The sequence below is a fragment of the Variovorax sp. S12S4 genome, from assembly GCF_023195515.1.
Classification (GTDB): Bacteria; Pseudomonadota; Gammaproteobacteria; order Burkholderiales; family Burkholderiaceae_C; genus Variovorax.
Map to the genome: position 1 here is coordinate 778824 of NZ_JALPKR020000002.1, position 56072 is coordinate 834895.

At 63.9% G+C, this 56072-nt stretch carries 53 protein-coding genes, 4 tRNA genes and 3 pseudogenes (1 of these 60 only partly in view); 27 read left to right on the forward strand and 33 right to left on the reverse strand.

Translation table 11 applies throughout. The features are described from left to right. Positions 1-68 precede the first annotated feature (68 nt). Entirely contained in the window at positions 69-350 is a 282-nt protein-coding gene (locus tag M0765_RS04120) for an HU family DNA-binding protein (protein ID WP_126747002.1), read from the forward strand. 110 nt (positions 351-460) lie between these two features. Here the strand turns inward: M0765_RS04120 and M0765_RS04125 are convergent, their stop codons facing one another. The 6 genes and pseudogenes from M0765_RS04125 to M0765_RS04145 form a co-directional block, all read right to left on the reverse strand. After that, positions 461-1099, reverse strand: a complete 639-nt coding sequence (locus tag M0765_RS04125; RefSeq protein WP_258502176.1) for a L,D-transpeptidase — start codon at positions 1097-1099, stop codon at positions 461-463. 90 nt (positions 1100-1189) lie between these two features. Further along, complete coding sequence (locus M0765_RS04130) at positions 1190-1549, reverse strand: hypothetical protein (RefSeq protein ID WP_258502177.1); 360 nt, start codon at positions 1547-1549, stop codon at positions 1190-1192. Positions 1550-1760: 211 nt separating this feature from the next. Further along, entirely contained in the window at positions 1761-3116 is a 1356-nt protein-coding gene (locus tag M0765_RS29390) for an efflux transporter outer membrane subunit (protein ID WP_446751590.1), read from the reverse strand. Between the two features lie 45 nt (positions 3117-3161). Then, positions 3162-5120, reverse strand: a pseudogene (locus M0765_RS29395) (glycosyltransferase); the annotation flags it as partial. Continuing rightward, positions 5108-6427 (reverse strand): hypothetical protein, encoded by a 1320-nt coding sequence (locus tag M0765_RS04140; RefSeq protein ID WP_258502180.1) that lies wholly within the window; start codon positions 6425-6427, stop codon positions 5108-5110. The gene M0765_RS04140 and the pseudogene M0765_RS29395, both read right to left, overlap by 13 nt. A gap of 41 nt (positions 6428-6468) precedes the next feature. Beyond that, positions 6469-7725, reverse strand: coding sequence for an HlyD family efflux transporter periplasmic adaptor subunit (locus M0765_RS04145; RefSeq protein ID WP_258502181.1), 1257 nt, complete (start codon positions 7723-7725; stop codon positions 6469-6471). Between the two features lie 930 nt (positions 7726-8655). On the opposite strand from M0765_RS04145, the gene M0765_RS04150 reads away from it, so the two are divergent. Next, positions 8656-8970 carry a hypothetical protein gene (locus M0765_RS04150; RefSeq protein WP_258502182.1) on the forward strand — a complete coding sequence of 105 codons (315 nt, stop codon included), beginning with the start codon at positions 8656-8658 and terminating at the stop codon, positions 8968-8970. Positions 8971-9000: 30 nt separating this feature from the next. On the opposite strand, the gene M0765_RS04155 is transcribed toward M0765_RS04150, so the two are convergent. The 5 genes and pseudogenes from M0765_RS04155 to M0765_RS04175 form a co-directional block, all read right to left on the reverse strand. Next, positions 9001-9762 (reverse strand): enoyl-CoA hydratase, encoded by a 762-nt coding sequence (locus M0765_RS04155; RefSeq protein ID WP_258502183.1) that lies wholly within the window; start codon positions 9760-9762, stop codon positions 9001-9003. Next, positions 9759-10940 (reverse strand): CaiB/BaiF CoA transferase family protein, encoded by a 1182-nt coding sequence (locus M0765_RS04160; protein ID WP_258502185.1) that lies wholly within the window; start codon positions 10938-10940, stop codon positions 9759-9761. The genes M0765_RS04155 and M0765_RS04160 overlap by 4 nt, the downstream gene beginning before the upstream one ends. A gap of 4 nt (positions 10941-10944) precedes the next feature. Next, positions 10945-11919: pseudogene (locus tag M0765_RS04165) on the reverse strand (Bug family tripartite tricarboxylate transporter substrate binding protein). Between the two features lie 135 nt (positions 11920-12054). Then, entirely contained in the window at positions 12055-12948 is an 894-nt protein-coding gene (locus tag M0765_RS04170) for a LysR family transcriptional regulator (protein ID WP_258502186.1), read from the reverse strand. Between the two features lie 426 nt (positions 12949-13374). Beyond that, positions 13375-13722 carry a DUF2958 domain-containing protein gene (locus M0765_RS04175; protein WP_258502188.1) on the reverse strand — a complete coding sequence of 116 codons (348 nt, stop codon included), beginning with the start codon at positions 13720-13722 and terminating at the stop codon, positions 13375-13377. 131 nt (positions 13723-13853) lie between these two features. Between M0765_RS04175 and M0765_RS04180 the strand changes: the two genes are divergently transcribed. Both M0765_RS04180 and M0765_RS04185 read left to right on the forward strand, forming a co-directional pair. Beyond that, entirely contained in the window at positions 13854-14228 is a 375-nt protein-coding gene (locus M0765_RS04180) for a helix-turn-helix domain-containing protein (RefSeq protein WP_258502190.1), read from the forward strand. A gap of 158 nt (positions 14229-14386) precedes the next feature. Then, a complete protein-coding gene (locus tag M0765_RS04185) occupies positions 14387-14689 on the forward strand; it encodes a hypothetical protein (RefSeq protein WP_258502191.1) in 303 nt (100 codons plus the stop codon). 24 nt (positions 14690-14713) lie between these two features. Here M0765_RS04185 and M0765_RS04190 read toward each other — a convergent pair whose 3' ends face one another. The 11 genes from M0765_RS04190 to M0765_RS04240 form a co-directional block, all read right to left on the reverse strand. Further along, complete coding sequence (locus M0765_RS04190; protein ID WP_258502192.1) at positions 14714-15589, reverse strand: putative phage abortive infection protein; 876 nt, start codon at positions 15587-15589, stop codon at positions 14714-14716. A 424-nt stretch (positions 15590-16013) separates the two neighbouring features. After that, positions 16014-16316, reverse strand: a complete 303-nt coding sequence (locus M0765_RS04195; protein ID WP_258502193.1) for a hypothetical protein — start codon at positions 16314-16316, stop codon at positions 16014-16016. 1477 nt (positions 16317-17793) lie between these two features. After that, the gene (locus M0765_RS04200) at positions 17794-19173 is read right to left on the reverse strand and encodes a protein kinase domain-containing protein (protein WP_342455970.1); all 1380 of its coding nucleotides are present in this window, start codon (positions 19171-19173) and stop codon (positions 17794-17796) included. Positions 19174-19322: 149 nt separating this feature from the next. Then, positions 19323-20417, reverse strand: a complete 1095-nt coding sequence (locus tag M0765_RS04205; RefSeq protein ID WP_258502194.1) for a helix-turn-helix domain-containing protein — start codon at positions 20415-20417, stop codon at positions 19323-19325. Beyond that, positions 20414-20968 carry a hypothetical protein gene (locus M0765_RS04210; protein ID WP_258502195.1) on the reverse strand — a complete coding sequence of 185 codons (555 nt, stop codon included), beginning with the start codon at positions 20966-20968 and terminating at the stop codon, positions 20414-20416. The genes M0765_RS04205 and M0765_RS04210 overlap by 4 nt, the downstream gene beginning before the upstream one ends. A 392-nt stretch (positions 20969-21360) precedes the next feature. Beyond that, positions 21361-21448 (reverse strand) — tRNA-Ser (locus tag M0765_RS04215). 32 nt (positions 21449-21480) lie between these two features. Next, positions 21481-22740 carry a radical SAM family heme chaperone HemW gene (gene hemW / locus M0765_RS04220; protein ID WP_258502196.1) on the reverse strand — a complete coding sequence of 420 codons (1260 nt, stop codon included), beginning with the start codon at positions 22738-22740 and terminating at the stop codon, positions 21481-21483. A gap of 29 nt (positions 22741-22769) precedes the next feature. Further along, positions 22770-23369, reverse strand: a complete 600-nt coding sequence (gene rdgB / locus M0765_RS04225; RefSeq protein ID WP_258502197.1) for an RdgB/HAM1 family non-canonical purine NTP pyrophosphatase — start codon at positions 23367-23369, stop codon at positions 22770-22772. Between the two features lie 12 nt (positions 23370-23381). After that, positions 23382-24113 carry a ribonuclease PH gene (rph, locus tag M0765_RS04230; RefSeq protein WP_258502198.1) on the reverse strand — a complete coding sequence of 244 codons (732 nt, stop codon included), beginning with the start codon at positions 24111-24113 and terminating at the stop codon, positions 23382-23384. A 62-nt stretch (positions 24114-24175) separates the two neighbouring features. Continuing rightward, complete coding sequence (locus tag M0765_RS04235; protein ID WP_258502199.1) at positions 24176-25081, reverse strand: PP2C family protein-serine/threonine phosphatase; 906 nt, start codon at positions 25079-25081, stop codon at positions 24176-24178. After that, positions 25078-26085: a serine/threonine protein kinase gene (locus M0765_RS04240; RefSeq protein WP_126747017.1), complete on the reverse strand. Its 1008-nt coding sequence runs from the start codon at positions 26083-26085 to the stop codon at positions 25078-25080. The genes M0765_RS04235 and M0765_RS04240 overlap by 4 nt, the downstream gene beginning before the upstream one ends. Before the next feature lie 91 nt (positions 26086-26176). Here M0765_RS04240 and M0765_RS04245 point away from each other — a divergent pair, with 91 nt between their 5' ends. The 4 genes from M0765_RS04245 to M0765_RS04260 all read left to right on the forward strand — a co-directional run bounded on the left by M0765_RS04245 (position 26177) and on the right by M0765_RS04260 (position 30304). Then, entirely contained in the window at positions 26177-27091 is a 915-nt protein-coding gene (locus M0765_RS04245) for a YicC/YloC family endoribonuclease (RefSeq protein WP_258502201.1), read from the forward strand. Between the two features lie 8 nt (positions 27092-27099). Further along, complete coding sequence (gene gmk / locus M0765_RS04250) at positions 27100-27720, forward strand: guanylate kinase (RefSeq protein WP_015867099.1); 621 nt, start codon at positions 27100-27102, stop codon at positions 27718-27720. Positions 27721-27751: 31 nt separating this feature from the next. Then, the gene (rpoZ, locus tag M0765_RS04255) at positions 27752-27955 is read left to right on the forward strand and encodes a DNA-directed RNA polymerase subunit omega (RefSeq protein ID WP_021009011.1); all 204 of its coding nucleotides are present in this window, start codon (positions 27752-27754) and stop codon (positions 27953-27955) included. A gap of 93 nt (positions 27956-28048) precedes the next feature. Further along, positions 28049-30304, forward strand: coding sequence for a RelA/SpoT family protein (locus tag M0765_RS04260; RefSeq protein ID WP_157615641.1), 2256 nt, complete (start codon positions 28049-28051; stop codon positions 30302-30304). Positions 30305-30323: 19 nt separating this feature from the next. On the opposite strand, the gene greB is transcribed toward M0765_RS04260, so the two are convergent. Further along, entirely contained in the window at positions 30324-30908 is a 585-nt protein-coding gene (gene greB, locus M0765_RS04265; RefSeq protein ID WP_258502204.1) for a transcription elongation factor GreB, read from the reverse strand. A 142-nt stretch (positions 30909-31050) separates the two neighbouring features. After that, positions 31051-31287, reverse strand: coding sequence for a hypothetical protein (locus M0765_RS04270; RefSeq protein WP_258502205.1), 237 nt, complete (start codon positions 31285-31287; stop codon positions 31051-31053). Positions 31288-31294: 7 nt separating this feature from the next. Between M0765_RS04270 and M0765_RS04275 the strand changes: the two genes are divergently transcribed. Then, on the forward strand, positions 31295-31492 hold the full coding sequence (locus M0765_RS04275; RefSeq protein WP_258502206.1) for a hypothetical protein: 198 nt from the start codon (positions 31295-31297) through the stop codon (positions 31490-31492). 199 nt (positions 31493-31691) lie between these two features. Beyond that, positions 31692-31955, forward strand: a complete 264-nt coding sequence (locus tag M0765_RS04280) for a hypothetical protein (RefSeq protein WP_258502207.1) — start codon at positions 31692-31694, stop codon at positions 31953-31955. Between the two features lie 51 nt (positions 31956-32006). Here the strand turns inward: M0765_RS04280 and M0765_RS04285 are convergent. The 3 genes from M0765_RS04285 to hrcA form a co-directional block, all read right to left on the reverse strand. Then, positions 32007-32083, reverse strand: a tRNA-Arg gene (locus tag M0765_RS04285). Between the two features lie 63 nt (positions 32084-32146). Then, positions 32147-32223: transfer RNA gene (locus M0765_RS04290), tRNA-Ile, on the reverse strand. A gap of 33 nt (positions 32224-32256) precedes the next feature. Then, a complete protein-coding gene (hrcA, locus tag M0765_RS04295; protein WP_126747023.1) occupies positions 32257-33264 on the reverse strand; it encodes a heat-inducible transcriptional repressor HrcA in 1008 nt (335 codons plus the stop codon). 28 nt (positions 33265-33292) lie between these two features. Here hrcA and M0765_RS04300 point away from each other — a divergent pair, with 28 nt between their 5' ends. The 3 genes from M0765_RS04300 to rapZ are packed head-to-tail and all read left to right on the forward strand — an operon-like array spanning position 33293 to position 36760. Continuing rightward, positions 33293-34204 carry an NAD kinase gene (locus M0765_RS04300; protein WP_258502208.1) on the forward strand — a complete coding sequence of 304 codons (912 nt, stop codon included), beginning with the start codon at positions 33293-33295 and terminating at the stop codon, positions 34202-34204. A gap of 1 nt (position 34205) precedes the next feature. Continuing rightward, the gene (gene recN, locus M0765_RS04305) at positions 34206-35885 is read left to right on the forward strand and encodes a DNA repair protein RecN (protein WP_258502209.1); all 1680 of its coding nucleotides are present in this window, start codon (positions 34206-34208) and stop codon (positions 35883-35885) included. After that, positions 35885-36760, forward strand: coding sequence for an RNase adapter RapZ (gene rapZ, locus M0765_RS04310; RefSeq protein WP_258502210.1), 876 nt, complete (start codon positions 35885-35887; stop codon positions 36758-36760). Before recN ends, rapZ begins: the two co-directional genes overlap by 1 nt. 4 nt (positions 36761-36764) lie before the next feature. Here the strand turns inward: rapZ and mutY are convergent, their stop codons facing one another. The 3 genes from mutY to mutM all read right to left on the reverse strand — a co-directional run bounded on the left by mutY (position 36765) and on the right by mutM (position 40700). Then, complete coding sequence (mutY, locus tag M0765_RS04315; RefSeq protein ID WP_258502211.1) at positions 36765-37799, reverse strand: A/G-specific adenine glycosylase; 1035 nt, start codon at positions 37797-37799, stop codon at positions 36765-36767. A 37-nt stretch (positions 37800-37836) separates the two neighbouring features. Then, positions 37837-39798, reverse strand: a complete 1962-nt coding sequence (locus tag M0765_RS04320; RefSeq protein ID WP_258502212.1) for a dynamin family protein — start codon at positions 39796-39798, stop codon at positions 37837-37839. A gap of 89 nt (positions 39799-39887) precedes the next feature. Beyond that, positions 39888-40700, reverse strand: coding sequence for a bifunctional DNA-formamidopyrimidine glycosylase/DNA-(apurinic or apyrimidinic site) lyase (gene mutM / locus M0765_RS04325; protein WP_126747028.1), 813 nt, complete (start codon positions 40698-40700; stop codon positions 39888-39890). Between the two features lie 70 nt (positions 40701-40770). Between mutM and M0765_RS04330 the strand changes: the two genes are divergently transcribed. From M0765_RS04330 to M0765_RS04365, 8 genes and pseudogenes are all read left to right on the forward strand, one after another. Then, positions 40771-42624, forward strand: a complete 1854-nt coding sequence (locus M0765_RS04330) for a tetratricopeptide repeat protein (protein WP_258502213.1) — start codon at positions 40771-40773, stop codon at positions 42622-42624. Positions 42625-42629: 5 nt separating this feature from the next. Next, positions 42630-43142 (forward strand): lipoprotein insertase outer membrane protein LolB, encoded by a 513-nt coding sequence (locus M0765_RS04335; RefSeq protein WP_258508118.1) that lies wholly within the window; start codon positions 42630-42632, stop codon positions 43140-43142. Continuing rightward, positions 43139-44029 (forward strand): 4-(cytidine 5'-diphospho)-2-C-methyl-D-erythritol kinase, encoded by an 891-nt coding sequence (gene ispE / locus M0765_RS04340; protein ID WP_258502214.1) that lies wholly within the window; start codon positions 43139-43141, stop codon positions 44027-44029. Before M0765_RS04335 ends, ispE begins: the two co-directional genes overlap by 4 nt. 68 nt (positions 44030-44097) lie before the next feature. After that, positions 44098-44174 (forward strand) — tRNA-Gln (locus tag M0765_RS04345). 174 nt (positions 44175-44348) lie between these two features. After that, positions 44349-45320, forward strand: coding sequence for a ribose-phosphate pyrophosphokinase (locus tag M0765_RS04350; RefSeq protein ID WP_126747032.1), 972 nt, complete (start codon positions 44349-44351; stop codon positions 45318-45320). 95 nt (positions 45321-45415) lie between these two features. Beyond that, positions 45416-46085 (forward strand): annotated as a pseudogene (locus M0765_RS04355) (50S ribosomal protein L25/general stress protein Ctc). Positions 46086-46158: 73 nt separating this feature from the next. Continuing rightward, complete coding sequence (gene pth / locus M0765_RS04360) at positions 46159-46791, forward strand: aminoacyl-tRNA hydrolase (protein WP_258502215.1); 633 nt, start codon at positions 46159-46161, stop codon at positions 46789-46791. Between the two features lie 47 nt (positions 46792-46838). Then, entirely contained in the window at positions 46839-47345 is a 507-nt protein-coding gene (locus M0765_RS04365) for a hypothetical protein (protein ID WP_258502217.1), read from the forward strand. Here M0765_RS04365 and M0765_RS04370 read toward each other — a convergent pair. Continuing rightward, on the reverse strand, positions 47331-47633 hold the full coding sequence (locus M0765_RS04370) for a YfhL family 4Fe-4S dicluster ferredoxin (RefSeq protein WP_258502219.1): 303 nt from the start codon (positions 47631-47633) through the stop codon (positions 47331-47333). The two genes, M0765_RS04365 and M0765_RS04370, sit on opposite strands and share 15 nt — an antisense overlap. A 62-nt stretch (positions 47634-47695) precedes the next feature. Here M0765_RS04370 and M0765_RS04375 point away from each other — a divergent pair, with 62 nt between their 5' ends. The 6 genes from M0765_RS04375 to M0765_RS04400 all read left to right on the forward strand — a co-directional run bounded on the left by M0765_RS04375 (position 47696) and on the right by M0765_RS04400 (position 54463). Next, a complete protein-coding gene (locus tag M0765_RS04375; RefSeq protein WP_258502221.1) occupies positions 47696-48646 on the forward strand; it encodes an ABC transporter permease in 951 nt (316 codons plus the stop codon). Beyond that, complete coding sequence (locus M0765_RS04380) at positions 48643-49518, forward strand: ABC transporter permease (RefSeq protein ID WP_258502223.1); 876 nt, start codon at positions 48643-48645, stop codon at positions 49516-49518. The genes M0765_RS04375 and M0765_RS04380 overlap by 4 nt, the downstream gene beginning before the upstream one ends. A gap of 4 nt (positions 49519-49522) precedes the next feature. Next, on the forward strand, positions 49523-50512 hold the full coding sequence (locus M0765_RS04385; protein ID WP_258502224.1) for an ABC transporter ATP-binding protein: 990 nt from the start codon (positions 49523-49525) through the stop codon (positions 50510-50512). Next, positions 50509-51339 carry an ATP-binding cassette domain-containing protein gene (locus M0765_RS04390; protein ID WP_258502226.1) on the forward strand — a complete coding sequence of 277 codons (831 nt, stop codon included), beginning with the start codon at positions 50509-50511 and terminating at the stop codon, positions 51337-51339. Before M0765_RS04385 ends, M0765_RS04390 begins: the two co-directional genes overlap by 4 nt. A gap of 218 nt (positions 51340-51557) precedes the next feature. Then, a complete protein-coding gene (locus M0765_RS04395; protein ID WP_258502227.1) occupies positions 51558-53045 on the forward strand; it encodes an ABC transporter substrate-binding protein in 1488 nt (495 codons plus the stop codon). Next, positions 53042-54463: an amidase gene (locus tag M0765_RS04400; protein ID WP_258502228.1), complete on the forward strand. Its 1422-nt coding sequence runs from the start codon at positions 53042-53044 to the stop codon at positions 54461-54463. Before M0765_RS04395 ends, M0765_RS04400 begins: the two co-directional genes overlap by 4 nt. A 321-nt stretch (positions 54464-54784) precedes the next feature. Here the strand turns inward: M0765_RS04400 and M0765_RS04405 are convergent, their stop codons facing one another. After that, positions 54785-55411 (reverse strand): YitT family protein, encoded by a 627-nt coding sequence (locus M0765_RS04405; protein ID WP_258502230.1) that lies wholly within the window; start codon positions 55409-55411, stop codon positions 54785-54787. A 44-nt stretch (positions 55412-55455) separates the two neighbouring features. Further along, positions 55456-56072: the 3' portion of a LysR family transcriptional regulator gene (locus tag M0765_RS04410; protein ID WP_258502232.1), read on the reverse strand. Its footprint extends 253 nt past the window's final position; 617 of the gene's 870 nt are visible here — the last part of the coding sequence; its start codon lies off the right edge, out of view; the stop codon is at positions 55456-55458.

Sequence of the window (56072 nt, forward strand, 5' to 3'; positions counted from 1 at the left end):
CGCATTCAGTCAAACTCGGGTGCTGTACCTATCTTTTTTCAACCGTTCTATTGAAAGGAACTCCTGTTTTGAACAAGACCGACCTCATTGCCGCAATCGCAGAAGACACCAACCTCAGCAAGGCCGACGCAGGCCGCGCATTCGACTCGGCGCTCGAGCATCTGTCGCGCGCCCTGGTGCGTGGAGAAACCGTTCAGCTGATCGGCTTCGGCACCTTTACCGTGGCGAGCCGCGCCGAGCGCCAGGGCCGCAACCCATCGACCGGCGAAGCGATCACCATCAAGGCCAGCAAGAGCCCCAAGTTCGCCGCCGGCAAGGCGTTGAAGGACGCGATCAACCAGGTGGGCTGATCGATCAGGGCACCAGCCCCGATCCAAAGTTGGCGATTCGCCGGCTCGAATACGTTTTCGGGCCAGCGCGCCAACCTGCAGCGCACCGCTGTACAAAGCCCGGCGCCGGGTCAACCGTCGCCTTCGGGCAAGAACCTGAAATACGCGCGTGCAGGCTGCTTCTCGGGCAAGACGTAGACCACGCCGCGCGCACTGCCGAACACCGGCTTCACATAGGTGTCGTAAAACGCCGCGGGCACATTGATGCAGCCATAGGAGATGCGGTGGTCTTCCGCATTTGCCGACGCCAGCCGCTCCAGCCGCCGCTCTGACTTGTTGTTCGTTCGAACGCGATGCATGGACACGGCCGCGCCATAGTCCACCCAGACAATATCTTCGCCTTGCAGGTTGACGCCAGGCTCTGAGACAAAGCGCCCGGCGGGCGTGGTGCGTTCATCAGGGCGTATGTCGGAAAGCTTTCGCTCGCCGATGCCTGGCACCGACTCGTCTCCTTGCGCGAGCCCCAGCAGCACGGGCGATGCGCCTTGCAGGGTACCGTCAGCGCCAAAGATGAAAACGCGCGCCTTCTTCTTGTCGACGATTACGAAAGGAAGGCCTTGGTTGTCTTGCGCGCTGGTGGCTGCTTGCGCCAGCTGCCGCACTTCGACCGATGCTTGGGTGCTTGCGGAATTCTCGGCAGCACCGGTTGCCGCGTGAATGAAGGCTGCCCCGCATGCAAGCGCAAAAGACAGGAGCAGGGAGTTTTTCATAAGCGGCAAAACATGGCGCGAGAACCCGGCTCGGAGCGTGGCCGCAACTCAAAGTTGGCGGCCACGCCAAGGCGCCGGAGGCGCAGTCGATCAGCCGCGGTCAGCGCGGGCGCGGCGCACCGGCGGTGCGGGCGCCGGCTCAGGTGCGGGCATTGGCGCAGCAACGGGTGCCGGTGCCGGCGCCGCCACCATGCGCACCGGCTCGGGCGCCGGTGCCGGGGCAACCACGCGCACAGGTGCGGCGGGCATGGCGGCTTGCAGCGTGGTGCCGGTTTCGCCCATGGGGCCGCCGGTCTGGTTTTGTTGTCCGGCCGGCATGTACACGTTGCCCGAGATGGCTGGCATGTCGGTCTTTGCCGCTTGTGCAACGCCTTGCGCCATTGCCGGTGCGATTGCGAAGGCCATGGCCGAGGTCACCAGAACGTGAGCCACCGAGTGCTTGATTTTCATCTGTAATTTCCCTGAAGTCTTGATTGCGACTGGCAACCCGGGGGCGGATGCCCAGCGCGAGCGCAGTCTGCAATCAAGAACGCAGGGAGCGGCGCGAAGACGACAGCGCGCAATCCACGATCCGCACAAGTCGTGAAATTTGACGCGCTTGCATGCGCTGATGCGATGCCATTACGCGCCGCGCCAGCCGCCGCCGAGCGCCTTGTAAAGGTTAACCATGTTCACAGCCTGCTTCAGTTGCATCTCGATGAGCTGCTGTTGCTCTGAATAGAGCTCGCGTTGCGCGTCCTGGCTCGAAAAATAATCTTCCAGGCCGCCGCGGAACCGGCGTGCGCGAAATGCTCGCCACTTTTTCGAGCGCCTGCACGCGGGCGTGCTGTGCCTCGAGTTGCGGGCGCATGTGGTCGTCGGCAATCAGTGCATTGGCAGTCTCGCGGAATGCGACTTGCGCCGCGTACTCGTAAGAGGCCATGGCGGCGGCCAACCGCTCTTCGTTGCCGGTGATATTGGCCGAGCGGCGGCCCCAATCGAAGATGGGCAGCGACACGCCCAGCACGCCAGCCCAGCTCCTGTTGCCGCTGCTCAGCAGCGTCGACAAATCTCCGCTGATGCCGCCCGCCAGCGCCGTGAGCGAAATGGTGGGCAGCATGGCTGCCTTGGCCGCTCCCACGCCTGCGTTGGCGGCTTCCACCCGCGAATAGGCCGCCAGAAGATCCGGACGCCGCTGAAGCAGGCTCGACGGCAGGCCCGCCGCAACCGTCGCCGTGGAGCTCTGGGGCCAGGGCCGTGCGCTGCCCGTGTCGGGCGGCACCGGTTGGCCGACCAGTACGTTCAGCCATTGCAGGTCTTGCGCAACGCGCATGCGGAATTCTTCTTGCCGCACCCGTGCGTTCTGCAGCAGCGACTGCGCGCGGTACACGTCAAGCTGCGCCGCACCGCCGGCCGCCTTGGCGCGGCCGATCATGTCGGCGTTGGAGGCCAGGCCGCTTTCGTTGGCATTTGCCAGCGCCAGCAGTGCGCGGTCGGCGCGCAGGGTGAGATAGGCATTCGACACCTCCCCCACCAGGTTCATGCGGGCCGCGGCAAAGTCCTTGTCGCCCGCCTCGGCCAACGCGCCGGCTTGCTGCGCCGTGCTCTGCTGGCGCCCGAAAAAATCGAGCTCGTAAGACGTGACGCCGGCCTGGATGTCGAAGCTGTTCGACACACGCCCGTCGGACGGCACATTGCCGACCGGGCTGAGCGAACCCTGCGGCGTGGTTTGCGCGCGCTGCGCATGGCCCGACAACCCGATTTGCGGGAACAGCGAGGCACGGCTTCCCGCATACACGGCGCGCGCTTCGCGGGCCTTCGCGGCATAGGCGCGCAGGTCCCGGTTCTGGGTGAGCGCGGTGGCTATGAGCCCGCGCAGTTCATCGTCCTGAACAAAGTTGCGCCATTCGACCGGCTCGGCGTTGGGCGTCGCGGTGCCCGCAGGGAATTGCGAAGGCAACGCCAGGTCGGGTTGCTTCATGGGTGGAGTCATGTTGCAGCCGCTCACCACCAGCACCACGCACACTGCCAGCACCATCAAGATGAGCCGCAGAGAAAAACGCACGAAACCCGCTTCGGGCGCGCCGAATCCTGCGCTGGCGAGCAGGGCCGACGCGGCACGCCATGGCCGTACCTGAACCGCGACGTGGCTCGGGGGCACGTTGAACACATGGCTTACCAAACGTTCGCGCTGCGCCTCGGTGCCGGCAAATCGCAGTTCGGCACCGGCCGAGCTCTTGCCGGCAAGCTTCGCAGGCAACCAGCCGACTGGCTCGACGTACACCTCCAGCGGCTGCCCCACGCGCATGCGCTTGAGAGCGCGCGATTCGAGCAGCGCGCCATCCGCAGCAATGTTGACGAAGCGCGAGTCGATTTCGCCGGCGGCCGTTCGCAGCCGGGTGCGCGCGCGCCAGGGAAAGCGCTCTTCCTGATCGGGCCGCGGCAGATCGACGCAGGCGATGAGCGCCGCCAGGCAAAGAACAAGCGCAATGCCGGTCCACACCAGATTGAGTTCGTCGCCGGGCGTGAGCTCCTCGCCGCTCAAGGCCACCGATGCGCCGCCCAGTTGCAGCGCCACCAGCAGCCCGCCGAACACGGCCACCAGCTTCCAGTGCACCACCGTCTTGGAGCGGTCGAGCCCCTTGTTCGTTACCTTGAAGGGGCGGCCGAAGGGCCGCAGCATTGCGCTGGCAAGCGTGCCCGTTACCGCCATGGCGGCCACGAGCTGGCTCACCTCGCTGAACACCGGCAGGCACCGCCGCTGGCTGATCCAGTAGCTGTAGGCCCAGAACATCATGAGCGGCGGCAACCCGAACGAAGCAAAGGCTTGCGGCGTGGCATGGAACACCGACACGCCCGCGTACCAATAAAGCGCAGGCGCCAGCATGATCATTGCCATGAACGGCTTGCCCAGCCAATGCAGCAGCCCGTGCAGGAAGTGCAGCCGCGCCGAGAAGCTGTAGCCCTTGCCGCGCAGCGGACCGTTGGGCAGCAGCGCGAGCTGCACCGTGCCCAGGCACCAGCGGCTGCGCTGATTGATGTAGTCGATGATGCTCTCGGCCGACAAGCCGTTCGACAGGCGCTCGCCCAGCCAGCGCGTGATGTGGCCCTTGCGCAGCAGCAGGTAGGTGGTGTGGATGTCTTCGCACACGCTGCCCACCGGAAAGCCGCCCGCAGCCGTGATCAGGTCGCGCCGCACGATGAACGACGTGCCCACGCAGAAGGCCGAGTCCGCCGCGTCCTTCGCGGGTTGCAGCACGTCGAAGAACACGCGCTGCTCGTCGACCCAGCTGTCCGTAGCACGCAGATTGTGCTGGATGGGATCGGCGTTGTAATAGAACTGTGGCGTTTGCACCAGCCCGACCTTGCGGTCCGCAAAGAGGCCGAGCATGCGGTAGATGATTTGCCGCTGCGGCGCAAAGTCGGCGTCGAGCACCAGGATGTACGGCGCGTTGGTTACGCCCGCGGAAATCTTCAGCCCGTTGTTCATGTTGCCCGCCTTGGCGTGGCTGTTGTCGGGCCGGCGCGCGTAGTGCACGCCCTTGCGCTCGCAGTAGTCGCGCAGCCAGTCGCGCCGGGTGTCGTCCAGCACCCAGACGTTCACTCGCGGATAGTCGATGGCCTGCGCGGCGATGATGGTTTTTTCGAGCACCGCCAGTTCTTCGTTGTAGGTGCAAATGAACACATCCACCGCAGGCACCTTGTCGCCGCGGCGGCGCAGCTCGGCCTCGCCGAGATCGGCCAGCGGCGTGTTGTCGCGCCGGCCCACCAGCATGTGGATGGACATCAACGTGTAGACGATGGCCGTGAGCTCGAAGGCCAGAAACACCCATGCAAACAGCGTTTCAAAGCCCAGGTCCGAAGGCGGCATGGTGGCCACCACGCGCCACACGGCATAGCGCATCAGCAGCAGCGCGGTAAGCGCGCCAAACACCATGCGATGGCTGGTGCGATCGACCCGCGCCAATGACATGAGGAGAAGCGCGAGGCCCGCAACAAGGGCGTTGAGCTGGAACTCCGGCGTAGCGATCAGGTTGGACATGATGGGATAGCTCCTGCGGCAATGGTCTTGCCGGTGAAGGGGTTGAAGCCGGTTGCGGCAAGCGCAATCCAGGCGGTAGCGCCCAAGTGGGGCCAGCGGTAGTAGTAGAAGTCGGCGCCCGTCGAGTCCGGTCCTATGGCCAGGCCGGTGGAAATGCGGGCGCTCGGGGTTGCGTAATACAGGCCGTTGTCGGCACGTTGCGATGCAAGCAGCTGCCACAGCGCCTCGGGTGCGCTGCCCTTGCGCGCCACCAGCGTGGCGGCGGCCTGCGCGCTGCCCTCGGTCCAGATGCCGTCGGGGTTGCGCGAAAAACCGTAGCCCTCGGCGAAGCGATGGTTCTTGTCCACCCAGTCGAGGGCACGCGTCCAGGTGCAAGAGCCTTCAGGCGCCGCCAGCAAAGGCCACAGCTGCGCATCGAGGCCCGAGGCTTCGGTGGAGATGGTGGCGCCGTCCTCCTTGGTGCCGATGTTGAAGCGCTGCTCCGAGCCATTCCACATGCGGTTGACGAAGTCGAGCGCGGTGCGGGCCTGCTGGCGCTCGGCTTCATTGGGCCCGCCCGCGCGCGCGGCCCAGGCTGCCGCCATGGCAATGTCGATGTTGTGCTCGGTGGACTTCCAGGTCTGCGCGCGCTGCGCGTTGTCCCAGCCATACCAGCCGCCGTTGTAGCCGTCAGGCGCATTCTTGGCGCGGGTGCGCTGCTCGATCCAGCCCAGCAGCTTGCGCGCGCTGTCCAGGTAGGCCGGCGACCGCTCCGCCTCTGAAAGGTTCAGCAGCAGCAACGCGGCCCACGCCACGTTGCCGGTGGCGGTGCTCACCTGGTAGGCATCGGCAATCCATTGCTTCTTGCCCGCATCCCAGCGGCCCGGCAGCGCGGCCTTGTCTTCGGTCATGGGCCCGGCGCGATAGGCGTTGCGCACGCGGCCGTCGGGCATGCCCGGGTCGCGCTCCATGGCGCGCACCACGGCATCGCCGATGCGCTTGGCCGAAGCCGTGTCGCCGCAGGCCAGCAGCGCAATGCCGGCCAGTGCGTTGTCATAAGTAAAGGCTGCGCCGGCCAGCGCGGGCTCCAGCGGCGGGCCCTGCTTGTTGTCCCCAAGCCGGTAGCTCGCAAGGAACAACGGCCCCGAGGCTGCGCCCTTCTGGTCTTCAACCACCGCGCGGCGCAGCCCCTCGCAGCTTTGGCGCGCGAGCTGCTGCTGCGTGGCGCCAGGCTTTTGCGCATGGGCCGCGGGCATCAGCAACATCGACACCATCGATGCGAGAGCGCAATGCGCCAAGGTGCGCGGAATGGAGGAGAGAACCTGCATGGGCTTGTTCCGGCTGCTGGGCGGTGCATTTCTGCCTGTGCTCAGGATCTTTGAAGGGTGGCCGTCACCACCTTGCCGGGGGCGCACATGTTGCTGCCTCCATCCGCCGGAGCCGCTGGCGCCTCTTTGCTTTCGATGCGCGCCACGGCGTAGAGGGAGCCCTGCTCCGCGTAAGGGAACGGCACGCTGTAGGTGCTTTGCAGTTCTTCTGAAGCCACCGGCAGCAATTGCTCGACCCGCGCAGGCATCGACTTGGAGTTTTCGCCGATCTTCACGTCGAGCATGGAGCCGATGCCCAGGCGCTTGGCCACACGCGCCGGAAACACAGCCACCACGCCCAGGCGGCTGCAGTCGGTCACGCGCACCAGCGAGGCACCGGCCGTGACGTAGGCGCCCTCAGGCGCGAGCACCGAATGAACCTGCCCCGCCTGCGTGGCCTTGATCTCGTAGGAAGACAGCTTTTCGACCCGGCGGCGCTCTTCGTCTTCGAGCTGAATGACTTGCTTGAGCTGCTGGAGAATGGCCGCGCCGTCTTGCTGGGCGCGGCCCACGCTGTTGCGCAGCGCCTCGCGGCGGCTTGCCAGCGTCTGGAAAAGGCTGTTGCCGCTGGTGCCCACAAAGGCGCCCTGCCCCGCGCTTGCCACCGTCTGGGCCTGGCCGGCAAACGCCTGCTCCGCCACAGCCGCAGTGGCTCGGGCTGTGTTCAGCTGCGCCACCGATGCGTTCATGACCTGCTCGCTGATGGCGCCTTCGGCCAGCAAGGCCTGGTTGGTCTTGACCTTGTTTTCTTGCTCTTCGACCATGCTGTGCGCCGCATCGCGCTGCCGGCGAGCAACCTGCCAGGCCTCCCAGGCTTGCGCCACAGAGGCCTGGCGGTGAACGTTGGCCTCCTGGCCGACGGACCTCATCTCCTGGTTGTCGGCCTTGAACTGGTTGCCCAGCTGCGCCAACTGGCTTTGCAGCGCCAGGTGCTGCGAACGCAGCGTGGTCAGGATTTCCTGGTTGACGGTCGGGTTGCGCACCGTGGCCACGGTGGTGCCTGGCTCTACCGTGTCGCGGGCGTGCACGACCATTTGCGTGACCACGCCGTTGATGGGCGACGTGATCAACGCCACCGGCGCCTGCAGCACCGCCCGGGTGGCCTGCGACGACAAGAGCGGCTGCACCAGCGTTGAGACCATCAGCCACAGCACAAAAGCCAGCAGCACATAGCCCGCCAGCTTGGGAACAAAGGCGCCAGCTTGCCGGCGCTGGCCGCTGGACAAGAAAACCAATGAAGGCAGTTTCGACACGCGCATACCCCACCTCTTTGATGCGAAGGCGTGCGCCGAAGACCGGCGCAACATCCATTGAATGAAAGGAATTGCCCACAGCACAACGGAGCCGGCCGACCGTGATGGCCAGCGTGTCCGCAATGCTGCAGTGCAATAAGAAGGTACGGCGAAAGGCGATTTACCACTGCTTCGGTCCGCAACAAGATGTGCGAACTTCACATTGGCGCCGCTCGTCCGCTCGCGCAAAGGTCCTACACGGCTCGCGGCTTTGAGCGGGTTGACAACAAAAGACCTCATGCGGCAAGCAGCCGCCGCGCCCCTCAGGCCGCCCAGTGAGCGGGCAGGAAAAGGGTCGGAAGTGCGAGGCGCGAAGGTTCAACCGCTCCACATCGCGAAACCGGTGCGCGAGGGCGGCTGAACATATCCGGTAACCAACCTGATCGAAGCTGACGGTTTTCGACAACGCCCGCAACGATTGGCCGTGGCAAAGCCCCCACGCAGCCGCATTTACATCAGCGATACCTGCGACACAAGGCAATACATGCGGGATTGCGGTTGGCGTCATAGTGCTTTTCCGCGATTTGCAGCCCCCAGTGCCGGGCCGCCGCAAATTGCCACCCCCACGCTCTTCGGCCGTTTACCGAGGCGCTACCGGAGCACAGGTCGTGTCATTGCTGCCCATGAGCGCCGCCTTCGCCGAGCCGCCCTGTGGAAAAAGCACGCCTTCTTTGGCGCGCGCACCGCGCGCGAGGCCCTGACGAGTAGCGCTTTATGGTTAATGCGCTGTAACGCCATTGAATGCTATTTGCTTCATCAAGACGCCAAGAACGAATGACGTTTCCGGCAACGTCAGGAAGGGCATGCCATGTCCATCACCCGCTTCGCCATTCGCACGCTTGTTTGCGTTGCTGCCGTGCCCGCCATTTCAGACGAGCCCCCGGACCGCACGACCGCGTGTACCTGAACAAGGCCGAGATCGAGAGCACCTTGATTGGCAGGCCCATCGTCTCGAGCAATCTTGCGAGCGGCATGGTGTCGCGCTGGCAGTTTTATGCCGACGGCCGCGTCGACTTCGTCAACCGAAGCGGCCCGGGCCGCGCCTCGGGCAAATGGTTTTTGAACCCGGATGGCGCCATGTGCGTGACGATGGTTGCCCGAACCGGCTGCCGCTACTGGTTCAAGACCGAGAAAGACGGCGCCCTTGCGAATGCCAACACCAGGGAGCCCAACGCGCCCACGGTGGCCGAGATACGGTTCGAGCAGCCGTGAAACCATCAGGGCACGACTGCCCTGCACTACTTAGGCACGCCCGATGAAAGCGGCAACTCCGTCGCGAAACGCCTGGCTGCCATACACCTCCTCGATCAGGTCATCGTCGTCCAGCCGCTGCTCGACGACGATGCGGCGGATGCTCTCCTTCACGGCCTTGTGCGTGACCGGCGACAGTGCCATGAGCCGGTCCGCCAACGCAAGGGCCGCGGCACCCAGTTCGCCCGGCGCGCAGGCGGCGTGCACATAGCCGCAAGCCAGCGCTTCCTGCGCCGTCAGGTGGTCGGCCAGCAGCAGCATGCGCTTGACGCGCGGCACGCCCAGGGCGGCCTGCAGCCGCGCGATGTTGCGCGACGACAAGGTGTTGGACAGCGTCTTGGCAATCGGCGCACCAAAGCGCGATGCGTCGCTGCAGACCCGGAAATCGCAGGCCGTGGCCAAAGCCAGGCCGCCGCCCACGGCCCAGCCGTCGACCACCGCCACAGTGGGGACGGCAATGCGCTCGACCGCATCGATGACGCGCTCCACGAAAGCCTCGTAGGCAATGCCGTCGCGGCCGCCCTGAAAGTTTTTGAAGTGGCCGATGTCCGTGCCCGAGATGAAAGACTTGCCGCCCGCCCCCTTGAACAGCACGCTGCGCACCGCCGGGTTTCGCACGCACGCGCCGATGTGGTCCAGCAGTGCCTCGTACATCGGCAGCGTCATCGCGTTGTGGCGTTCGGGGCGATGGATCACGATCTCGGCCACGCCCGAGGCATGGACTCCCAGCCGCACGCAGTCAGCTGAACTCACAAGGCCTCCGCCGCGCCGGCTGGCGTGTTGATCTCGGCCAGGATTTCCTCGTTGTGTTCGCCCAGCAATGGCGGGTGCCGCCGCACCTGCTGCGGCGTGCCCAGCAGCTTGACGGGAAAGCCGATGTTCTTGACCTTGCCCTCGATTGGATGATCGATTTCCATGCACATGCGGCGGTGCGTGCCGTGCTCGCCCTCGAATGCCTCCGGATACGACAGGATGGGCCCGGCGGGGATGCCGGCGGCCAGCATGGCGTCGATCCAGTCGGCGCTGTTCCGCTGGCCGAACTCCCGTTCGAGCGCCTCGATCAGCGCCTCGCGGTTCTTCAGGCGCAGCGACACGCTGGCGTAGTCCGCGTGCTCGACAAGGTCCGGCCGCTGCAGCAGTTCGCACAGCCGGGTCCAGAGCTTCTGGTTGGTCGCGCCCATCACGAAGTAGCCGTCGCGCGCCTTCACCGCCTGGTAGGGCGCGCTCATCTTGTTGCTGGTGCCCAGCGGTGTCGGCCGCGTGCCCGTGCCCCAGTACTCGGACATGTCCCAGATCGAGAAGGCCATGGCCGCGTCGAACAGCGAGGCGTCGATGTGCTGGCCCACGCCCGACTTCTGCGCGCCGATGTAGGCCGCGAGCAGCGCGTAGGTGGCAAACAGCGCGCAGCCGATGTCGGCCACCGGCACGCCGGCCTTCACCGGCTTCTCGCCGGGGTAGCCGGTCACGCTCATCACGCCGGACATGGCCTGCGCCATCAGGTCGAAGCCCGGCCGGTCGGCCCATGGGCCGCTCTGGCCAAAGCCGGAGATGCTGACGTACACGATCTTCGGGTGGATCTTCTTGATCGACTCGTAGTCGATGCCCAGGCGCTGCACCGCGCCGGGGCGGTAGTTCTCGACGATCACGTCGGCGGTCTGGGCCAGCTTGTAGAACGATGCGCGGTCGTCCTCGTTCTTGAGGTCCAGCGTCAGCGAGCGCTTGTTGCGGTTCATGTTCAAGAAGCCCATGCTGTCCGGCCCCTTCATCTTGAAGCCCATGGCGCCGCGGGTCTGGTCGCCGCCCGGCGGCTCGACCTTGATCACGTCGGCGCCCAGGTCGGCCAGCAGCATGCAGGCGAACGGCCCGGCCATGACCTGGCTCACGTCCAGCACCCGAATGCCCTGCAGCGGCAGTTGTCGCGCTTGGTTCATTTTTTCAGCCCTCCTCGGTGACCTTGGCGGTGCGCACCACGTCGCCCCATTTCTTGAACTCGGCAGCCATGAAGGCCGCGAACTTGTCGACGGAACCGCCGCCGTCCTCCACGCCATAGCCATCGAAGCGCGCAACCACATCCGGCAGCGCCAGCACCTTGTTGATGTCGGCATTGATCTGCAGGGCCAGGTCCCTGGACATGTCCTTGGGGCCGACCACGCCATACCAGCTGGACACGTCGAAACCCTTGAAGCCCTGCTCGTCCATGGTCGGCATTTCCGGAAAGCCCTTGGCCCGCTGCAGGCGCGTCTGCACGATGCCCGTCATGCGCTTGGCCTTGACCTGGGCCGTGGCCGCCGTCATGGTGTCGAAGCTGTAGTCGATCTGCCCGCCGATCAGGTCCGTCTGCATCGGGCCCGACCCCTTGTAGGGCACGTGGATGCTCTTGACGTCGGCGGCCATGTTGAACATGGCGGCCGCCAGGTGCTGCACCGATCCCGTGCCGGAGGAGCCGAAGCTGATCTTCCCCGGGCTCTTTTTGCACTGCTCGACCACCTCCTTGATGGAGCCGGTGGAATTCTTCGCGCTGGTTACCAGGATGTGCGGCGTGGCGCCGACCATGGCAATGGGCGCGAAGTCTTTCAGCGGGTCGTAGGTGATGCTCTTGAAGATGTGCGGCGAAATGGCATGCGTGTTGACATGGGCCATCAGCAGATTCACGCCCTCGGTAAACCGGGTGCGTGCAAAGAAGTCCGCGGCCAGTGCGCCGGTGGCGCCGGGCTTGTTCTCGACCACCACCGAGCGGCCCCACAGCTCCGAGAGCTTCTGCCCCACGATGCGCGCAAACACATCGGTGCCGCCGCCGGGCGCCCAGCCCACGTAGATCTTGACGATGCCCTTGGGCAGCTCTGTGGCCGCGAGGGTTCAGGGCGCGGCCAGCGCGCCGGCGCTGGCCGCAATGAAGTCTCGGCGTTTCATCATGTCGTGCGTCCTTTGTCTCTGTCGTAGTAGTGCCGCTACTCTCCCGTAGCGCAGAGGACGTCGCAAGAATGTGAAAGGCATGCCTGGCTTCGCAATCCGCGAAGCCGCAGCCGCAGGAGGGCCGCTTTCTTTCTAGGCTTTGCTGCCGATCAGCTGGTCCACCACGTTGCGCAGCGTCTGCTCCTGCGCATGGCCTTCCACGCAAGACAGCACGTAGGCGCGGTGGTGCCAGTCGCCCTGGATTTCGGCCGAGCCCAGGTCGTCTTCGGGGTGAAAGCTGCGCAGTACCTCGGGCGGCATCAGGCCCACACCCAAGCCATGGCGCACCAACGCCAGCATGGTGTCGAAACCGCTGGTCGAGAAGTTGTTGGGAAACGACCGGCCGCGGCTGCGATAGGCCCCCTGCAAGGCGGACAGGATCGCCGAGCCCTTGCCGAGGCTGACGATCGGCAAGTCCAGAAAGTCGTCGATGCCCACGGGCCCTTCCGCCGCAAACTGGAAATGCCGGCGGCTGTACACGAGCACCAGCCTGTCCTGCCGGTAGTCGAACTTCGGCAGGTCCAGGAACCCGCTCTTCTTCTCATAGATGCCGACATCGATCACCTTGTCGCGCAGCAACTGCTGCACGATCTTGCTGTTCTCTTCCATGATCTTCAGCGTGATCTGCGGGTAGGCGTCGCGCAGGCGGGCGATGTCCTTCGCAAGAAACTGGATGATGGCCGCCTTCGGCGCGCCGATGAGGATGCGCCCGTCCTGGCCATGGCTCAGCACCTGGGCATCGCCCTCGAGCCGGCCGATGAGGTTGTCGATCTGCCGGATGTGCGCCATCAGCCGGCTGCCGGCCTCGGTGATCAACACGCCGTGGGGCACCCGCTTGAACAGCTTGGCGCCCAGTTGCGCCTCCAGGTCCGTCACGCGCTTGGACGCAGCGGCCACCGCCAGGCTCAGCCTGTCGGCGGCCCGCGAGATGCTGCCTTCCTCGGCAATGCAAAGAACGAGTTGGACGGTGGTGGAGTCGAGCTTCATGGGGGTCGTCATTGCACCGTTAGTTATGAGCGATATGTAATACCAAATGTGTACAACTTTGAGGCACTCCGCCGTCCAAACCGCCCATCACAGAGGGGGAGTTCTCCGCCACTGCGGTGGATAAGACGGTGGAAAAGCCTTTTGCGCGGGCAGGCGCCCTGCGCACCCCGCAACAGTACGCGTACTCCGGACCCGAAGTGGCCCATGGCAAGACGGCGGGTATCGCTTCACGGAACTCTCGCACGGACTTCACGTTGACTTCGCCCGCGGCACGCACACTGCCTTCCGACAGCGGCCGGCGTTGGTAGAGGCAAGGGAACAAAGATCCGCTCAGGGAAAAAACGCCTCGATGCCGGCCGCTGTCACCCTTCAAGATCCGAGCAAGCCCAGTGACCGCGCGGCGCCACATGCGGAGGGCGCAAAGGCTCAGTCGACGATGCGCCCGGCGCGCCGCGCCAACCGCGCGTATTCGCTCAAGGGCTTGTTCGCCTTCCAGTAAAGGTCGCGCTCGATGCCCAGCATGCCGCCCAGCAGCCGGATCGACATCAGTGCGCGCGCGGACACGTGGCCCGGCGCGGGCGCCCCCATGCCAAGGTCGCACAAGCCATAGGCCGTGTCTGCGTCGTCGGGGTTCAGTTCAGTGATGAGCCACCTGGCAGCGCCGCGCGGGTTGACCCACTTGACCACCGGGTGCGGATCGAAACGAGGGTTGCCGCGCGACGCCTTGCCGTTGGCCAGCAATAGCTGGCGCAACTCGGGGGTGATGAGTTTCAAAAAGGCCTCCAAGGTCGCTGTCCAAACGACTCAGGCAGTGAGCTTTTGAGCATGTCTTAAAGAGCACATCTTCGCGCATGTGTCGTATAAGACGTTTCCTTGAGATGCACATTTCTTCACGCTCGGAAGCGATGAAAAATGCCAGTCGAAGAGCCACACCCCCGCCCGCACCCATAGCGGGGACCTTGCCTAACGAGGTAACGCTGGCGCTAGGGAAGAATCTGAAGAAGCTGAGACTTGCCGCTGGCAAGACCCAAGTGGCCTTGGCCTACGACGCGGAGGTCGAGCGGTCCCGGATCTCCAAGCTCGAAGGAGGTCACATCAATCCATCAGTGATGACGCTGGCCACCCTCTGCTACAGCTTGGGGACGACCTTGCCTGTGCTTTTCGAGGGGATCGTTGCGACTAACGCTCCGACGTCTGAAGGGGGTTTGCTGCGGAGAAAGAATCAGGCGGTTTTGAACAAACCGGCACGGTCTGCGGCAAAGCGCTCGCTCAGGAGCTGACCCTGCCAAGAATTTCGCCTCGCTGGGATCGCGTCCGCGCACTATCGAGGATTCGTTCGGCCTACGAGACTATCTATTCCGTTCGCATCTGCCGCCGAAGAACGGCGTTAACACAGTCTGCACGCAGATGTGATGCTAAACATCCATGAGGGAGGCATATGCGCGAATGGTTCTTCAGTCTGCTGATGTCGTACCCCGGCGCATTCAACCTGATCGGGAAGGCACTGTTCTCGCTCGCCGGCATTCTTGCGCTGCTCGGACTACGACTTGATCGCCTCAGCGGAAAGCTTGAACGCATATTCGCTCGTGCCGGTGTTTCAACACCAGACGCGTTAGCGGCGTTCCCTTGGTGGCTACGGATGGCGATTCCCGAAACGATCTTGGGGTGGATATTGCTGGTGGCGCTCGCACTGCTCGGAATCTGGTTCGCGCTAATGGGCAAACGCGCTAAAAAACTCTAGAAGCAAGCGAACGCAAGGGACGAGCTATTCACCCGTCCAATGGGTGCCGTCCACCGCACCTATTGCGACGATATCCACGGCATTAAATTTCTCAGGTAGGAAAGCGCTTGGCAAGTAGTGACGACGATGCGCGAGAGATGGGTCGACGGAAGGTAGCGGCTTCAGCATGCCGTACTTTTCAACCAATGGCTTGAAGTTTTCGCGTCCAAAACTAGTAAGGCAGTTGTAGAACAGCAGCTGCAGTTCCACCGAAGAAAGCTGTGCTCTTACGAAGGTCGTGTATCGCCGTTTGTCTTCGACTCCACTCGAATCGATGAACTTTAAGACGTGATACAGGTGCCGAAAGTAGTGGCCTAACTGACCCTCGAATTGCGCAAACAGATTTTCATATGCCCGCTGGATTGCTGGCAGGTCGTTGGTTCCTGCATTGGGGATTTCTCGGTCTCGAAGTTGTTCATAGACGTGCTGCAAGGCAAAGCGACCACCCGCCACGTTGCCATGCCCGCGATGCACAATGATCGCTGCAGTAATGTCGGCTTGCGTTCGAACAAGTTGAAAGAACGTGTTCTCGAATTGCTGCAGTTTCAGCGTAGTAACCTGCGATTCCATCTGAGCCCGTTGTCCCGCGAGTTCGCCTCGAGTAAGTTTCAACTCTTCACGCTGAAGTGAGAGTTCTTGGCTCTGCTGACGAATAGTGAAAATCAGCGCGGCGAAAGCGCAGCCGGTGAAGAGTGCATTGACAGCGCCAAACATATCGCCTGCCGGTCCTCGACTTGGCCAATCAGGGTTCAACCAATACACCAACCCGCCGCCAAGCCCCCATGCGACCAAAGTGAGGGCAAGCAGTAGTAGAAGCACGCGATAGCTTGTCCTTCCCTCGCGTTCAGTTTTGCCAAGCATTCCTTCTCCTCGAGTTGTTTCTGATAGCGCGAGCATCGTGAGTGACACTACGGTTCAGCTGTTCTATACAGATCCGAGACTAGCGACATGGCCAGCTCTAGACAACGCTGGGCAGCGCACCAAGTGAAGCACAAAGACGCACCATCGCTCCGGAAGTGTCGCTTCTGTAGCAATCCGCAGCAGTTTGAAGCCCGGCGCTCAGCGCATCGTCTGCGTCCCTGACCACATCGAACAAACGAAAGCTACGGCGAGCCTGAAGACTTGGGCGGGGTTAGGAAAAGCCTAGAGAGTGCTCGGCCGCGCAGCCCTCAAAATTTTTGGCGGTCCCACCTTCGTTGGACCGAAGCAACGCACCTCAACGGCGAAGAGTCTCAGGTCGCCTCATATCGAATCACGCGCGTAGGCCGCAACTAAGAGTGGGCCATCAGCGTACTCGGTACTTAAAGCTGTGACCGTAGCGGCCCATCTGAATGCCGGCGAAGTACTGGTCTTCGACGTTGAAAAGACGGGGGATCTGTAGCAGCTCGCCATTCGCTGCTTGCTGCTCGTACAGGTGGAGGACTGCAATGAACAGTCCCCCAACCGCGTTCAGGCAATTCTTTAACGTGGCGCGCACAAAGTATTGGTCGCGCTGGTGCTTGACCTTATTGTGATCCGACCACCAGATCGGCGGCTGGTTAGCCGTCCATCCAACCCAGGGCCGATGAGTCAGACCAAAGCGCGGCACCTGAATTTCAAAGTCGACGAAATTTGGACACCCTGCGGTCACCTCAGGGTAATACGCGCCAATCGATGATGCCTGAGAGTTGGGAGCAAGCCTTTGGCAGAGCTGCTTCAGAACAACATCAACCTCGGCGCTCGCGCCGAGGAGGAGACGAGCTATTTCAAGGAATAGGTGTCATCGTTTCCGGTGAAGTCCACGAATCTTGAGAGACGGTCTAGGTCATCTTCCAGCGCAAGAAAGTAGTTCCAATGAGCAAAGGCGCCGGCACGATGAATGGTCATGGGATATCGAAGACTTGGTGAACTTGGACCGGTGGAGTATGCGCCGGTACCTGACCGGCTTCGAGCTGACAGCCCCTATGTTGGCCCCTGGCAACATGCACGATGCGGCGGATATTCTCACGTCGTCTCACACCAAGTCACGCGCGCGTGACCTCCCCTGTACACCCCTCAGAAACCTGGTGAAACCCGCTGGATCTAGGGCAATTTTCATTGATGGGGATAGCCATCGCCGCTACGCCGTAAGACGGGAATCAGTAGCAAGTTGCAAAACCGAAGAACACCAACAGGCGCCTCCGAGAGCTACTAATCTTTGATTACTACCGCTACCGAAGGTGACTCCGGATGGAATTCCAGATCAGTGGACGCAGTGCGTAGCTTCCAAGGTCGAGCTACTTCGGTCTGGGAAACAGCCATAACCGAAGAACCAAGCCCAATCAGCGTCCCATGATAAATCTCAGAACCAACTCGAACCTCTAGTGTCTTTCCAACTAGCCCCTCCCATTGATCGTAGGTGATGGTCATGGCGCGCCCCGCTTGAAGAAATCTGCTATGTCGGGTAGTTCGTCAATGAGAGGGCGAATACCGCGATTGACGTAGTCATCAGGCGATAGCGACAGCTCGTTGCCTCCGGGATCACGGACTTGGACGCCGTGAATGACGCCCGAGTTAAGGCGCTGCACATAAAGTCCAACATAGCTCGACATAAATGACTCCGCAAATAAACCGAAATGGAAGAAGAACGGGGGTGAGCAGCAGACCAGTCATCAGAAAAAGCTGGCAGATAACGCCGACCCGCAGAGGAACAATGCTTAAGCAGCATATCGGCACGACGGCCTGCTCGCAAGCAGTTAGTGGCCACCGAGGAAATTCGTCGACCAATAATCAGCATTGATCCGGGCACGGCCTTCGACACGCACCGCGCAATCCATGACCGCGGCCCGGTCCGGCGAGGTGCGCGGGGCGATCTGAGCCGAGTTCGACTTGGAGGGCGCGCTGCGGGTAGTGCCGGCCAAGCGGATGAAGGCGAAGGAACAGGCGTGCTACGCAGGATAGCGGTGACGCGACTACCGCGCGGATTCCGCTCGACCTTCAGGGACTGGCGCGCCGAGCAGACGCAATATCCGAACGAGGTCGCGGAGATGGCGCTCGCACACGCGGCCGGAAACAACGGTCGAGGCGGCCTTCGATCGATCGCTTCGCTAGAAACTAAGCGGTGAGGCGCCCGGCAATGCAGCCAGCCGAGCATCCTCCTGCGCCTTCAGTCCTTCAATTGCGTGACGAACGATTGGAGAGCGGCAACCGGATGGCTCTATATGCTGCAAGAAATGGCAGTCATGTTCTATCAAAATATCATGGACTCGCTGCGCCAGTTCCGGATCCTCAACTGAGGAAATCATTTTTGTGCAAGTTTCCATGGCAGCGAAGCGGTTCTGGCGAACAGCAGCAATGATCGAGGATCTCAGCGCTTCCGCCTTGGTTTGAGCGCTGACATTGTGTGCATCGAACAGCACCTTCATGTTGCTCGCGATCTCCTCAGCGAAGCTCCATGCGTACGTTGCTTCAAGGGCCATCTGCTGATAAATCTGCACGAACTGCGCACGCAAACCTGCGTCGATTTCTAGGGCCATTACCAAGAAAAGCTCCTTGGGCGAAGCCATGCACACTTGGTACTTATCCTGCGCAGTAAGCATCGCTAGCGCTTCGATGAACGAGCCAACCTCTCCTGGCTCGTAGTTTCCAGACGCCTTCAACCGGTCAGTAATTGCCCGTTGTAAACCATCTGCGCTGATAGGACCTATCGCGCGTCCAAGCACCGCATCGAAGGCCGCTTTGAGGCTCTGCTTCAATGCAGCCAGCGATTGATAGCGGCTAGCTTTTGCCATGGCGCAGCAGCGCTCAATTACTGGAAACAGTGCTCCAGGAATTCCATCCGCCATTAGGTAGATCGGATTGCGGCCACTCAACACGGAGTAGAAGGTCTTGCCGAGCATAAAAATATCGCCCGCAGCATCTGCGTCTTTGAATCCACCCTGCAAAAATTCGGGCGGCAGATACCCCTCGGTCCCCCAGTACATCGACTGGCGCGTGAACGCGGTACTTGACCCATGTTCAGTACACAAACCGAGGTCAGACACGACCATCCTATTTCCACTATGGAGAAAATTTTGCGGCTTGATATCTCGATGAAAAATGGATCGGGCGTGCAGCTGCGAGATGCAATCAATCATGTGATTGAAGTACACCTCTATCGCTGGAAGATCGTCTCGAATGATTTGCGCACGAGCCGACAGATCCCCATTCTCATAGAACGGCATGACGAAATAGGGCGGGTCGTGATCAAGATTGGCGGCAAGGATCGGCATGACATAGCTATTGCCCTCGAACTGCTGCATCACTCGAACCTCCCTTCGAAATCTAGAGCGAGCTTCAGCCTCCGGTAACTTGCAGTACTTCAACACCATGACAGGCGTCGCCATACCGACATAGGCGACGAAAAGCAAAGTCCCCATCCCTCCGGCGTCACTGCACAGACTCTGTACAACGAACCGGTTGTCAATCACCGTTCCAACCTCAAACATGGATGCCCCCAAATTCGATATCGCGCAATCTATCCAGTAGATGCCGAGTGCCCAACCACACAGCCCTCGATCGCGCCGCAACCAAGAAGCTACGCAATCAACTGGTGCGCGTTACAACACCCAAGCCAACCGACTTGCTGAATGCTTTCTCACGGCGCGGAGAACAGATTGACGACCTCTGCGCTTCGCACTCCTTGTGGTTGCCCAAGAAGATCGCTCAGCAGCCGCGGCTGGACATACATCTTTCGAGCAACAGCGGCGAGCGGTACACCAAGTTCGTCAGTCATCATTTGAAGCCCGTCGGCAACCACCTCCGGACTTTCGACAATCATGCTGGCGTCCTCATGTTCTTCGATAGCTTCGCCGTGCCGCCGAAGCGTGATGTAGCCCGCGCGAACTTGATCGTCCGTGAATACTCCAAGCTGCCGCCCGCGGTAGAGCAGCGCAGCCTTGGATACGCCCCACCGAAGCTTGAGTTCGCTTAGCCCGTCCCAGTTAAGGCGCGAGCGCCTAAGGGCTTTATGGCTCTCGGCCAAGAATGAAGCCCGCGGCAACAAGAAGGCACTCGCGAATCGATTAGCTTGGTTTTCGGTCAAGCGATCCCCCGTGAGCACGCCAATATGCAGCGCGAAATGTCCAAGCTCATGAGCGACGCCAAAACGGGCGCGGCAAGCTGACCTGCCGGAGCCATTAAGCGCGATCACCGGTCGGCGAGTGGCAAACGAGACTGCGTCAACTTCATGGGCCAGGCCGTTAACGCGCATGACCACGGCACCGGCGTTCTCAGCTACCCGGGTAATGTTGCTAATCGGTCCCCAGCCCAAGCCCCATTCGGCGCGACACCTTTCTGCACCGCGCTCAATCGTTTCATCAGATGAGGGGTCGGCCTCTTCGATACGGTAGTCGGGCAAATCGAGATACTCATCCAGCACGCAGACCAGCCGCTTCAACATCTCACCGCGCGCACGCGCATACTGGCGCAGCGCAACCTTTGTGGTGAGTTGCTTTCGGAAATGGCACTGCTCCTCTGTGAGCGGCATCGGGTCTACATGCCGCAGAAACTCGGGCAATATTCCCAAATGATCGACCAAGGATTGCTCAAGCGTTGTAGAGACAGGCTCAGCACCCGTCTCGATGCGACTAAGGTACTGCTTCGACTTTCCTAACTTCTCCCCCAATTCGGTCAGCGACAGACCGTTGAACAGGCGGGCAAGGCGGATGTTGAAACAGAGGATCTGACTCATGGCCCCGCCGACGCTTCTGCACCGTCATCGGCAGCCGGGCGCCGCTTAGGCGTGATGAGCGGCTTCTTGATCTCGACAGAAGCAGGCATAGATGGCTTTGCCTCGCCGATCTTCCTGAAAATTCCGCCAGAGGTCCAACGACATACCTCTTGCCCAGACTGGGAGAAGCCCAGCAGCACAACCCGCGGCTCACTCATCTCATCGGCACCTTGATCAATCACGAACACGAAGCGTGCTGCTTCGCCCGGCTCCGCCTCCTCAAGCAAAGGAATCTGAAACTGATGAACCTCAAGAACGGCACGCTTCTTGGGCGAGTCTGCGTCGTCGTTGCTGAAGCGGCAGGGGATACCGCAAATCGAAAACACGATGTCCAGTCCGTTGTTTTCAACCTTTAGCCAAGGGTGAAGTCCAGATAGGTACTCCAGGGTGATGCGCTGCTTCTGGCGCCCAAAGCGGGTGGTGCCTCGGGTGTACGGCGTGTCCGTGTCACGCACCATGTCGTCTTCCGTGGCTCGCCATTCTTCAAGAAACCATGAAGAGACCACGTTCAAATACTCCTCCTTCAAGACCGGGGGAGACTGCCATCGGATGATTTGAGAACGAGCATGTTTTGTGCACTCTTGATTGATCGTCAACGGATTATGTGCGAAATCTAAGATTCGTCAACCACGCAAGTTGCCATCGAAATCTGATCGGCGGACGCCCCTCCGACATGACCACTTACGCAGGTGTGCGCCGCATGAACGTGAGCACCGTTGCACGGGTTTCGCTCCACCTTCGTGACTATTGGGCTGAGCTGAGAAGCTTCCGAACGAGTTCGCCGAGATGACTCTGGCGCCCGCCGTCGGCAGCAGGGCCGGGGCGACGATCTTCTGGAGAAGTGAAAACACAGCGACTAGTGCTTTCATGGACTGGCCGAGCCTTGATGAGAGGCATCAACAGCTGGCGGAGAGTGTGAGATTCGAACTCACGGACGCTTTCACGTCGGCAGTTTTCAAGACTGCTGGTTTAAACCACTCACCCAACTCTCCGGAACCGTCGATTTTATGCTGACGCTGGCCCGTCAATCCTCGGGCAGGAAAAGCGTCTGCAGGTCGCTCAAAAAATCCAGCCCGCGTTCGGTCGGCCACACGCGGTGCAAGTCGCGCGCGATAAGGCCCTTGCGCTCGGCTTCTTCCAGGCCTTTTTGAATGCTGGTCATGGCGAGGCCGGTGCGCTCGCTGAACTGGGGCAGCGTAAAGCCTTCTTTCAGGCGCAGCGCGTTGAGCATGAACTCGAACGGCAAGTCGGCCAGCGCAACCTCGTCGCTTTGCGACACGGCCATGCCGGCACTGGCGTTTTGCATGTACAGGCGCGGCTCTCTGTAACGCACCTGGCGCACGATGCGGTGCGCAAAGCTCAGCTTGCTGTGCGCGCCGGCGCCAATGCCAAGGTAGTCGCCAAACTGCCAGTAGTTGAGGTTGTGCGCGCAGGTGTGGCCGCTGCGCGCATAGGCAGAAACCTCGTAGCGCGCCATGCCGCTGGCAGCGGTTCGCTCGGTGATGCGGTCGAGCATGGCGTAGGCCAGGTCGTCTTCAGGCAAGGCGGGCGGAAACTTGGCGAACCAGGTGTTGGGCTCAATGGTGAGGTGGTACACCGATATGTGCGGCGGCGCGAGCGCCAGCGCTTGGCTCAGGTCGGCGTCCAGGCCCTCGATGGTCTGGCCCGGCAGGGCGTACATCAGGTCTAGGTTGAAGGTGTCGAACGCGCTGGCGGCCTCTTCCACGGCGGCAATGGCCTGGGCGCGGTCGTGCACGCGGCCAAGCGCTTTCAGGTGCTCGTCGTTAAAGCTTTGCACCCCCACCGAAAGGCGGGTGACGCCCGCGCTGCGGTAAGCGCGAAAGCGGTTTCGCTCGAAGGTGCCGGGGTTGGCTTCAAGCGTTATTTCGCACTCGGGCGCGAGCTTGAGGCGGGCGCGCACGTCGCCCAGCAGGCGGTCGATGGCCTGGGGTGAAAAGAGGCTGGGTGTTCCGCCGCCGATAAAAATGGTGTGAACGGTGCGGCCCCAGATCAGGGGCAGCGCGGCGTCCAGGTCGGCAATGAGCGCATCGAGGTACGCCGCCTCGGGAATGCCTTCAGCCTCGGCCTCGCTGGTGGCGCGCCACTCGTGCGAGTTGAAGTCGCAATAAGGGCATTTGCGCAGGCACCAGGGCAAATGAATGTAGAGGGACAAAGGCGGCAGCGCCGCCAGTTGCAGGGGGCCGGGCCGCATCCAATGCAGCACGTCGTTGGCCTGCGGGGCGCCCGCGGCCTGCGCCGGCTGAATGGGAAACACGGTGGCCATTGGGTTCAGTCAGTCAGTCAGCCCGTCGGTCAAAACCAGCGTTCGCGCATCAGCGCGAGCATGGCCTTTGCCGCCTGGCCGCGGTGGCTGTTGGCGTTTTTTACCTCGGGCGGCAGTTGGGCAAAGGTTTTGCCAAAGCTGGGCAGGTACATGACGGGGTCGAACCCGAAGCCGTTGTCGCCAATGGGCGCCCGGGTTATTTCGCCGACCACGCGGCCTACGGCGATGAGGGGCTCGGGGTCGTCGTGGCCGCGCAGCGCAACCAGGGTGCTGACGAGCGCGGCGCGGCGGTTGGCTACGCCGTTCAGCTGCTCGAGCAAGGCTTTCACGTTGTTGGCATCGCCCTTGGCATAGCCGAACTGGGTGGCATAAAACGCGGTGTCGACGCCGGGCAGGCCGCCGAATGCATCGACGCAAAGGCCGGCGTCGTCTGCAATGGCGGGCAGGCCGGTGGCGGCGCTGGCATGGCGCGCCTTGGCCAGGGCGTTTTCAACAAAGGTGCGAAACGGCTCTTCGGCCTCGCCCACGCCCAGTGCCGATTGGGGCACGAGCGTGACGGACAGCTCCGCAAACAGTTGCTGAAGCTCGGCAAGCTTGCCGGCGTTGTTTGATGCCAAAACCAGTTGCATTGCCGCCATTGCTTATTTGGCGAGCAAAACCTGCTGCTGCATGACAATGAGTTCGCCAATGCCCTTTTCGGCCAGGCCGAGCAGGATGTTCATCTCGTCGCGCGAAAACGCCGCGCCTTCGGCGGTGCCCTGCACTTCAACAAAATGGCCGGCGCCGGTCATCACCACGTTCATGTCGGTGTCGCAGGCGGAGTCTTCGGTGTATTCCAGGTCGAGCAGCGGCGTGCCGCCGACGATGCCGACCGAAATGGCGGCCACGTGGCCTCGGATGGGCGTTGCGGGAATGGTGCCGGCGGCCAGCAGCTTGTTGACGGCGTCTTGCGCGGCGACGAATGCGCCGGTAATGGCCGCGGTGCGGGTGCCGCCGTCGGCCTGCAGCACGTCGCAGTCGAGGTGAATGGTGCGCTCGCCCAGGGCGGCCAAGTCGAACACGGCGCGCATCGAGCGGCCGATAAGGCGCTGGATTTCTTGCGTGCGGCCGGTCTGCTTGCCCTTGGCGGCTTCGCGGCTGCTGCGGGTGTGGGTGGCGCGGGGCAGCATGCCGTATTCGGCGGTAACCCAGCCTTCGCCGCTGCCCTTTTTGTGCGGGGGCACGCGCTCTTCGACCGAGGCGGTGCACAGCACGCGGGTTTGGCCGAATTCGATGAGCACCGAGCCTTCAGCGTGAATGGTGAAGCCGCGGGTCATGCGAACGGGGCGCAGCTGGTCGGCGGCACGGCCGCCGCTTCGTGTGAAAGCAGTCATTTTTTAGAGGTATGTAAGAAACAAAAGCGGAGGCAGCTCCGCAAGCCGAAGCAGCCCGAATATCAGATCTTCTTGGCGGCAGAACGGCGAATGGCTTCGTTGATTTCGGCAATGGAGCGCTCGATGGCGTCTTCGTCCATGTCGTCGATCTCGCCGTCGGAGGGCATGCCGGCCTGGATGGTGGAGGCAAACACGCCGTCGTCGATGGTTTCGGTCGAAACGCCGCGGTCTTCGCGCTTTGAATCGGACATTTCCCATTCGAGCGCGATGAGCGTGACGTTGTCGCTGTGGGCGCCGCCCTTGCGAAGCGCCATTTCGGCCAGGTCTGGCGCAGCATCGGACACGGGCTTGTCGGAAGACAGGGTGTGCACGATGACGGCGTCGTCGAGCACGCCCCACACGCCGTCGGAGCACAGCATGATGCGGTCGCCGCGCTGCAGTTGCAACGGGGCAGAAATATCGAACAGCGGCGTGGTAGGCGAACCCAGGCAGGTGAGCAGCAGGTTGCGGTTGACGGGCATGTCGGAGCCGTGGGGGCGCGGGCGCTCGGCATGCGAATGGTCGCGCGTGCGGGTGAGCAGGCGGCCGTCGCGCACCACGTAAAGGCGCGAGTCGCCGCAATGCATCCAGGTGGCGGTGGTGCCCTGGAGCACGGCCGCAACCACGGTGGTGCGGGGCGTGTCGAGCATGGCCTTGTTGCTGGCGTACCGCATGATCTGCTGGTGCGCCGCCATGGCCGATTCCGCCAAGAAGGCCTTCACGTCCTTGACCGTTGGGCGGGCTTCGCGCTGGTACAGCGCCGCAATGGTCTGCAATGCGAGCTGGGCCGCAACCTCGCCCTCGGGGTGGCCGCCCATGCCGTCGGCCAGCACAAACAGGCCGGACTCCCGCGTGTAGCAATAGCCCATGCGGTCTTCGTTCTTGAGGCGGCCGCCTTTGCGGCTGACCTGGAATACCGAGAATTTCATGCCGGACGGGTGGTAGGTGCCGCGGCCCTGGGCAGGGCCTTCTTGTCGAAGGAGCGGATGTTGTCGAATGAAAGCCGCACCTTCTCGCCGACGGTGAGCTTGGTGTAGCGCCGCTCGCCTTCGCGGCTGAGTTCTTTTTGCAGCGCAAAGACCGACTGCGGGCGGGAAAGCGGGTCGAGCGACATGCACCATTCAACCACTTCGATGAGGTTGTCGGAGTACACGCCGCGCAGGCGCGACAGCGACAGGCTGAGCCGGTCTTTCTCGATGCGGCGCGGCGCGTCGTTGGGCGGGTAGCCCTGCATGCAGGCGTAGATGCAGGCGCCAATGGCGTAGATGTCGGTCCAGGGGCCCATGGACGAGTCGCGCCGGTACATCTCGGGGGCGGCAAAGCCGGGGGTGTACATGGGGCGGATGAAAATGCCCTCTTTGCTGAGCACTTCGCGTGCGGCACCAAAGTCGATCAGCACGGCGCGGTCTTCGTCGGTAACAAAGATGTTGGCGGGCTTGATGTCCAGGTGGAGCATCTTGTACTGGTGCACGATGCGAAGGCCGCGCAGAATTTCATCGAAAAGCGAGCGGATGGTCGATTCGCGGAAGACCTTGGGCCGTTTCAGGTCGCGCGCGGTCACCACAAAGTCCTGCAGGGTGGCGCCCTCCAGGTAGTTCATGACCATGTAGACGGTTTCGTTCTCTCTAAAGAAGTTGAGAACGCTGACCACCGAGGCATGCGAGATTTGCGCGAGCGAGCGGCCTTCTTCGAAAAAGCTCTTCAGGCCGAGCCGGTAGAGGGAGAGCTTTTCGGGCGCGACCTCGGGCGTGAGCTCGCCGGGCCCGCGAGTTGCCAGCGAGGAAGGCAGGTATTCCTTGATGGCAACCTGCTGTCCGCTGGGGTCGATGGCGAGATAGACGACGCCAAACCCGCCTGCTGAAAGCCGGCGAACGATGCGGTAACCGCCAATGACCGTATCGGGCAGCAGGGGCGAAGGCTTGACCTTTGACATAATCCGGGAGTTTCGCCCGAAGGCGATGGTGCGGCAAGCGAACGCCATGCCGACGCCTCGGTGCATACAGCAAAAACCACAGTGAGGCGCAATGCCAGTTTACAGCATGACCGGCTATGCCAGTGGCCAGAACGGCCCCGTTGGCAGCCACTCCGAAGCCGAAGCACGGCCTACCGCCGCAGGCCGACTCGGGGTCGAAATACGCTCGGTCAACAGCCGCTTTCTCGACCTCACCTTCAAACTGCCTGAAGAACTGCGCCAGCATGAAACCGCGCTGCGCGAGCTGCTCACGGGCAAGCTGAAGCGCGGCAAGGTCGAAGTGCGGGCCGCCATCGAAAACACGGCCCAGGGCGGCATTGCCGAGCCCTCGGTCAAGCTGCTGCAGCGCCTGAACGGCGTGCAAGACGGCATCAAGGCCTGGCTGCCCGGCGCCCGCGAACTGAGCGTGGCCGACGTCTTGCGGCTGGCCGGCGGCGACGGCACCACCCGCGGCGACTGGGGCAGCGACCTGCTCGACGTGGCCGGCAAGGCGCTGGAAGCGCTGATGTCCGCCCGCCAGCGCGAAGGCGCGCGGCTCGCCAAGATGCTGGAAGCGCACCTGGCCCAGCTGCGTACGCTGGTCGAACAGGCCGGCCCGCTGATTCCTCAACTGGTCGAGCAGCAGCGCGCGCGCTTCCTGGAACGCTGGCAAGAGGCCATGGGCCTGACGGGCGGCACCCTGCCCGAGGCCGCGCAAGACCGGGCGCTGAACGAGGCGACGGCTTTTGCGATTCGCATCGACGTGGCGGAAGAGCTCACGCGCCTCAATTCGCACCTGGACGAGATCGAGCGGCTGCTCAAGAAGGGCGGCGAAATCGGCAAGCGGCTGGACTTCTTGATCCAGGAACTGCACCGCGAGGCCAATACACTGGGCTCCAAGTCCGCAGCGCTGGAGCTCACCCGCATCGGCGTGGACATGAAGGTGCTGATCGAGCAGATGCGCGAACAGGTACAAAACATCGAATGAGCGAGCGTATGGACTATCCGGGCAACATTTTTGTGGTGGCGGCACCCAGCGGTGCCGGCAAATCGAGCCTGGTCAAAGCGCTCATGGAGCTGGACACGGCCGTTCAGCCCTCGGTTTCGCACACCACCCGGCCACCGCGCGGGCAAGAAAAGCACGGCCGGGAGTACTTTTTCACCTCGCCGTCGGAGTTCGACGCCATGATTGCCGCGGACGGCTTTGTGGAATGGGCCCACGTGCACGGGCACCGGTATGGCACCTCCAAAAAGGCCATTGAAGAGCGAATTGCCCAGGGGGCGGACGTTATTCTGGAAATCGACTTCCAGGGCGCGATCCAGATTCGCAAGACCTTTGCCAACGCGGTCATGATTTTCATCTTGCCGCCAAGCTGGGAAGAACTCCGCTCCCGGCTGGAACGGCGCGGCGAAGACAGCGCCGCCGTCATCGAGCTGCGGCTCAAGAATGCCGCCGAAGAGATGGCCCGGGCGGGGGAATTCGACTTCGTTATAATCAACGAGTTATTTGAGCGCGCGCTTTTCGATCTCAAGGCGATCGTCCACGCTCAGCGGCTTCGGTACTCTGCACAACGCCGCGCACGTGCCGACACATTTGCCGCACTGAACATCCCCTGATTTCCTGCTCACTGACCGAAAGATTCTCATCATGGCCCGCATCACCGTCGAAGATTGTCTGCTTCAGATCCCCAACCGCTTCCAGCTGGTTCTGGCCGCCACCTACCGTGCGCGCATGCTGAGCCAAGGCCATGCGCCCAAGATCGAGAGCAAGAACAAGCCCGCCGTGACCGCCCTGCGCGAGATCGCCGAAGGCAAGATCGGCATCGAAATGCTCAAGAAGGTGCCGGGCTGATCTGACGCACCCCTGCAACGAAAAGGCACCGCAAAGCGGTGCTTTTTTTACGTCTGGACGCGTCCATACAGCGGTCACGCTAAAGTGGTAGCCATGAGTGCGGTTGCCAAACATCAGTCCCATGCCCCTTCGGGCATGCCAAAGCCGAGCCCGGCGGCGCTGAATGCGGCCGCCGCAAGCTTTGCCGCGCTGACGGCCAGGCTCGATTACCTGAGCCCCGAGGACACCGAGCTGGTCCGCCGCGCCTACCGCTTTGCCGACGAGGCCCACCTGGGCCAGCTGCGCAACAGCGGCGAGCCCTACATTACGCACCCGATTGCCGTGGCGGCGCAATGTGCCGAATGGAAGCTCGACGCGCAGGCCCTGATGGCCGCCCTGCTGCACGACGCCATCGAAGATTGCGGCGTTACCAAGCCGGAGCTGATCGAACGCTTTGGCGCCCCAGTCGCCGAACTGGTCGACGGGCTCACCAAGCTGGACAAGCTGCAGTTCAACACGCGCGAAGAAAACCAGGCCGAATCGTTCCGCAAGATGCTGCTGGCCATGGCGCGCGACGTGCGCGTCATCCTGGTGAAGCTGGCCGATCGCACGCACAACATGCGCACGCTGGACGATGCGCCGCGCGAGAAATGGGCCCGCATTTCGCGCGAAACGCTCGAGATCTACGCGCCCATCGCCCACCGGCTCGGGCTGAACCAGACTTATCGCGAGCTGCAGGAGCTGTCGTTTCGCCACCTGAAGCCCTGGCGCTACGCCACGTTGTCCAAGGCCGTGGCCAAGGCGCGGGGCCGACGGCGCGATTTGATCCAGAAGGTGCAGAAAGAGGTCGAAACCGCTTTCTCGGCCGCCGGCATGACGCTGCGGATTGCTGGGCGCGAGAAAACGCTCTATTCCATCTACCGCAAGATGGAAGAAAAGCACCTGAGCTTTGCCCAGGTGACCGACATCTACGGTTTTCGGCTGATCGTGCCGAACGTGATCGCCTGCTACACGGGCCTGGGCATCCTGCACCAGATGTACAAGCCGCTGCCGGGCAAGTTCAAGGACCACATCGCCATTGCCAAGCTCAACGGCTACCAGTCGCTGCACACCACCCTGGTGGGCCCGGCCGGTGTGAACGTGGAGTTTCAGCTGCGCACGGAGGCCATGCACGTGGTGGCCGAATCCGGCGTGGCGGCGCATTGGCTCTACAAGGCCGCGGAGCCGAATGCGGCAAGCAACGACCGGCTGGGCACCAAGTGGCTGCAGTCGCTGCTCGACATTCAGGACGAAACCCGCGACGCGGCCGAGTTCTGGGACCACGTCAAGGTCGACCTGTTCCCGGATGCGGTTTATGTGTTCACGCCGAAGAGCCAGATTCTGGCGCTGCCGCGCGGCGCCACAGTGGTCGACTTTGCCTACGCCATTCACAGCAACATCGGCGATCACACGTCTGCTGCACGTATCAACGGCGACCAGGTGCCGCTGCGCACCGAACTGAAGAACGGCGACGTGGTCGAGGTGATTACCGCGCCCGTGTCGACGCCCAACCCGGCCTGGCTCGGCTTTGTTCGAACCGGGCGCGCGCGCTCCAAGATTCGCCATTATTTGAAGACGCTGGCGCACGCCGAGTCCGAAGGCCTGGGCGAAAAACTGCTCGCGCAGGCGCTGCGTGCCGAGGGCCTCAGCAAGTTGCCGGCCGACGATGCCGAGCATCAGGCGCTGTGGGAAAAGTTGCTGCGCTTTACCGGCAACCGGACGCGCGCCGAGCTGCTGACCGACATCGGCCTTGGCAAGCGAATTGCCAGCATCGTCGCCAAGCGGCTTGTGGCCATGCTCTCCGAACTGGGCGAGCGGCCGGATGCGCTGCTGCTGAGCCGCGAGCGCTTCATTTCGCACGAAACCATTTCGCAGGGCGCCGTGACGCTGGACGGAAGCGAGAACTCCTCTGTTCGCTTTGCCCTGTGCTGCCGTCCGATTCCGGGCGATGAGATCGTCGGCTACCTTGGGCACGGCGAAGGCTTGGTGGTGCACACCGAAAGCTGCGGCGTCGGCCAACGCTTGCGCCATAAAGACAGCGAGCGCTTTTTCGCGGTCGAATGGGCGGACGAACCGACCCGCGCCTTCGAAACCGGTGTGGTGATTACCGTGCGCAACGACAAGGGCGTGCTCGCACGGGTGGCCGCAACGCTGGCGGACGCCGAAGCGGACATCACGCACGTCGAAATGGCCGACGAAACGCCGCAGGATTCAACCGACCTGCGCTTTGTGATTGCCGTGCGTGATCGAAGCCATCTCGACGCGGTGTTGCGTGCGGCGCGGCGAACAGCCTCTGTGTTGACCGCGGCGCGAACGGTTCCGGCGCCCTGAAACGCCGGCCGTGCGGCGCTTACTCCGCGGTGCTTGAACCCGCAGAGGGAGCGGGATAGCTCACAGACAGCAACTCGACCTCATGCGTGCCGCCCGGCGTCACGAGCTTCACCACGTCGCCCTCGCGTGACTTGAGCAAGGCCCTCGCGATGGGCGAAATCCAGCTGACTTGCGATTGGGCGCTGTCCGCTTCGTCGATGCCCAGGATGGTCACACTGCGCTCGTCGCCCGTTTCATCGGCATAGCGCACCGTGGCGCCAAAGAAAACCTGATCGCTGCCATGGTGCACCGAGGGGTCGGTCACCTCGGCAATCTCCAGCCGCTTGGTCAGAAAGCGAATGCGCCGATCGATTTCTCGCAGGCGCTTTTTGCCGTAGAGGTAATCGCCATTCTCCGAGCGGTCGCCATTCTTGGCCGCCCAATGCACCGCCTCGACGACCTTGGGGCGCTCTTCGTCCATCAATTGCAGCAATTCGTCGCGCAGCCGGGCATATCCCGCTGGCGTGATGTAATTCTTGCTTCCGCTGGGCAGCGCCGGGCCGGCGCTTTCGCCGCCGTCGTCGTCTTCGTCGGCGTCGGTTTCCTTGGTGAATGCTTTGCTCAAGGCAAAACCTCCGAATTTAAAAAGGCCCGCAACTTTCATTGCAGGCCTTCATGATGAAGTGCGGCGAACTCCTGAGTCGCCCGTTCAACATATTGTGCCCCGATCCTTGGGGGCGAGGCCTTGCGTACCGGGCCGACTTGCTTCACCCCAGGTCGGAGCGCTTGCAGTCGAAAACCACGCTTTGTTCGACGGCGCGCAGCGCGGGCACCTTGTTCACGAACGTCACGCCGGCGCTCATCAGGCGCCACTCTGTGGTCTTGAACAGCTTGAAGAGGCTCGTGGTTTCGACCCCGACCGTCGGGATGGAGTTGAAGACATAGACGGGCTCGCCGGACTGGCTTTCTTCCATGTTCACCAGGTCCGCTCTCAGCTTGCCCATGGTTTCCGTGTCTTTCGTCCTGGAGCGAACGACGTCCATGTTGACGGTGCGAGAGTGCTCGTCGATTGAAATCCTGCGGATCGAATTGAGGGACGAGGCGGTTCCGCTGTTCGCGCCCGGAATGCAGGTGATCTTTCCTGCCCAGACCGAACCTGTGGCCAAGGACAGCAAGAAAAGGAGCGGAAGTGCGAGTCTTTTTGCGTGAGTACCCATGATTCACTCTAAGCCGTTTCCCCGGCCGGCAGGGTTCGACCTATGTCTTACGGACTAATTGTTACGGTATCAATAAACGTTAACATTTTCGTCTTCACGTGAAATAAGTCACATTCTTAATTCCCGAGGCTTGCTACTGATGAGTTGAACGGGAGAGAAGCTCCGAGCTCTATGGACTCTGGTGGGAAGCAATGGTCACTCAGGTCATTCATAACGCGACCATCACGTTGCAGTTGCCCTACGGCATGAGCGCCAGCGCCGAAGTCGCGGCGCTGCGGGCCGCGGGCATTCCGGTCGACGGGTTGGGCAATGCAACCTCGGGTTATCTGTTCGTGCGGACCACGGGCCGCGGTGACAACCGGACGAACACCTTTCGGTGGTTTGCCACGAGCATCGGCAGCGATCCCATCGATGTGACCACCTTGCCTGGGGGCCCCTCTCTGGCATGCCGATAGACAAAAAGGAAAAGGGTTAGGACACGTTGATGTCCTAACCCTTTAAGAGAGTGGTGCGGCTGGCAGGAATTGAACCCACGACCCCTTGGTTCGTAGCCAAGTACTCTATCCAACTGAGCTACAGCCGCACAGCTATCGATTATAGCATCCATTTTTGGCCCAAACCGGACCAGCTCAGAAATGAATGCAAGTGGTAGGCCGTGATGGGCTTGAACCATCGACCAACGGATTATGAGTCCGCTGCTCTAACCAACTGAGCTAACGGCCCACGAGAGACCTCGATTCTATTCGCCGTGCAGCCCTACTTACGGTGGCTCAGCGCGTTGCTGACCAGGCGCGAGGTGATGTCGACGATCTGGATCATGCGCTCGTAAGGCATGCGGGTCGGCCCGATGACGCCGAGGGTGCCCACGACCTGCCCATCGACCTCGTAGTTGGCGCTGACGATGGAAAGCTCTTCGATCGGCACCACCTGGCTCTCGCCGCCGATGAAGATGCGCACGCCCTCGGCTTTGCTCGACACGTCGAGCAGCCGCATGAGCTGCGCCTTCTGTTCGAACAGTTCGAAGGCGCGGCGCAGTTGTCCCATGTCGCTGGAAAAGTCGGTCACCGAGAGCAGGTTGCGCTCGCCGGAGATCACAACGTCGTCTTCCTGCGCTTCGGTCAACACCTCGGAGCTGACCTTGACGGCCGCCTGCATCAGCGCGGCAATCTCGCCGCGCAGCTTTTCGACTTCTGACTGAAGCCGGTCGCGCACCTGCTCGATGGTCAGGCCCGCATAGTGGGCGTTGATGTAGTTCGACGCCTCGACCAGTTGCGACTGCGAATAGTCGGCCTCGGGAAAGATCACGCGGTTTTGCACGTCGCCGTCCGGCGAGACGATGATCACCAGCAGCCGCCGCTCGGAAAGCTTCAGGAACTCGATCTGCTTGAACACTGACGCCCGCCGAGGCGCCATGACGACGCCCACGAACTGCGACAGGTTGGACAACAGGCTGGCCGCGTTGGCTATCACCTTCTGCGGTTGGTCGGGCGCCAGGCTCGGCGCGCTCATCTGCTCGCGCTCGGCAGTGAGCATGGTGTCGACGAAGAGCCGGTAGCCACGGGCCGTGGGAATGCGGCCGGCCGAGGTGTGCGGGCTGGCAATCAGCCCCAGCGCCTCGAGGTCCGACATGACGTTGCGGATGGTCGCGGGCGAAAGGTCCAGCCCCGGCGCGCGCGACAAAGTCCGCGACCCGACCGGTTGGCCTTCGGCGATGTAACGCTCCACCAAAGTCTTGAGGAGCAACTTGGCACGGTCGTCCAGCATTGCAAGATTTTAGTGTTGTAATTTGTATATGACTTCCCGCTTTCGCAACGTCGCCCTGATCGGCAAATACCAGGCTTCAGGCGCCCGGGCGCAAGCGGACGCGCGCGACGGCGTCATGGAAGATATTGGCGCCTTCCTTGAATCGCAAGGGTGCACTGTTTTCGTCGAAAAATCCGCTGCTGCAGAGGCCGCTGCGGACGCCATCGCAGGCGGCCGCTACGAGGCGCTGAGCGTAGAAGAAATCGGGCAGCGCTGCGACCTGGGCCTGGTGGTCGGGGGCGACGGCACCATGCTGGGCATCGGCCGGCAACTGGCGTGCTACGGCATTCCGCTGATCGGCATCAACCGCGGCCGGCTCGGCTTCATCACCGACATTCCGCTCGACAACTACCAGGCCACGCTGATTCCCATGCTGGCCGGCGAATACGAAGAAGACCACCGCAGCCTGATGCATGCACAGGTCATGCGCGACGGTCTATCGGTTTTCGACGCGCTGGCAATGAACGATGTGGTGGTGAACCGCGACTCCACCTCGGGCATGGTCGAGTTGCGAGTGTCAGTGGGCCGGCACTTCGTGGCCAACCAGCGCGCCGACGGGCTGATCATTGCGTCTCCCACAGGCTCGACGGCGTATGCGCTGTCGGCCGGCGGGCCGCTGCTGCACCCGGCGGTGCCGGGCTGGGTGCTGGTGCCCATTGCACCGCACACCTTGTCGAACCGCCCGGTGCTGCTGCCCGACGCGGACGAGATCGTGATCGAACTGGTGTCGGGGCGCGGCGCCAGCGCCAATTTCGACATGCAGTCCTTGGCCTCGCTCGCCATCGGCGACCGAGTGGTGGTGCGGCGCTCCGACTTCCGGGTTCGCTTTCTGCACCCGCGCGGCTGGAGCTATTTCGACACGCTGCGCAAGAAACTACATTGGAACGAAGGGGGCTCCTGAGATGGCGCTGCGACGCATCGCACTGCGCGACTTCGTGATCGTGCGATCACTCGAACTCGACCTGTCCGCCGGTTTTACGGTGCTCACCGGCGAAACCGGCGCGGGCAAATCCATATTGATCGACGCGCTTCAGCTGGCGCTGGGCAACCGCGCGGATGCAGGCGCGGTGCGCGAGGGCGCCGAGCGCCTCGACGTGAGCGCTGAATTCGATGCCGACCCGGCCTTCGCGGCCTGGCTCGACGAAGGCGGATTCGAATCCGGCGACGCTCTGCTGCTGCGCCGCACGGTGGACCTGCAAGGCCGCAGCCGCGGCTGGATCAACGGCAGCCCGGCCACGGCAACGCAGTTGCGGGAGCTCGGCGACCGCCTGCTCGACATTCACGGCCAGCATGCATGGCAAAGCCTGACGCGCCCCGAGGCCGTGCGCGGCCTGCTCGACGCCTATGCCGGCGTGCGCACCGATGCGCTGGACGCGGCGTGGCACAGCTGGCGGCAGGCGATCTCCGCACTCGACAACGCGCGCTCCGCGCAGAATTCTCTGCAGCGCGAGCGTGAACGGCTGCAATGGCAGATTGCCGAAGTGATGAAGCTGGCGCCCGCCGAGGGCGAGTGGGAAGAGCTCTCGACCAACCACGCGCGCATCTCTAACGCGCAGGCGCTGATCGACGCGGCGCAGGGCGCAAGCCAGGCGCTCGAAGACGACGACAACGGCGCCCTGGCGGCGCTCTCGCGCGCGGTGACGCTGCTGCAGAACTGCGAGCACATCGAGCCCGAATTCCGCGCGCTCGGCGAAGTGCTGGCCTCCAGCGTGGCGCAGGCCTCAGACGCCGCGCATTCGCTGCACGGCTACCTGCGCGACGCAGAGGCCGATCCGCAGCGCCTTGCCGAACTGGACGAGCGCATGGGGTTGTGGATGTCGCTGGCGCGCCGCTACAAGCGCACGCCCGACGACCTGCCCGCGCTGCTGGCGGGATGGCAAGCCGAGTTGAAGGCGTTGGACGCACAAAGCGACCTCGAAGGCCTGGAGCGTGCCGAACAGGCTGCGCAGCAGGCCTACATGAAGGAAGCCAAGGCGCTCGCCAAGTCTCGCAAGCAGGCCGCACCGCGCTTGTCCGAAGCGGTCACGCAAGCCATGCAGGGGCTGGGCATGCAGGGCGGCCGGTTCGAAGTCGAACTGCAGCCGCTCGCGCAGCCGGGCCGCGCCGGGCTCGAAGACGTCGCTTTTCTGGTGAGCGGCCATCCGGGCAGCACGCCCCGCCCCATCGGCAAGGTGGCTTCGGGCGGCGAGCTTTCCCGCATTGCCTTGGCCATTGCGGTCACCACGAGCCAGCTTGGCGCCGCGCAAACGCTGATCTTCGACGAGGTCGATGCCGGCGTGGGCGGCGCTGTTGCAGAGACCGTGGGGCGCCTCATGAAGCAGCTCGGGCGCGACCGCCAGGTGCTGGCCGTCACGCACCTGCCGCAAGTGGCCGCCTGTGCCGATCACCACCTGGTAGTGGCCAAGCGCCAGACGGCCGCGGCCGGCCAGGACGGCCCGCGCACCGAAAGCGGCGTTTCGCGCCTGGACGACGAAAACCGCGCCCGGGAAATCGCCCGCATGCTCGGCGGCGAGAAGGTTTCGCACACCTCGCTGGCGCATGCCCGCGAAATGCTGGGCCACAAGACATCGGCGACGCTGTGATGAACCTCGATCTGGTGCTCATCACCGGCATGTCGGGTTCGGGCAAATCCGTCGCATTGCATGCACTGGAAGACGCGGGCTACTACTGCGTCGACAACCTGCCGCCCGAGTTGCTGACGCCGTTCATCGCGCTGCAGCACGAGCAGGAAGCCAAGCGCGTTGCCATTGCCATGGACGTGCGCAGCGGCGTGTCGCTGCCGATCGTTCCGCAGCAACTCGAGGCGCTGCGGCACGACGGTGTTTCGCTGCGTTCGCTGTTTCTCGACGCCACCACCGATGCCCTGCTGCGGCGCTATTCGGAAACCCGCCGGCGGCACCCGCTCTCGCGCCAGGAGGGCCGCACCGACGCGCCCGAGCAGGAGCGCGCGCTGATACAGGCCATTGAACTGGAGCGCGAGTTGCTGGCCGACCTGCGCGACGGCGCCGACGTCATCGACACCAGCCTGATACGGCCGGCGCAGCTCCAGAGCTACATCAAGGCGCTGATCTCTGCGCCGCAAAGCGCGCTGACGCTGGTGTTCGAATCGTTCGCCTTCAAGCGCGGCGTGCCGCTGGACGCCGACTACGTGTTCGACGTGCGCATGCTCCCCAATCCGCATTACGTGCCGACCTTGCGGCCGCTCACCGGCCGCGACGCGCCGGTGGTCGAATGGCTGCGCGAGCACGAAGACGTGGCACGCATGTACGATGACATCGAGCAGTTTCTTTCGCGCTGGCTCGATGCGCTGGCGCGAGACCACCGCAGCTACGTGACGGTGGCCATCGGCTGCACGGGCGGCCAGCACCGATCGGTTTTCCTGGTCGAACAGCTGGCACGTGCCTTTGGCGCGCGTTGGGGAGCCCTCAAGCGGCACCGCGAACTCGACGCAATCTGAGCAGCTAGCCTGCGCTGCTTTCCAGCAGCTTGCGCATCGGCGCCGGCAACCCGAGCCGGCCCCACTCTTCCGCATCCACCCAGCGCGCGGTCTCGCCTTGCGGCTGGCCGCCATGGAGCATCACCGGGTGAAGATGCAAGTCCTTGTGGGTCAGCACGTGCACGAAGGGCTGCAGGTCTTGCGCCTTGCGCTGCGCGGCCGGCGGCAGTGCGGCCAGCAGGTCTTCACGGCTTTCGAACACCGGCAGGCAATAGAGCCCTGCCCAGATACCCTTGGCCGGGCGCTTTTCCAACCAGACGCGGCCTTGCGCATCGCGCGCCAGCAACGTCCAGAGCGACTGGGCACTGCGCTTCAGTTTGCGTGTCTTGACGGGATAGCGCTCCGGCTGGCCTTCGCGCAGGCCGGTGCAGATGCTGTTCACCGGACAGATCATGCAGCTCGGTTTGCGCGGCAGGCAGACCGTGGCGCCCAGATCCATCACGCCCTGCGTGTAGCCCGCAATGGCTTCCTTTTGCCCGTCAGGCGGCAGCAGCTGCGTGGCCCGGTCCCAGAGCGCGCGCTCCTGCGCCGACGAAGACATGTCTCCGCCAAAGCCGAGCACGCGCGTCAGCACCCGCTTCACGTTGCCGTCGAGAATTGCCACGCGCTCGCCGAAGCAGAAGGCCGCGATTGCCGATGCGGTGGAACGGCCGATGCCCGGCAGCGTGGTGAGCTCTGCCGCGGTCCGCGGAAACTCTCCGCCGAAGCGCGCAACCACCTCCTGGGCGCAGCGGTGCATGTTGCGCGCGCGGCTGTAGTAGCCCAGGCCGCTCCAAAGCCCGAACACCTCGTCCTCCGTACCGTCGGCCAGGGCCCGCACCGTAGGAAAGCGTTCGAGAAAGCGCGCAAAGTACCCGACCACCGTCGAGACCTGGGTCTGCTGGAGCATGACCTCCGACAGCCACACGCGGTACGGATCGCGCGTGTTCTGCCATGGCAGCTCGCTGCGCCCGTGGCTGCGCTGCCAGGCCACGACACGCTGCGCAAAATCAGCCGGCATGTGCAACTCCTGCGTTGCGCCGCCGGGCACCGGGCAATCAGGCCGCACGCAGTTCGCCGATGGCGGCCGCGGCGGCCGGCCTTCCCTGTTGCGCGATCATCGAAGTGAATTCCTGCAGCCGAAGATGCAGCTCGGCCAGGCTGCTCTCTTGCGCGGCAAGTTCGAGCAGGCGTTCGTCGAGGTTGCCGGCCGCATTCTGGATGCGCTCGATCGCCTCGATACGCTTGCTGAAGGTGCGGCGACGCTCCTTCAGCTGCGCGTCGATCTGTGCGCTGGCACCCTTGCTCCAGCGCTCGACTTCGGTCATGGCCGCTTCGTTGACCAGCCGCAGCCGGCTCGCGAGTGCGCGCACCAGCTTGTCGCAGAAATCCGCTTGTGCCAGCCTCAGCAGATTGCCGACGCTCAGGTAGTGGATGTGGCTGCGCTCGATCTGGCTCAGCTCCTGTTCGAAGCTCGTCAGGTCCGGCTCGGCGGGCGCCTGCAGGTTGAAGCCCTGCTCCGCATTGAGTTGACGGAACGTGGCGTGCAGCATCGACTGGATCTCGGCCGTAGTGGCCTGCACTTCGCGCAGGTTGTTGCGCAATGAATCGAAGGTCTCGCCGTACACCTTGCGCACGTTGAGCTTGATGCCGGGGCGCTTGAGCGCGGTTGAAAGCCGCACCATGTCCTCCTTGAGCGCGGTGCGGCCGAGCACGGCATACACCTCGCGCAGCAACTTGCCCTGCACGGAGCGCAGCGCGAGGATGCGCGTGTTGCTGCCCTCGAACTCGTTCTGCTCCTGGTCGATGCGGGCACGCATGTGGCGGATCACCGAAACATTCTTGCCGCGCAGGCCCTGCAGTTCGAGCGCCTGCTCCGACAAGTCGCGCTGGCGCACCTTCAGGATGCGCTCGGCTTCGACACGCAATGCCACCATGCCGGCATCGACGGCAAGCCGCAGCATGGTTTCGCGCTTGCCGAGCACGCCCTCGGCGAGCAGCGTTTCGAGCGCCAGCAAACGGCTGGCTTCGAGCAGCCGCCCGTCGCGCTGGATTTTTGCCTGCAGGCCCTTTTGCGCCGACACCGGCAACACCTGCACGAGCGGCACCTCGAGAAACTTGGCCGCCACTTCACGCTGGCGCTCGATCTGCATTTCGATCTGCGCGGGCGTGCTCAGCGTATCCCACATGGTGTCGATCTTGTTGAGCACCACGAAGCGCGTGTCGCTGCCTTCGCTTTCGGTGACCAGGTGCTCGCGCCAGATGGACAGGTCGGAACGCGTCACCCCGGTTTCGGCACCCAGGATGAAGACGACTGCATGCGCCTGCGGAATGAGGCTGACCGTGAGTTCGGGCTCGGCGCCAATCGCGTTCAGGCCCGGAGTATCCAGAATGACCAGCCCCTGCTCCAGCAGCGGGTGCGGCATGTTCAGGACGGCGTGGCGCCAGCGCGGAATCTCGACCCGGCCTTCGGCGTCTTGCACCGGGTTGTCGTCGGGTGTTTCTTCGTTCCAGAAGCCGAGCGCATGCGCCTCGTCCTTGCTGACCCAGCGCACTTCGGCCACCTTGCCCATGGCCAGGGCCAACTGCTCGGCGTTCTCTACGTCGATTGCAATTTCAGTCCAGCGCGTGGGCTTCTCGCGCCAGTGCGTGAGCGAATGGGGTTCCAGCCGGGTTTCGATAGGCAGCAGCCGCAGCTTGGGCGACACCGCGGCGTCGTAGCCCAGTTCGGTCGGGCACATCGTCGTGCGCCCCGCGCTGGCCGGCATGATGCGCCGCCCGTAGCCGGCGAAGAAGATCGCGTTGATCAGCTCCGACTTGCCGCGCGAGAACTCGGCCACGAACGCGACCATGACCTTGCTGTTGCGAATCTGCAGCTCGAGGCCGCGCAGGCGCTCGGCCACGGCTTGGTCGAGCAGTTCGTTCTCGGTCAGCCAGCGGGACAGCCACTGGAGGCGGTGAGCAAAATTGCTTCGCCAGGCGCCGTGCTGATCGAGTTGTTGGTTGAAAGAGCGGCTCAAAGGGAATATGTAAGAAACAACTTACAAATATAGCATCGCAAGCTGTGGAGCAACCGTTTGCAGGATATTCGAACGTGGACGCCAGAAAACTATTTTTGACAATTTGGACAATAGTAAGTGGAACGCTGGCCTTGGCGTAGCTGCCGTATCGGCGTTGCGCAGACCCGACAAGGCTCGCCGGCCCGCCCGTAGACCGTGGCTTCGAGCTGGAAATAGCCGTTCTGCCCGTCCACATTGGAGAAATCGCGCAGCGTGCTGCCGCCCTTCTCCACCGCCCTGGCCAAAATTTCGCGTACCGCCGCATGAAGCTTGGCGGCGCGCGGCCGGCTGATTCGTGCGGCAGACAGGGTCGGGCGAATGCCCGCCTGAAACAGCGCCTCCGACGCATAGATGTTCCCAACGCCCACCACCACATCGCCCGCGAGCAGCACCTGCTTCACCGCCGTGCGGCGCTTCCGAAGCCCGGCGTGGAACGCGTCGAGGTCGAAGCCGTCGCCCAGCGGCTCCATGCCCAGTCCGCCAAGCAGCTTGATGGCCCATGGCGCCGCCTCGTCTTCCACATACACCACGGCACCGAAGCGGCGCGGATCATTGAGCCGCAGGGTACCCCGGTCGGTCACGAGATCGAAGTGATCGTGAACGCCGGGCGGCGGCAGCGCCGCATCGAAGCGCAGGCTGCCCGACATGCCCAGGTGCAGCAGCAGCAGGCCGCGATCGAGATCGATCAGCAGGTACTTGCCGCGCCGGCGCACCTGCAGCACCTGTCGCCCGACCAGCGCCTCGGGCTCGACCATCAGCGCCCAGCGCAAGGGCTTGCCGATGCGCACCGCATCGATGCGTGCACCGGCAATGCGTTCGGCAAAACCGCGCCGCGTCACTTCGACTTCGGGAAGCTCTGGCATAAGAAAAAACTCCGGGCTGCAATGAAGCCCCACGCGGTGCTCGCTCAAAAGCTTGGATTATTATGGTTCGATGATTCCATCGCCCCGCCGACACCGCCTTGCGGCGGCCGCGTCTCTCGTGCTGCTTGCTTGCGCGGTTCACGCGCAAACCTCCGATCCCGCCGCGCCCAACAGCCCGGCGCCCATCATCGAGCGGCCGACCCCGTCCCGGCCGGGCACAAGGCCTCCGGCTGCGGCGCCGGTCGCGGCCAAGCCGGCAAGCGAACCCGTCGCGCAGCCATCGGCGCTCACGGCCGAGCTGTTCTACGAAATCCTGATGGGCGAGATGACCACGCGCTCCGGCGATCCCGGCGCGGGCTACGCGCTGGTGCTCGACGCGGCGCGCCGCCTACGCGACGGCAAGCTGTTTCAGCGCGCGGTCGAAATTGCGTTGCAGTCGCGTTCGGGCGATGCAGCGCTTGCAGCGGCCCGCGCCTGGCAGGAAACGTTGCCCAACTCGCGCGATGCACGCCGCATCGAGCTCCAGATCCTCATTGCGCTCAATCGCATCGGCGAAACGGCCGAGCTGCTGCGCGCCGAAGTCGCCGCCACCTCGCAAGTCGAACGCCCCATGCTCATGGCGGTGATCGTGCGCAACTACTCGCGCTCCACCGACAAGAAACTGGCCGCCTCGGTGGTCGAGCGGGCACTGGCCGATGAACTCAACAAGCCGGCCACCGGCGGGCTGGCCTGGGCAACGGTGGGACGGATGCGCCTGAATGCGGGCGATACCTCCGGTGCGCTCGACGCTGCGTTCAAGGGCCAGGAAATCGACCCCGCCTCCGACGCGCCGGCCGCGCTGGCGCTCGAAATGATCGACCCCAGCCAACCGCTGGCCGAGCCGATCGTCACGCGCTACCTTGCCAACAACCCCAAGGCCTCGCCCGACCTGCGCGTTGCCTACGCACGCGTGCTGGTCGAGAACCGCCGCTTCGCCGACTCCAGCGCGCAACTGCAGGCGCTGACCACGGCGCGGCCCGAGCTGGCCGAACCCTGGCTGCTGCTCGGCAGCCTGCAGGCGCAGGCGCGCCAGGACGGGGCCGCCGAAACATCGCTCAAGCGTTACGTCGAGCTCGCCGCGTCTCAAAAAGACCAGAAGGATGCGGACGATCGCCAGCGCGGCACCACGCAGGCCTACCTGCTTCTGTCGCAACTCTCGGAGCGCCGCAAGGACTTCACGGGCGCCGAGCGCTGGCTCGCACGCGTCGACAGCACCGACGACCTGGTCGTGGCGCAGACACGCCGCGCCGGCCTGCTGGCACGCCAGGGCAAGCTGCCGCAAGCACGCGAAGTGCTGCGCGGCCTGCCCGAGCGCACGCCGGAGGACAAGAAGCAGAAGTTCCTCGCCGAAGTGCAGCTGCTGCGCGACGCCAAGCAATACCAGGCGGCCTACGACATGCTGGCGCAGGCTTCCGTCGCCGCGCCGAACGACACCGACCTGATCTACGACCAGGCCATGGTGGCCGAGAAGCTGAACCGCCTCGACGAAATGGAGCGGCTCCTGCGCCGGCTGATCGAGCTCAAGCCCGAAAACCAGAATGCCTACAACGCGCTCGGCTACTCGTTCGCCGATCGCAAGATCCGGCTCGACGAGGCGCGCACGCTGATCCAGAAAGCGGTGCAGCTGGCGCCGCAAGATCCGTTCATTGCGGACAGCCTGGGCTGGGTCGAATTCCGGCTGGGCAACACCACCGAGGCCATTCGCATCCTGGAGGCGGCCTACAAGACGCGGCCCGATCCGGAGATCGGCGCGCACTTTGGTGAAGTGCTCTGGACGGTCGGCCAGAAAGACCGGGCCGTCACGATCTGGAAAGAGGCCTTGCTGAGCGATGCCGAAAACGAAACCCTGCAGGAGACGCTCAAGCGCCTGCGGGTCAAGCCGTGACGGCAATGCTCGGGCCGGATCTTCAGGGCGGTCGCAGGGGCTTCATGGCGGCGGGCGTTGCGGCGCTCCTGGTAACGGCCGGCTGCGCGCAGCTCTCCGGTGGCGCGCGGCCCCAGGGCACGGACACATGGAGCGGCCGCATGTCGCTGCGTATCGACAGCCAGCCGGTGCAGACCTTCTCCGCTCTGTTCGAATTGCGCGGTTCTCCCGAAGCGGGCGAGCTGTCGCTCACGAGCCCCATCGGCAGCACGCTGGCCCAGTTGCACTGGTCGCCCGGCGAGGCCTTGCTCAAGAACGGCAGCGAAGTGCGGCGCTACGAATCGGTCGATGCGCTGATCGAAGCCGCCACGGGTGCCGCAATACCCGTGGGCGCACTCTTCGGCTGGCTCGCGGGACGCGACGACCGCGTTCCCGGCTGGCGCCCCGACTTGGCGCAGGTGGCGAACGGCCGCCTGCAGGCCACGCGTGAGAATCCGGGGCCCACGGCCGATCTGCGCATCGTGTTCGAACGGTCATGAAGGCGATCTACGACCTTCCCGCACCGGCCAAGCTCAACCTCTTCCTGCACATCACCGGCCGGCGCGAAGACGGCTACCACCTGCTGCAGTCGGTCTTCATGCTGATCGACTGGTGCGACACGCTGCACGTCGAGCTGCGGCGCGACGGGCAACTCAGCCGCGAAGACCTGACGACCGAATTGCCGCCCGACGACCTGGTGCTGCGCGCCGCCCGAGCGCTGCAGGCGCATGCCAGCCCCGGCCAGGGCGCCCATATCGGCATTGCCAAGCATGTGCCGGCGCAGGCGGGCATGGGCGGAGGCTCTTCGGACGCCGCCACCTGCCTGCTGGCGCTCAACCGGCTCTGGAACCTGAACCTGCCGCTGTCGCGCCTGGCCGAAATCGGCGTGAAACTGGGCGCCGACGTGCCGTTTTTCCTTGGGGGCCGCAATGCCTGGGTCGAGGGAATCGGCGAGAAAATCACCCCCGTGAATGTGCCTGCGGCACGTTTCGTTGTGGCCAAGCCACCTGAGGGACTCGATACGCGCTTAATTTTTTCTGCGCCGGACCTTCAACGCGCCACTCCTGTTGCTATAATCTCGGGCTTTGCTGCAGATAGCGAACAGCTTGAAGCTCCAAACCAGGAAAGCAGTGCTTTCAAGGTTTTCGACTTCGGCCACAACGACCTGCAGCCGGTTGCCCAACGGCTTTGCCCCGCAGTCACCGAAGCCATCGAATGGCTCGGCGCCCAAGGATTGAAGGCCCGGATGACCGGCTCCGGAAGTTCGGTATTCGCGAAATTGCCGCAAGGGCCGCAAGAAGCGAAACTGGCCGAAGCCCCCGCGGGCTGGCAGGTTCGTCAATGCAGCAACCTGGCCGTTCATCCACTCTGGGGATGGGCGACCTGAAGATAATCGGATCGTGATGGGTCCGATGCGACATATATCGGTTTGTGGTGAAAACCATCGACCCGTGTAGGGGAGTCGCCAAGTTGGTTAAGGCACTGGATTTTGATTCCAGCATGCAAAGGTTCGAATCCTTTCTCCCCTGCCAAATCTCTTCAGGCTGCGGTCTTACCGCCGCAGCGCTTTCAGACTGCGGCCCACGGGCCGCAGTGCTTCTTTTGCAGCCTACCGGCTGCAATAATCGGCGGCCTCCAAGCCGCCACCACGACTCAAACTCTTTGGCGGCTTCCTAAAAGCCAATTTCGACTGCCGGGACGCGCTCATGCAGGCTAATCACCCTGATTTCATGGTTTTCACCGGCAACGCCAATCCTGGCCTGGCCGCAGAAATCGCGCAAAACCTCGGTACCTCGCTGGGTGCCGCGCGCGTTGGACGCTTCTCCGACGGCGAAGTCACCGTCGAGATCAACCAGAACGTCCGGGCGCGCGATGTGTTCGTGGTGCAGTCCACCTGCGCACCGACCAACGAAAACCTGATGGAACTGCTCATCATGGTCGACGCGCTCAAGCGCGCCTCGGCCGAGCGGATCAGCGCCGTGATTCCCTACTACGGCTATGCTCGCCAGGACCGCCGCCCGCGCTCCAGCCGGGTGCCGATCTCGGCCAAGGTGGTGGCCAACCTGCTGGAAACCGTGGGTGTCGAGCGCGTGCTCACCATGGACCTGCACGCCGACCAGATCCAGGGCTTCTTCGATATTCCGGTCGACAACATCTATGCGTCGCCGGTGCTGCTGGGCGACCTGCGCCAGAGGAACTACGAAGACCTGATCGTCGTGTCGCCCGACGTCGGCGGTGTGGTGCGCGCACGCGCCCTGGCCAAGCAGCTGAACTGCGACCTCGCCATCATCGACAAGCGCCGTCCGAAGGCCAACGTGAGCGAGGTCATGAATGTGATCGGCGAAATCGACGGCCGCAACTGCGTGATCATGGACGACATGATCGACACGGCCGGCACGCTGGTCAAAGCGGCCGAAGTGCTCAAGGAACGCGGCGCAAAAAGTGTCTACGCCTATTGCACGCACCCGATCTTCTCGGGTCCGGCCATCGAACGCATCACCCACTCCGCCCTCGACGAAGTGGTCGTGACCAACACCATTCCTCTTTCCGACGGCGCTTTGGCCTGCGGAAAGATCCGCCAACTCTCCGTGGCACCACTGATCGCCGAAACGATCCAGCGCATTGCCAAGGGCGAGTCGGTCATGAGTTTGTTCTCGGACCAGGACAACCTGTTCTGATCTGGCAAAAAGCGGGCGCCACTTCCTTTTTTCGGAACGGCACCCTTGTTGAACCGGAGTCGCACTGGTCGCGGTGGACTCTCACAGGAGTTGTTATGAAATTCGTCGCTTTTGAGCGCGCCAAGCAGGGCACGGGTGCGAGCCGCCGTCTCCGCATCTCGGGCAAGACGCCCGGTATCGTCTATGGTGGTGAAGGCAAGCCCCAGCTGATCGAGCTCGATCACAACGCGTTGTGGCACGCCCTCAAGAAGGAAGCCTTCCACGCCTCGATCCTCGAAATGGAACTCGGCGGCGCCACCAGCAAAGTGCTGCTGCGCGACGTGCAGTACCACCCGTTCCGCCAGCTGGTGCAACACATCGACTTCCAGCGCGTCGATGCCAAGACCCGCCTGCACATGAAGGTGCCGCTTCACTTCAAGGGTGAAGAAGAGTCCGACGCCGTCAAGCTCGACCACAACTTGGTCACGCACGTGATGAACGAGCTCGAAGTGAGCTGCCTGCCGAGCGACCTGCCCGAGTTCATCGAGGTCGACCTCTCCAGCTTGAAGAAGAACGCCACGCTGCACGTGAGCGACATCAAGCTGCCCAAGGGCGTGAAGTTCGTGAGCCACGGCAAGCTGAACCCCGTCATCGTGTCGGCCGTGCCGCCGCTGGTCGCCGAAGAGCCGGCACCTGCCGCTGAAGGCGCAGCACCTGCCGAAGGCGCCGCAGGCCGCCGGTGGCAAGCCTGCCGCCAAGACGGCAAAGCCCGCTGCGAAGAAGTAATTCTTCTCGCGACCCTGCAAAAGGCCCGCTTCGTGCGGGCCTTTTGCTTTTGGGGCGGCGAGATAATTCCCTCATGATCAAGCTGTTTGTCGGCCTCGGTAATCCCGGGCCTGAATACGAAGCCACACGGCACAACGCAGGCTTCTGGTGGATCGACGCGCTCGCACGTGACTGGAAGCTCAATCTGGTGCCCGAGCGCAGCTACCACGGCCTTGCCGCGCGCGCGAACATCGGCGGGCAGAGCGTGTGGCTGCTCGAACCGCAAACCTTCATGAACCTGTCGGGCAAATCGGTCGCCGCGCTCGCGCGCTTCTTCAAGATTGCGCCCGAAGAAATTCTCGTGGTACACGACGAGCTCGACGTGGTGCCCGGCCAGGCCAAGCTCAAGTTCGGCGGCAGCCATGCCGGCCACAACGGCCTGCGCGACATCCATGCACAACTGGGCACCGGCGACTACTGGCGCCTGCGCCTGGGCATAGGCCATCCCGGCGTGAAGTCGGAGGTGATCAACTGGGTGCTCAAGAAGCCGCTGAAGGAGCAGCGCGAAGCCATCGAGGACGCCATCGTGCGCACGCTGCATGCGGCCCCCGCCCTGGTGGCGGGCGAGATGGAAAAGGCCACCTTGATCATTCACACGAGCAAACCGCCCCGGCCCAAACCGCCGCGGCGAGAGCCCGGCGATGGAGGCACGCCCGCCGCCACCTAGTCAGCCGGCAACGAGAGCGCGGGAGAGAAAAGGGAGAGAAATAAAAAATGAGAATTCGAGCAATTCAGACCGGGAAAACCGGCATAGCTATATTTTTTATAGCGTCAGGTGCTCTCTGGCTACCCGCCGCGGCACAGGGAAGGTCCGAAACCTACCGCTGCGGCAACACCTACACCGACCGGCCCTGCGAAGGCGGAAAACCGGTAAAGGTCGATGATGTGCGCAGCGAAGCAGATCGCCGCGCCTCGGAAGCCGGCACGCAAAAGGCCGAGGTCCGCGCCGATCAGCTCGAGCGCATTCGCCTGTCCCAGGAAAAAGAAGCCTACGAGCGCGATCGCCGCTCCGCCCACGAAGCCCGGCAGGCCGCCGTCGCCGAGCGAAAGCTCGCGTCTTCCGAGCAACTCGCGAAGGCGCGCGCCCGAAAACTCGCCTCGGAACCGCACAAGTCGAGCACGCGCTTCAGCGGGGAAACGGGAGGAAAACCGGCCTCGTCGCCGGACGGCGCGGGCGGCAAGAAAAAGCGAAGGCCGTCGTCCGGCTCAGACGCCGGCTGAAGGCACAGGCGGCCGTGGCTCCACAGCCGCGGCTGCCGCCTTGGCCGCGGCAAGCCGCTCGAACTTCTGCCACAGCGTCTCGCGGCTTTCCACGTGCTCCGGATTGATCGGGATGCACGCAACCGGGCACACCTGCACGCACTGCGGTTCGTCGAAATGGCCCACGCATTCGGTGCACTTGTGCGGGTCGATCTCGTAGAACTCCGCGCCCATGTAAATGGCATCGTTCGGGCACTCGGGCTCGCAGACATCGCAGTTGATGCATTCGTCGGTGATCATGAGGGCCATACCCGATTATCGCGAACAAGGCACGCTTGTTGCAGGAGTCGGGTTATGCTGCGCCCCGCCCCATGAGCCTGTTTATTCTCAAGCGCCTCGCCACGCTGATCGCCACGCTGATCGGCGCCTCGGTCATAGTGTTTCTTGTCCTGGAGATCCTGCCCGGCAACGCCGCGCAGTTGCTCATGGGCCCCGACGCCGCGCCGGAAGCGGTCGCGGCGCTGGCCACCAAGCTCGGCCTCGACCAGCCCGCCTGGACGCGCTACTGGCAGTGGATTGCAGGCCTCCTGACCGGCAACCTTGGCGACAGCTACGCCTACAGCACGCCGGTGCTCGACCTCATTCTTGAACGGCTCGCGCTCACCGTGCCCCTGGCACTGCTGGCGATGGCGCTGACGACCGTGCTCGCACTGCTTGTGGGCGTCACCGCGGCAGCGCGCCACAACAAGCTCGGCGACGTGGGCCTGATGGGCCTCACGCAGGTGGGCATCGCCATTCCCAATTTCTGGTTCGCGATCCTGCTCATTTTGGTGTTCTCCGTTCAGCTGCAGTGGTTCTCGGCCGGCGGCTTCGAGGGCTGGGGCGAAGGTGTCTTCGCGGGCATCAAGTCGCTGCTGCTGCCGGCCTTGTCGCTCGCGGTGGTGCAGGCGGCCATCCTTGCGCGCATCACGCGCTCGGCGGTGCTCGAAGTGATGCGCGAAGACTTCGTCCGCACTGCCCGCGCCAAGGGCGTTTCGCAGCGCGCGGTGCTCTGGACCCATGTGCTGCGCAACGCGATGATTCCGGTGGTCACGGTCATGGGCATGCAGTTTTCAGAACTGCTGGCCGGCACCATCGTGATCGAAAAGGTGTTTTACCTGCCCGGCTTGGGCCGGTTGATCTTCGAGGCCATCGGCAACCGCGACCTGATCGTCGTGCGCAACTGCGTGATGCTGCTTGCGGCCCTGGTGGTCATCGTGAATTTTGTGGTCGACGTGCTCTATGCCGTGATCGACCCGCGCATCAAGGCGAGCGACATATGAGCGCTGTACCCATTCCGAGCGCCGCGGCGCTCAAGGTTCCCGGCTTCTGGCGCCGCGCGCTGCGGCACCGCAGCTTCGTGCTCGGCGGCGTGCTCACGCTGCTCCTGCTGCTGGCTGCCGTCGTCTCGCTGGTGTGGACGCCGTGGTCGCCCTACGAGATGGACATGCCCAACAAGCTCAAGCCGCCCTCGGGTGCGCACTGGCTGGGCACCGACACCTACGGGCGCGACGTGGCTTCGCTGCTGCTGGTGGGCGCGCGGGCTTCCATCCTGGTGGGCGTGATCGCCGTGGGCATCGGCCTTGTCGTCGGCACGGCGCTGGGCCTGCTCGCCGCAGCGCGGCGCGGCTGGGTCGAAGAAGCCATCATGCGGCTCACCGATTTCTCGCTCGCCTTCCCGGCCATTCTGTCGGCCATCATGATGACGGCCGTGTTCGGCGCCGGCATCGTCAACGCGATCATCGCGATCGGCATCTACAACATACCGACGTTCGCACGCATCACGCGCGCATCGGCCAATGCCATCTGGTCGCGCGAGTACGTGGCGGCGGCGCGCGCGTGCGGCAAGGGTTCGTTCGCGATCACCATGCAGCATGTGCTGCCGAATATTTCGGCCGTGCTGATCGTGCAGATCACCATCCGCTTCGCGATTGCCATCCTCGCCGAGGCCGCCCTCTCTTACCTTGGCCTAGGCACGCAACCGCCGCAGGCCTCCTGGGGCCGCATGCTCAACGAGGCGCAGACCATGATGTTCCAGTCGCCCCTGCTCGCGGTGTTTCCGGGCATGGCCATTGCGCTGGCGGTGCTGGGGCTCAACCTGCTCGGCGACGGCCTGCGCGACCTGCTCGACCCGCGCCTGGCGAGGGCGCGTTAAAGCCATGCCTCTTCTCGAAGTCAAGGACCTGCATGTCGAGCTGCAAACGCAGCGCGGCCCCGCCGAGGCCGTGCGCGGCATCGGCTTTACGCTCGAGCGCGGCGAAACGCTGGGTATCGTGGGCGAATCGGGCTGCGGCAAATCGATCACGGTGCAATCGCTCATGGGCCTGTTGCCCGCCACCGCAAAGGTCAGCGGCAGCATCCGCTTCGACGGCACCGAGCTCGTGGGCCTGGGCGAAAAGGCCATGTGCCAGATTCGCGGCAACCGCATCGGCATGATCTTCCAGGAGCCGATGACGGCACTGAACCCGGTGCACACCATTGCGCGCCAAGTCGGCGAGCCGCTGCGCCTGCACCGCGGGCTCACGGGCGCCGACGCACGCAAGGAGGTGCTCGCATTGCTGGAGCGCGTGGGCATTCCCGATGCGGCTTCGCGGCTCGACGCCTACCCGCACCAGTTTTCGGGCGGGCAGCGCCAGCGCATCGGCATTGCCATGGCCCTGGCCTGCAGCCCCGACCTGCTCATTGCCGACGAGCCCACCACCGCGCTCGACGTCACCATCCAGAAGCAGATCCTCGAGCTCATCCAGGGGCTGGTCGCGGAGCGCGGCATGGCGCTGATCCTGATCTCGCACGACCTTGGCGTGATTGCCCAGAGCGTCTCGAAGATGCTGGTGATGTACGGCGGCAGCGTGGTCGAGAGCGGCCCGACCGAAGCCGTGTTCGCGGAGCGCGCGCACCCGTACACGCAAGGCCTGTTCGCGGCGCGGCCGGCGCTTGGTGCGCCGCGCGGCATCCGCCTGGCGACCATCCGGGGCAGCGTGCCCGAGCTGATCGACCTGCCGCAAGGCTGTCCTTTTGCGGGCCGATGCAAGTACACCGTGGATGCCTGCCACGCGACCAAGCCTGCGCCCACGATGCTGCCGCACGACCATGCGGTGCGGTGCATCCGGCTCGAAGAGATTGCCGCGGAAGGGGCCCTTGCATCATGAGTCAGTCGATCGGCACAGCGCCCCTGCTCGAGGTCACCGACCTCGTGCGCCACTACGCACTGCCGCGCGAAAAGCTCTTCGGCCCGCCGCCGCTCGTCAAGGCGCTGAACGGCGTGAGCTTCAAGGTCGAGGCGGGCCGCAGCCTGGGCATCGTCGGCGAATCGGGCTCGGGCAAATCGACCATAGCACGCTTGGTGATGGCGCTCGACACGCCGACCTCGGGCAGCGTGCGCATGCTGGGCCGCGACCTGCACCAGTTGCCCCGAAGCGAACTGCGCACGGCGCGGCGCGACTTTCAAATGGTGTTCCAGGACCCTTACGGCTCGCTCGATCCACGCCAGACGGTGGCGCGCATCGTCGCCGAGCCGCTCGAGGCGCTGGCCGAAACCAGCCGCACCGTGCAGCGCGAGCGCGCCTCGGAGGCGCTGGCCGCGGTGGGCCTGCGCACCACCGACATGGACAAGTACCCGCACGAATTTTCGGGCGGGCAGCGCCAGCGCATCGCGATTGCACGCGCGCTCATCACGCGCCCCAGGCTCATCGTGGCCGACGAGCCCGTGAGCGCGCTCGACGTGTCCGTGCAGGCCCAGGTGCTCAACCTCATGCAGGACCTGCAGCAGCAGTTCGGCATCAGCTACCTGCTCATCAGCCACGACCTCGCGGTGGTGAACCACCTCTGCGACGAGGTCTGCGTGGTGTGGAAGGGCAAGATCGTCGAACAGGGGCCGCCCGGCGAGCTTTTCAGCAACGCGCAGCATCCGTACACGCGCACCCTGCTCGACGCGGTGCCGCGCACGCCGGCAGGCGGCACGTTGCTGGCCGCCTGAGTAAACGCCGCGCAAATCCGCATCCGGGTACGTCCCGAGGAAAAAGCGCCGCTGCAGGCAAGCAGCAACGCGCCCGCTGCGAGAGAATGACTTTGGCTGCGCGCGTGGCATCTTTCGTGCTGCGTGCCCTAACTCCGCGGCGCGGCGCCTCCATTCGGGGCGCCGTGCGCGTTGAAGCAGCCAAATCGCACACCCAGTTTTTCCGGAGATCACACCGTATGCTGAATCGTCGCACCCTCCTTGCCACCGCCGGCGCCACCGTTGCCCTGGCCACCCCTGTCGCCGGCATGGCACAGGGGCGGAAGGACGCCATCGTGATCGGCATGGCGCTGGAGCCGCCGGGGCTCGATCCCACTGCGGGTGCCGCGGCCGCGATTGGGGAAGTAGTGCACTACAACATCCTCGAGACGCTCACCAAGATCAACGCAGACGGCAACGTCACGCCCCTCCTGGCCGAGAGCTGGGAAGTCTCGCCCGACCTGAAGACCTACACCTTCAAGCTCAAGCGCGGCGTCAAGTACCAGAACGGCGAACCCTTCAACGCCAACACCGTGAAGTTCGCCTTCGACCGTGCCGGTGGCGAGAAGAGCACCAACAAGGACAAGCGCACCTTCGCGAACCTGAGCACGCAGGTGGTCGACGACTACACCGTCGTCATCATCAACAAGGAAATCGACCCCGACCTGCCCTTTGTGCTGGGCCAGGCCACCGCCGCGATCGTCGAGCCCAAGAGCGCCGACACCAACGCCACCAAGCCGGTGGGCACCGGCCCCTACAAGCTCGACAACTGGGCCAAGGGCTCGTCGATCACGCTGAGCAAGTGGGATGGCTTTCGCAGCCCCGGCACCGCGAAGATCAACAAGGTCACGTTCCGCTTCATTGCCGATGCCGCCGCGCAAGCCGCGTCGCTGCTGGCCGGCGACGTCGACGTGTTCACGCGCATCGGCACGCGCGTGGTGCCGCAGTTCAAGAGCAATCCCCAGTTCCAGACCATCCTGGCCGGCTCGCGCGCCAAGACCATTCTTTCGATCAACAACAAGAAGAAGCCGCTGGACGACGTGCGCGTGCGGCGCGCCATCCTTTCGGCCATCGACCGCAAGGCCGTGATCGAAGGCGCGGCGGACGGCTTCGGCGTGCCCATTGGCAGCCACTACGTGCCGGGTGCCGCGGGCTATGTCGACACCACAGCCGTCAATCCGTTCGACATCGAAAAAGCCAAGAAGCTGCTCGCCGAAGCCGGCGTGAAGACGCCGCTCGAACTCACCATGACCCTGCCGCCGCCGCCCTATGCGCGCCAGGGTGGCGAAGTGATCGTGGCCCAGCTGGCCAAGATCGGCATCACGGTGAAGGTGCAGAACGTCGAGTGGGCCCAGTGGCTCAGCGGCACCTACGGCAACAAGGACTACGACCTGTCGATCGTGTCGCACGTGGAGCCCTTCGACCTCGGCAACTACGCCAAGGCGGACTACTACTGGGGCTACCAGTCGAAGGCCTTCAACACGCTGTTCGACAAGATCAAGTCCACGGGCAATGCGGCCGAACGCGCCAAGCTGCTCGGCGACGCGCAGAAGATGCTGGCCGCCGATGCGGCCAACGGCTTCCTGTACCAGCCGCAGTTCCCGACCATCGCAAAGAAGAACGTGAAGGGCCTCTGGAAGGAAAACCCGATCTTCGTGAACGACCTTTCGGCGTTGTCGTGGGGATGAGCGCGGACGTGTCTTCCCTCTCCTCTGCATTGAACGACCTCTCCGCCCAGGAGCTCTCCGCCGCCTACCGCGACAAGCGCCTGTCGCCGGTCGAGGTGACGCAGGCCGTCATCGCGCACATCGAGCGCTGGGAACCGAATCTGCAGGCCACCTGGCTCTTCAGGCCCGAGGCCGCGCTCGAACAGGCGCGGGCTTCGGAAGCGCGCTGGCAGCGCGGCGAAGCGCTGGGCCCGCTCGACGGCGTGCCCGCCACCATCAAGGAAAACATCGCGACCCGCGGCGACCCGATGCCGGCCGGCACGGCGGCCGTCGACCTGAAGCCGGCAGCCGCCGATGCCCCGCCGGCCGCGCGCCTGAAGGAAGCCGGCGCGGTGATCGTCAGCAAGACCACGATGCCGGACTACGGCATGCTGTCTTCGGGGCTCTCGAGCTTTCACAAGCTGGCGCGCAATCCGTGGGACCTGAGCAAGACCCCGGGCGGCTCCAGTGCCGGTGCCGGTGCAGCGGCTGCCGCGGGCTACGGCCCACTGCACATCGGCACCGACATCGGCGGCTCGCTGCGGCTGCCCGCAAGCTGGTGCGGCATCTTCACGCTGAAGCCGAGCCTGGGCCGGATTCCCATCGACCCGCCCTACATGGGGCGGGCCGCTGGCCCGATGACCCGCAGCGTGGCCGATGCCGCGCTGATGATGCAGGTGCTCTCCAAGCCCGATGCGCGCGACAGCATGAGCCTGCCGCCGCAAGACATCGATTGGGCGAGCTTCGACGTATCGCCCGAGCACTTGCGGGGGCTGCGCATCGGGCTGCTGCTCGACGCGGGCTGCGGCCTGGCGGTGGAGCCCGAGATCGAGGCAGCGGTCGAACGTGCGGCCCGCCTGTTCGAGAAGGCCGGAGCCATCGTCGAGACCATGCAACCGTTCATGTCGCAGGCCATGCTCGACGGCATGGATCATTTGTGGCGCATGCGCTCACTGGTCGACATGAAGGCCTTGCGCCCCGACCAGCGCGCCAAGGTGCTGCCCTACATCCGCGAGTGGGCGGAGAGCGCGGCCGAGTTCAGCGGCGAACATGTGTTCCGCGGCTTCAGCCAGTTCCATGCGACGCGCGTGGCGGCGGTGCAGGCCTGCGCACGGTTCGACTACGTGATCTCGCCGGTGTCGCCCAACATGCCCGCAGCCGCGGAAGCGCCTTCGCCGACCAACGACCCGCTGCGGCCGCTGGAGCACATCGGGTTCACTGTTCCGTTCAACATGTCAGAGCAGCCTGCGTCTTCAGTGAACTGCGGGTACTCGGCTGGCGGCCTGCCGATCGGGCTGCAGATTGCTGGAAAACGGTTCGACGACCTCGGTGTGCTGCGCGTGTCGCGTGCGTTCGAGCAGATTCGGGAGCCGCAGCGGGCCTGGCCTGTTCTGCTGTAGCAGTGTTGCCGCCGCTGTTCAGGGCGGCGCACCCGCCGACGGGGTACCTTTCTCCGCGAATGTCCCCCGGCCTGCGGCCTCCTCCTTTATTTCGCTGCGCAAGGCACCCCATCAGCGGGAGCGTTGCAAAGAGTGGTCGTTGATCAGCGATACACCACGAGCGTGCCCCAGTGCACAGGGCATCGGGTGCTCCCCGCAGCGAAATAAAGGAGGAGCCGAAGGCGGGGGACATTCGCGGAGGGGAGTACCCGGTGGCCTTTGCACACGCCCTGAACAGCAGCGCCCCGAAAACAGCAGCGCCAAAAACAAGCGCCCGACCACTCAAGTCGCAGCGTACCGCCCCGGCTTGTGATTGATCCACAAGAAGAGCCCCATCACCACAGCCGCCAGCACCGACCAGCCCACGCGCTGCGGCGGAATAACGAACAGCGCAAGCAGCACCACCGTGCAATCGATGCCGATCTGTACCTTGCCGGCAGGCCAGCCGCGCTTTTCCTGCAAATACAGCGTCAGCACCGTCGCACCACCCAGGCTCGCGCGATGGCGGGCGAGAAACAGGCATCCGGTGCCCAGCAGCAATCCGCCGAGCACCGCCGCGAACGCCGGGTGCAGCGAATCGATGGAGATGTAGCGAGGCGCCCAGTCGGTCATGACCGACAGCAATGCGATCGCCGAGAACGTCTTGATGGTGAAGGCCCGCCCCATGTGGCGCCATGCGAACCAGTAGAACGGCAGGTTGACCAGGAAGAACAGTTTGCCGAAGCTCACTCCGGTGGCGTAGTGCAAAAGAAACGCGACGCCGGCCGTGCCGCCCGTGAGCAGGCCCGCCTGGCCGAACAGCATCATGGCGATGGCGACGAACAACGTGCCTGAAAAGATGGCCTGCGCGTCGTCGAAGCGGGAGTGCCGCAAGAAATCCGCCGGGGTTCTGGGTTGTGGCGCGTTCATGTGAGGCAGTTTGACGCAAGTCCCGCGCCACCCCCGGGGTAGTGTCATACCAGGTGGGTCGCCAGCATTTCCCGGGCGCGGGTCACAAACTCCGTCTCGCCCCGGCGACCGGGCAAGAACTGGAACGCGACCCGGGGCAACGCCGGCAATCCGTGCGCCGGCGCCAGCCGCCCCACGCCCTCGCACACCGCAGACTCGTTCAGGCACGCGACCCCGAGCCCCGCAGCCAGTGCCGACTGCAAGCCCGCCACGCCCGACGCCACATGCGCCAGCACATACGGCACCTTGCGCCGCCGAAGCAGCGCCACGGTGTACTGGTGCAACGAGCAGGTGTCCGGCAAGGCCAGCAGCCGAAGCGGCTCGCCCTTGGCCAGCCGCATGCCGGCTGCGCCAAGCCACACGAGCGATTCACGGCGTATTACCGGCGTCTTTGGGCCCTGCTCCGGCGCAGAGGCCGCACCTGAGATATTCATCGCCAGCCCCACGTCGAATTCGCCGTTCGCATAAGCCGCCCGCAACGCGTCGCTCTTCAGGATGCTCACGTTCAGCCGCACCTGCGGATAGCTCTTGCCAAGCCGTGCCAGCAGCTGCGTGAGATCGCCAGGCCGAAAGTAGTCCGTCACCGCGAGCCGCAGCTCGCCCTGCAAGGTTTCGCCGTGCA

Coding starts and splice junctions, on each gene's coding strand:
- M0765_RS04125 (WP_258502176.1), bottom strand. CDS start 1,099: ATGAAAAACTCCCTGCTCCTGTCTTTTGCGCTTGCATGCGGGGCAGCC.
- M0765_RS04130 (WP_258502177.1), bottom strand. CDS start 1,549: ATGAAAATCAAGCACTCGGTGGCTCACGTTCTGGTGACCTCGGCCATG.
- M0765_RS29390 (WP_446751590.1), bottom strand. CDS start 3,116: ATGGTGCTGGCAGTGTGCGTGGTGCTGGTGGTGAGCGGCTGCAACATG.
- M0765_RS04140 (WP_258502180.1), bottom strand. CDS start 6,427: ATGCAGGTTCTCTCCTCCATTCCGCGCACCTTGGCGCATTGCGCTCTC.
- M0765_RS04145 (WP_258502181.1), bottom strand. CDS start 7,725: ATGCGCGTGTCGAAACTGCCTTCATTGGTTTTCTTGTCCAGCGGCCAG.
- M0765_RS04160 (WP_258502185.1), bottom strand. CDS start 10,940: ATGAACCAAGCGCGACAACTGCCGCTGCAGGGCATTCGGGTGCTGGAC.
- M0765_RS04170 (WP_258502186.1), bottom strand. CDS start 12,948: ATGAAGCTCGACTCCACCACCGTCCAACTCGTTCTTTGCATTGCCGAG.
- M0765_RS04180 (WP_258502190.1), top strand. CDS start 13,854: ATGAAAAATGCCAGTCGAAGAGCCACACCCCCGCCCGCACCCATAGCG.
- M0765_RS04185 (WP_258502191.1), top strand. CDS start 14,387: ATGCGCGAATGGTTCTTCAGTCTGCTGATGTCGTACCCCGGCGCATTC.
- M0765_RS04190 (WP_258502192.1), bottom strand. CDS start 15,589: ATGCTTGGCAAAACTGAACGCGAGGGAAGGACAAGCTATCGCGTGCTT.
- M0765_RS04200 (WP_342455970.1), bottom strand. CDS start 19,173: ATGTTTGAGGTTGGAACGGTGATTGACAACCGGTTCGTTGTACAGAGT.
- M0765_RS04205 (WP_258502194.1), bottom strand. CDS start 20,417: ATGAGTCAGATCCTCTGTTTCAACATCCGCCTTGCCCGCCTGTTCAAC.
- hemW (WP_258502196.1), bottom strand. CDS start 22,740: ATGGCCACCGTGTTTCCCATTCAGCCGGCGCAGGCCGCGGGCGCCCCG.
- rdgB (WP_258502197.1), bottom strand. CDS start 23,369: ATGCAACTGGTTTTGGCATCAAACAACGCCGGCAAGCTTGCCGAGCTT.
- rph (WP_258502198.1), bottom strand. CDS start 24,113: ATGACTGCTTTCACACGAAGCGGCGGCCGTGCCGCCGACCAGCTGCGC.
- M0765_RS04235 (WP_258502199.1), bottom strand. CDS start 25,081: ATGAAATTCTCGGTATTCCAGGTCAGCCGCAAAGGCGGCCGCCTCAAG.
- M0765_RS04240 (WP_126747017.1), bottom strand. CDS start 26,085: ATGTCAAAGGTCAAGCCTTCGCCCCTGCTGCCCGATACGGTCATTGGC.
- M0765_RS04245 (WP_258502201.1), top strand. CDS start 26,177: ATGCCAGTTTACAGCATGACCGGCTATGCCAGTGGCCAGAACGGCCCC.
- gmk (WP_015867099.1), top strand. CDS start 27,100: ATGGACTATCCGGGCAACATTTTTGTGGTGGCGGCACCCAGCGGTGCC.
- rpoZ (WP_021009011.1), top strand. CDS start 27,752: ATGGCCCGCATCACCGTCGAAGATTGTCTGCTTCAGATCCCCAACCGC.
- M0765_RS04260 (WP_157615641.1), top strand. CDS start 28,049: ATGAGTGCGGTTGCCAAACATCAGTCCCATGCCCCTTCGGGCATGCCA.
- M0765_RS04270 (WP_258502205.1), bottom strand. CDS start 31,287: ATGGGCAAGCTGAGAGCGGACCTGGTGAACATGGAAGAAAGCCAGTCC.
- M0765_RS04280 (WP_258502207.1), top strand. CDS start 31,692: ATGGTCACTCAGGTCATTCATAACGCGACCATCACGTTGCAGTTGCCC.
- hrcA (WP_126747023.1), bottom strand. CDS start 33,264: ATGCTGGACGACCGTGCCAAGTTGCTCCTCAAGACTTTGGTGGAGCGT.
- M0765_RS04300 (WP_258502208.1), top strand. CDS start 33,293: ATGACTTCCCGCTTTCGCAACGTCGCCCTGATCGGCAAATACCAGGCT.
- recN (WP_258502209.1), top strand. CDS start 34,206: ATGGCGCTGCGACGCATCGCACTGCGCGACTTCGTGATCGTGCGATCA.
- rapZ (WP_258502210.1), top strand. CDS start 35,885: ATGAACCTCGATCTGGTGCTCATCACCGGCATGTCGGGTTCGGGCAAA.
- mutY (WP_258502211.1), bottom strand. CDS start 37,799: ATGCCGGCTGATTTTGCGCAGCGTGTCGTGGCCTGGCAGCGCAGCCAC.
- mutM (WP_126747028.1), bottom strand. CDS start 40,700: ATGCCAGAGCTTCCCGAAGTCGAAGTGACGCGGCGCGGTTTTGCCGAA.
- M0765_RS04330 (WP_258502213.1), top strand. CDS start 40,771: ATGATTCCATCGCCCCGCCGACACCGCCTTGCGGCGGCCGCGTCTCTC.
- M0765_RS04335 (WP_258508118.1), top strand. CDS start 42,630: ATGCTCGGGCCGGATCTTCAGGGCGGTCGCAGGGGCTTCATGGCGGCG.
- ispE (WP_258502214.1), top strand. CDS start 43,139: ATGAAGGCGATCTACGACCTTCCCGCACCGGCCAAGCTCAACCTCTTC.
- M0765_RS04350 (WP_126747032.1), top strand. CDS start 44,349: ATGCAGGCTAATCACCCTGATTTCATGGTTTTCACCGGCAACGCCAAT.
- pth (WP_258502215.1), top strand. CDS start 46,159: ATGATCAAGCTGTTTGTCGGCCTCGGTAATCCCGGGCCTGAATACGAA.
- M0765_RS04365 (WP_258502217.1), top strand. CDS start 46,839: ATGAGAATTCGAGCAATTCAGACCGGGAAAACCGGCATAGCTATATTT.
- M0765_RS04370 (WP_258502219.1), bottom strand. CDS start 47,633: ATGGCCCTCATGATCACCGACGAATGCATCAACTGCGATGTCTGCGAG.
- M0765_RS04375 (WP_258502221.1), top strand. CDS start 47,696: ATGAGCCTGTTTATTCTCAAGCGCCTCGCCACGCTGATCGCCACGCTG.
- M0765_RS04380 (WP_258502223.1), top strand. CDS start 48,643: ATGAGCGCTGTACCCATTCCGAGCGCCGCGGCGCTCAAGGTTCCCGGC.
- M0765_RS04385 (WP_258502224.1), top strand. CDS start 49,523: ATGCCTCTTCTCGAAGTCAAGGACCTGCATGTCGAGCTGCAAACGCAG.
- M0765_RS04390 (WP_258502226.1), top strand. CDS start 50,509: ATGAGTCAGTCGATCGGCACAGCGCCCCTGCTCGAGGTCACCGACCTC.
- M0765_RS04395 (WP_258502227.1), top strand. CDS start 51,558: ATGCTGAATCGTCGCACCCTCCTTGCCACCGCCGGCGCCACCGTTGCC.
- M0765_RS04400 (WP_258502228.1), top strand. CDS start 53,042: ATGAGCGCGGACGTGTCTTCCCTCTCCTCTGCATTGAACGACCTCTCC.
- M0765_RS04405 (WP_258502230.1), bottom strand. CDS start 55,411: ATGAACGCGCCACAACCCAGAACCCCGGCGGATTTCTTGCGGCACTCC.